The sequence below is a fragment of the Polymorphospora sp. NPDC050346 genome, from assembly GCF_040655695.1.
Taxonomy (GTDB): domain Bacteria; phylum Actinomycetota; class Actinomycetes; order Mycobacteriales; family Micromonosporaceae; genus Polymorphospora; species Polymorphospora lycopeni.
Genome location: NZ_JBFAKM010000043.1, coordinates 1 through 57,034, shown reverse-complemented (window position 1 = coordinate 57,034; position 57,034 = coordinate 1). Strand labels below are relative to the sequence as shown.

The 57,034-nt window shown below is 71.9% G+C and carries 51 protein-coding genes, 1 tRNA gene and 1 riboswitch (1 of these 53 cut by a window edge); of the genes, 29 read left to right on the top strand and 23 right to left on the bottom strand.

Going from position 1 to position 57,034, the window contains the following annotated elements; all coding sequences use genetic code 11:
• The 3 genes in view from AB0I42_RS31620 to pknB are tightly spaced (at most 19 nt apart) and all read left to right on the top strand, a layout consistent with a single transcriptional unit that may run on beyond the window.
• Positions 1-508 carry the final stretch of a penicillin-binding transpeptidase domain-containing protein gene (locus AB0I42_RS31620; RefSeq protein WP_357543143.1) on the top strand. 995 nt of this gene lie to the left of the window's left edge, so only the last 508 of its 1,503 coding nucleotides appear in the window; the start codon falls outside the window, past its left edge; the stop codon is at positions 506-508.
• A 1-nt stretch (position 509) separates the two neighbouring features.
• Positions 510-1,913, top strand: a complete 1,404-nt coding sequence (locus AB0I42_RS31615; protein WP_357543141.1) for a protein kinase — start codon at positions 510-512, stop codon at positions 1,911-1,913.
• Between the two features lie 19 nt (positions 1,914-1,932).
• On the top strand, positions 1,933-3,726 hold the full coding sequence (pknB, locus tag AB0I42_RS31610; protein ID WP_357543138.1) for a Stk1 family PASTA domain-containing Ser/Thr kinase: 1,794 nt from the start codon (positions 1,933-1,935) through the stop codon (positions 3,724-3,726).
• Between the two features lie 73 nt (positions 3,727-3,799).
• On the opposite strand, the gene AB0I42_RS31605 is transcribed toward pknB, so the two are convergent.
• The 4 genes from AB0I42_RS31605 to AB0I42_RS31590 all read right to left on the bottom strand — a co-directional run bounded on the left by AB0I42_RS31605 (position 3,800) and on the right by AB0I42_RS31590 (position 7,573).
• Positions 3,800-4,450 carry an aminodeoxychorismate/anthranilate synthase component II gene (locus AB0I42_RS31605; protein WP_357543136.1) on the bottom strand — a complete coding sequence of 217 codons (651 nt, stop codon included), beginning with the start codon at positions 4,448-4,450 and terminating at the stop codon, positions 3,800-3,802.
• A 5-nt stretch (positions 4,451-4,455) separates the two neighbouring features.
• Positions 4,456-4,752: a hypothetical protein gene (locus AB0I42_RS31600; RefSeq protein ID WP_357543134.1), complete on the bottom strand. Its 297-nt coding sequence runs from the start codon at positions 4,750-4,752 to the stop codon at positions 4,456-4,458.
• A 5-nt stretch (positions 4,753-4,757) separates the two neighbouring features.
• Complete coding sequence (locus AB0I42_RS31595; protein WP_357543132.1) at positions 4,758-6,575, bottom strand: class E sortase; 1,818 nt, start codon at positions 6,573-6,575, stop codon at positions 4,758-4,760.
• A gap of 188 nt (positions 6,576-6,763) precedes the next feature.
• Positions 6,764-7,573: a DUF881 domain-containing protein gene (locus tag AB0I42_RS31590; RefSeq protein WP_357543130.1), complete on the bottom strand. Its 810-nt coding sequence runs from the start codon at positions 7,571-7,573 to the stop codon at positions 6,764-6,766.
• 241 nt (positions 7,574-7,814) lie between these two features.
• Between AB0I42_RS31590 and AB0I42_RS31585 the strand changes: the two genes are divergently transcribed.
• From AB0I42_RS31585 to AB0I42_RS31575, 3 genes are all read left to right on the top strand, one after another.
• A complete protein-coding gene (locus AB0I42_RS31585; protein ID WP_212824848.1) occupies positions 7,815-8,078 on the top strand; it encodes a cell division protein CrgA in 264 nt (87 codons plus the stop codon).
• Between the two features lie 235 nt (positions 8,079-8,313).
• On the top strand, positions 8,314-10,476 hold the full coding sequence (locus tag AB0I42_RS31580; protein WP_357543128.1) for a (Fe-S)-binding protein: 2,163 nt from the start codon (positions 8,314-8,316) through the stop codon (positions 10,474-10,476).
• A gap of 181 nt (positions 10,477-10,657) precedes the next feature.
• On the top strand, positions 10,658-11,638 hold the full coding sequence (locus AB0I42_RS31575; protein WP_357543126.1) for an NlpC/P60 family protein: 981 nt from the start codon (positions 10,658-10,660) through the stop codon (positions 11,636-11,638).
• Between the two features lie 127 nt (positions 11,639-11,765).
• Here the strand turns inward: AB0I42_RS31575 and AB0I42_RS31570 are convergent, their stop codons facing one another.
• Positions 11,766-13,754: a peptidoglycan recognition family protein gene (locus tag AB0I42_RS31570; RefSeq protein WP_357543124.1), complete on the bottom strand. Its 1,989-nt coding sequence runs from the start codon at positions 13,752-13,754 to the stop codon at positions 11,766-11,768.
• Between the two features lie 229 nt (positions 13,755-13,983).
• Positions 13,984-14,123, top strand: a riboswitch (cyclic di-AMP (ydaO/yuaA leader).
• Between the two features lie 94 nt (positions 14,124-14,217).
• Between AB0I42_RS31570 and AB0I42_RS31565 the strand changes: the two genes are divergently transcribed.
• Positions 14,218-15,180, top strand: coding sequence for an NlpC/P60 family protein (locus tag AB0I42_RS31565; protein ID WP_357543122.1), 963 nt, complete (start codon positions 14,218-14,220; stop codon positions 15,178-15,180).
• Positions 15,181-15,240: 60 nt separating this feature from the next.
• Here the strand turns inward: AB0I42_RS31565 and dcd are convergent, their stop codons facing one another.
• On the bottom strand, positions 15,241-15,819 hold the full coding sequence (gene dcd, locus AB0I42_RS31560; protein ID WP_357543120.1) for a dCTP deaminase: 579 nt from the start codon (positions 15,817-15,819) through the stop codon (positions 15,241-15,243).
• Positions 15,820-15,942: 123 nt separating this feature from the next.
• On the opposite strand from dcd, the gene AB0I42_RS31555 reads away from it, so the two are divergent.
• Both AB0I42_RS31555 and AB0I42_RS31550 read left to right on the top strand, forming a co-directional pair.
• Positions 15,943-16,452: a pyridoxamine 5'-phosphate oxidase family protein gene (locus AB0I42_RS31555; protein WP_357543117.1), complete on the top strand. Its 510-nt coding sequence runs from the start codon at positions 15,943-15,945 to the stop codon at positions 16,450-16,452.
• Between the two features lie 133 nt (positions 16,453-16,585).
• Positions 16,586-16,659 (top strand) — tRNA-Gly (locus AB0I42_RS31550).
• Between the two features lie 150 nt (positions 16,660-16,809).
• Here the strand turns inward: AB0I42_RS31550 and AB0I42_RS31545 are convergent.
• Positions 16,810-17,313 carry a hypothetical protein gene (locus AB0I42_RS31545; RefSeq protein WP_357543115.1) on the bottom strand — a complete coding sequence of 168 codons (504 nt, stop codon included), beginning with the start codon at positions 17,311-17,313 and terminating at the stop codon, positions 16,810-16,812.
• A 112-nt stretch (positions 17,314-17,425) separates the two neighbouring features.
• Here AB0I42_RS31545 and AB0I42_RS31540 point away from each other — a divergent pair, with 112 nt between their 5' ends.
• Positions 17,426-17,656 (top strand): e9imm peptide, encoded by a 231-nt coding sequence (locus tag AB0I42_RS31540; protein WP_357543113.1) that lies wholly within the window; start codon positions 17,426-17,428, stop codon positions 17,654-17,656.
• Between the two features lie 29 nt (positions 17,657-17,685).
• On the opposite strand, the gene AB0I42_RS31535 is transcribed toward AB0I42_RS31540, so the two are convergent.
• On the bottom strand, positions 17,686-18,237 hold the full coding sequence (locus AB0I42_RS31535; protein WP_357543111.1) for a phosphoribosyltransferase family protein: 552 nt from the start codon (positions 18,235-18,237) through the stop codon (positions 17,686-17,688).
• Positions 18,238-18,396: 159 nt separating this feature from the next.
• Here AB0I42_RS31535 and AB0I42_RS31530 point away from each other — a divergent pair, with 159 nt between their 5' ends.
• The 4 genes from AB0I42_RS31530 (at position 18,397) to AB0I42_RS31515 (ending at position 22,808) form a co-directional block, all read left to right on the top strand.
• Positions 18,397-19,143, top strand: a complete 747-nt coding sequence (locus tag AB0I42_RS31530) for a septal ring lytic transglycosylase RlpA family protein (RefSeq protein WP_357543109.1) — start codon at positions 18,397-18,399, stop codon at positions 19,141-19,143.
• Between the two features lie 112 nt (positions 19,144-19,255).
• A complete protein-coding gene (locus AB0I42_RS31525) occupies positions 19,256-20,383 on the top strand; it encodes a PP2C family protein-serine/threonine phosphatase (protein WP_357543107.1) in 1,128 nt (375 codons plus the stop codon).
• 131 nt (positions 20,384-20,514) lie between these two features.
• Positions 20,515-22,371 carry an acyl-CoA dehydrogenase gene (locus AB0I42_RS31520; protein WP_357543105.1) on the top strand — a complete coding sequence of 619 codons (1,857 nt, stop codon included), beginning with the start codon at positions 20,515-20,517 and terminating at the stop codon, positions 22,369-22,371.
• Between the two features lie 143 nt (positions 22,372-22,514).
• The gene (locus AB0I42_RS31515) at positions 22,515-22,808 is read left to right on the top strand and encodes a DUF6458 family protein (RefSeq protein ID WP_357543103.1); all 294 of its coding nucleotides are present in this window, start codon (positions 22,515-22,517) and stop codon (positions 22,806-22,808) included.
• A 3-nt stretch (positions 22,809-22,811) separates the two neighbouring features.
• Here the strand turns inward: AB0I42_RS31515 and AB0I42_RS31510 are convergent, their stop codons facing one another.
• Positions 22,812-23,333, bottom strand: a complete 522-nt coding sequence (locus AB0I42_RS31510; protein WP_357543101.1) for a histidine phosphatase family protein — start codon at positions 23,331-23,333, stop codon at positions 22,812-22,814.
• 184 nt (positions 23,334-23,517) lie between these two features.
• Between AB0I42_RS31510 and AB0I42_RS31505 the strand changes: the two genes are divergently transcribed.
• On the top strand, positions 23,518-23,790 hold the full coding sequence (locus AB0I42_RS31505; RefSeq protein ID WP_357543098.1) for a DUF6458 family protein: 273 nt from the start codon (positions 23,518-23,520) through the stop codon (positions 23,788-23,790).
• Between the two features lie 134 nt (positions 23,791-23,924).
• On the opposite strand, the gene AB0I42_RS31500 is transcribed toward AB0I42_RS31505, so the two are convergent.
• Entirely contained in the window at positions 23,925-24,602 is a 678-nt protein-coding gene (locus AB0I42_RS31500) for a hemolysin III family protein (protein WP_357543096.1), read from the bottom strand.
• Between the two features lie 76 nt (positions 24,603-24,678).
• On the opposite strand from AB0I42_RS31500, the gene AB0I42_RS31495 reads away from it, so the two are divergent.
• Genes AB0I42_RS31495 through AB0I42_RS31485 form a run of 3 tightly spaced genes read left to right on the top strand, consistent with a single transcriptional unit; the run spans position 24,679 to position 26,868 of the window.
• Positions 24,679-25,290, top strand: a complete 612-nt coding sequence (locus AB0I42_RS31495; protein WP_357543093.1) for an allophanate hydrolase subunit 1 — start codon at positions 24,679-24,681, stop codon at positions 25,288-25,290.
• A complete protein-coding gene (locus tag AB0I42_RS31490; RefSeq protein WP_357543091.1) occupies positions 25,287-26,135 on the top strand; it encodes a biotin-dependent carboxyltransferase family protein in 849 nt (282 codons plus the stop codon). The genes AB0I42_RS31495 and AB0I42_RS31490 overlap by 4 nt, the downstream gene beginning before the upstream one ends.
• Complete coding sequence (locus tag AB0I42_RS31485) at positions 26,119-26,868, top strand: 5-oxoprolinase subunit PxpA (RefSeq protein WP_357543089.1); 750 nt, start codon at positions 26,119-26,121, stop codon at positions 26,866-26,868. Before AB0I42_RS31490 ends, AB0I42_RS31485 begins: the two co-directional genes overlap by 17 nt.
• Positions 26,869-26,874: 6 nt before the next feature.
• Here the strand turns inward: AB0I42_RS31485 and AB0I42_RS31480 are convergent, their stop codons facing one another.
• From AB0I42_RS31480 to pdhA, 6 genes are all read right to left on the bottom strand, one after another.
• A complete protein-coding gene (locus AB0I42_RS31480; RefSeq protein WP_357543087.1) occupies positions 26,875-28,719 on the bottom strand; it encodes an NHL domain-containing thioredoxin family protein in 1,845 nt (614 codons plus the stop codon).
• A 39-nt stretch (positions 28,720-28,758) separates the two neighbouring features.
• Positions 28,759-31,626: a hypothetical protein gene (locus tag AB0I42_RS31475; RefSeq protein ID WP_357543085.1), complete on the bottom strand. Its 2,868-nt coding sequence runs from the start codon at positions 31,624-31,626 to the stop codon at positions 28,759-28,761.
• A gap of 334 nt (positions 31,627-31,960) precedes the next feature.
• Positions 31,961-32,098 carry a hypothetical protein gene (locus AB0I42_RS31470; protein ID WP_212824807.1) on the bottom strand — a complete coding sequence of 46 codons (138 nt, stop codon included), beginning with the start codon at positions 32,096-32,098 and terminating at the stop codon, positions 31,961-31,963.
• Positions 32,099-32,323: 225 nt separating this feature from the next.
• Positions 32,324-33,778: a dihydrolipoamide acetyltransferase family protein gene (locus AB0I42_RS31465; RefSeq protein WP_357543082.1), complete on the bottom strand. Its 1,455-nt coding sequence runs from the start codon at positions 33,776-33,778 to the stop codon at positions 32,324-32,326.
• A gap of 5 nt (positions 33,779-33,783) precedes the next feature.
• Positions 33,784-34,761, bottom strand: a complete 978-nt coding sequence (locus AB0I42_RS31460; protein ID WP_357543080.1) for an alpha-ketoacid dehydrogenase subunit beta — start codon at positions 34,759-34,761, stop codon at positions 33,784-33,786.
• Positions 34,761-35,957, bottom strand: coding sequence for a pyruvate dehydrogenase (acetyl-transferring) E1 component subunit alpha (gene pdhA, locus AB0I42_RS31455; RefSeq protein ID WP_357543078.1), 1,197 nt, complete (start codon positions 35,955-35,957; stop codon positions 34,761-34,763). The genes AB0I42_RS31460 and pdhA overlap by 1 nt, the downstream gene beginning before the upstream one ends.
• A 470-nt stretch (positions 35,958-36,427) precedes the next feature.
• Here pdhA and AB0I42_RS31450 point away from each other — a divergent pair, with 470 nt between their 5' ends.
• Positions 36,428-37,294, top strand: a complete 867-nt coding sequence (locus tag AB0I42_RS31450) for a hypothetical protein (protein ID WP_357543076.1) — start codon at positions 36,428-36,430, stop codon at positions 37,292-37,294.
• Positions 37,295-37,371: 77 nt separating this feature from the next.
• Positions 37,372-38,460, top strand: a complete 1,089-nt coding sequence (locus AB0I42_RS31445) for a hypothetical protein (RefSeq protein WP_357543074.1) — start codon at positions 37,372-37,374, stop codon at positions 38,458-38,460.
• 13 nt (positions 38,461-38,473) lie between these two features.
• Here AB0I42_RS31445 and AB0I42_RS31440 read toward each other — a convergent pair whose 3' ends face one another.
• Positions 38,474-39,160, bottom strand: coding sequence for an NUDIX domain-containing protein (locus tag AB0I42_RS31440; protein WP_357543072.1), 687 nt, complete (start codon positions 39,158-39,160; stop codon positions 38,474-38,476).
• 70 nt (positions 39,161-39,230) lie between these two features.
• On the opposite strand from AB0I42_RS31440, the gene AB0I42_RS31435 reads away from it, so the two are divergent.
• The 3 genes from AB0I42_RS31435 (at position 39,231) to AB0I42_RS31425 (ending at position 41,831) form a co-directional block, all read left to right on the top strand.
• Positions 39,231-40,292, top strand: a complete 1,062-nt coding sequence (locus tag AB0I42_RS31435; RefSeq protein WP_357543070.1) for an SPFH domain-containing protein — start codon at positions 39,231-39,233, stop codon at positions 40,290-40,292.
• 37 nt (positions 40,293-40,329) lie between these two features.
• Complete coding sequence (locus tag AB0I42_RS31430) at positions 40,330-41,235, top strand: hypothetical protein (RefSeq protein WP_357543068.1); 906 nt, start codon at positions 40,330-40,332, stop codon at positions 41,233-41,235.
• Positions 41,236-41,381: 146 nt separating this feature from the next.
• Positions 41,382-41,831 (top strand): VOC family protein, encoded by a 450-nt coding sequence (locus AB0I42_RS31425; RefSeq protein ID WP_357543066.1) that lies wholly within the window; start codon positions 41,382-41,384, stop codon positions 41,829-41,831.
• A gap of 38 nt (positions 41,832-41,869) precedes the next feature.
• On the opposite strand, the gene AB0I42_RS31420 is transcribed toward AB0I42_RS31425, so the two are convergent.
• From AB0I42_RS31420 to AB0I42_RS31410, 3 genes are all read right to left on the bottom strand, one after another.
• Positions 41,870-43,096, bottom strand: coding sequence for a hypothetical protein (locus AB0I42_RS31420; RefSeq protein WP_357543064.1), 1,227 nt, complete (start codon positions 43,094-43,096; stop codon positions 41,870-41,872).
• 81 nt (positions 43,097-43,177) lie between these two features.
• Positions 43,178-44,893, bottom strand: a complete 1,716-nt coding sequence (locus AB0I42_RS31415; protein ID WP_357543062.1) for a GTPase — start codon at positions 44,891-44,893, stop codon at positions 43,178-43,180.
• A complete protein-coding gene (locus tag AB0I42_RS31410) occupies positions 44,890-46,626 on the bottom strand; it encodes an ABC transporter (RefSeq protein WP_357543155.1) in 1,737 nt (578 codons plus the stop codon). Before AB0I42_RS31410 ends, AB0I42_RS31415 begins: the two co-directional genes overlap by 4 nt.
• Positions 46,627-47,024: 398 nt before the next feature.
• Here AB0I42_RS31410 and dnaK point away from each other — a divergent pair, with 398 nt between their 5' ends.
• The 5 genes from dnaK (at position 47,025) to AB0I42_RS31385 (ending at position 51,837) form a co-directional block, all read left to right on the top strand.
• Entirely contained in the window at positions 47,025-48,917 is a 1,893-nt protein-coding gene (gene dnaK, locus AB0I42_RS31405; protein WP_357543060.1) for a molecular chaperone DnaK, read from the top strand.
• 37 nt (positions 48,918-48,954) lie between these two features.
• A complete protein-coding gene (grpE, locus tag AB0I42_RS31400) occupies positions 48,955-49,836 on the top strand; it encodes a nucleotide exchange factor GrpE (RefSeq protein WP_357543058.1) in 882 nt (293 codons plus the stop codon).
• Between the two features lie 37 nt (positions 49,837-49,873).
• Positions 49,874-51,055, top strand: a complete 1,182-nt coding sequence (gene dnaJ, locus AB0I42_RS31395; RefSeq protein WP_357543056.1) for a molecular chaperone DnaJ — start codon at positions 49,874-49,876, stop codon at positions 51,053-51,055.
• Positions 51,056-51,094: 39 nt separating this feature from the next.
• Positions 51,095-51,538 (top strand): MerR family transcriptional regulator, encoded by a 444-nt coding sequence (locus AB0I42_RS31390; protein WP_357543054.1) that lies wholly within the window; start codon positions 51,095-51,097, stop codon positions 51,536-51,538.
• 95 nt (positions 51,539-51,633) lie between these two features.
• Positions 51,634-51,837: an antitoxin gene (locus tag AB0I42_RS31385; RefSeq protein WP_357543052.1), complete on the top strand. Its 204-nt coding sequence runs from the start codon at positions 51,634-51,636 to the stop codon at positions 51,835-51,837.
• A gap of 90 nt (positions 51,838-51,927) precedes the next feature.
• Here AB0I42_RS31385 and AB0I42_RS31380 read toward each other — a convergent pair whose 3' ends face one another.
• From AB0I42_RS31380 to AB0I42_RS31370, 3 genes are all read right to left on the bottom strand, one after another.
• Entirely contained in the window at positions 51,928-52,359 is a 432-nt protein-coding gene (locus AB0I42_RS31380) for a hypothetical protein (protein WP_357543050.1), read from the bottom strand.
• Positions 52,360-52,496: 137 nt separating this feature from the next.
• Positions 52,497-53,702 carry a cation:proton antiporter gene (locus tag AB0I42_RS31375; RefSeq protein ID WP_357543048.1) on the bottom strand — a complete coding sequence of 402 codons (1,206 nt, stop codon included), beginning with the start codon at positions 53,700-53,702 and terminating at the stop codon, positions 52,497-52,499.
• Between the two features lie 4 nt (positions 53,703-53,706).
• Positions 53,707-54,207 (bottom strand): cation:proton antiporter regulatory subunit, encoded by a 501-nt coding sequence (locus tag AB0I42_RS31370; protein WP_357543046.1) that lies wholly within the window; start codon positions 54,205-54,207, stop codon positions 53,707-53,709.
• 146 nt (positions 54,208-54,353) lie between these two features.
• On the opposite strand from AB0I42_RS31370, the gene clpB reads away from it, so the two are divergent.
• Positions 54,354-56,945, top strand: coding sequence for an ATP-dependent chaperone ClpB (gene clpB / locus AB0I42_RS31365; RefSeq protein ID WP_357543044.1), 2,592 nt, complete (start codon positions 54,354-54,356; stop codon positions 56,943-56,945).
• Positions 56,946-57,034: the final 89 nt, after the last annotated feature.

The window sequence follows — 57,034 nt, the reverse complement described above, 5'->3', positions numbered from 1 at the left end:
GAACCCGGACGGCACCGACGACCAGGCGGCCCTGGCCCAGTCCTCGATCGGGCAGAACAACGTACGGATGACGCCGCTCGAAGGCGCCCTGATCGCGGCCGCGGTCGCCAACAACGGCTCCCAGATGCGGCCCTACCTGGTGCAGCAGCTGCTCGGACCGGACCGCACCACCAACTACTACACCGCCGCCCCGCGGGAGCTGCGCCGGCCGGTCAGCACCCAGGTCGCCGGCGACCTGCAGGCCATGATGGTCAGCGTCGTGGAGAACGGCAGCGGGCGCAACGCGCGGATCAACGGCTACACGGTGGGCGGCAAGACGGGCACCGCCCAGGCCGGCGAGAACGACGACGACCACGGCTGGTTCATCGGTTACGTGATGAAGGACGGGCAGCCGCTCTCGGCGGTCGCGGTCGTCCTCGAAAACGCCGGCAGCGGCGGCAGCGGCGAGGCCGCCCGGATCACCGCACAGATCATGCGCGCCGTCATCGCGGACGCGGGAGGCAGGTGACATGCTCAGCCCTGGCGTACTGCTAGGCAACCGCTACCGTCTCGACGAGCGCATCGCCGGCGGTGGGATGGGTGACGTCTGGCGCGGCACCGACGAGGTGCTCGGTCGCACCGTCGCGGTCAAGATCCTGCTGCCGTCGCTGGTGGAGGAGCCGGGCTTCGCCGAACGGTTCCGTGGCGAGGCGCGGACCATGGCGACCATCAACCACCCGGGCGTCGTCGACGTCTACGACTACGGCAGCGACCAGCAGATCGCCTTCCTGGTCATGGAGTACGTCGAAGGCGACGCGCTGTCGCGGACCCTCGGCCGGGTCGGCCGGCTGACCCCGGCACGGACCATGGCCCTGGTCGCCCAGGCGGCCGACGCGCTACAGGCCGCCCACGACAAGGGCATCGTGCACCGGGACGTCAAGCCCGGCAACCTGCTCGTACGCCCCAACGGCACCCTGGTCCTCACCGACTTCGGTATCGCCCGCTCGGCGATGGTCGCCCAGCTCACCGCAGCCGGATCGGTGCTCGGCACCGCGTCGTACATTTCGCCGGAGCAGGCGGCCGGCAGCACCGCGACTCCCGCGTCCGACGTCTACGCGCTCGGTGTGGTCGCCTACCAGTGCCTGTCCGGGCACCGGCCGTTCGAGGGCGACAACCCGCTGGCGATCGCGATGATGCACGTGCGGGACACCCCACGGCCGCTGCCCGGCGACATCCCGCCCCCGGTCCGGTCGATCGTGGAACGGGCGATGGCCAAGGACCCCGGAGGTCGCTGGCCGTCCGCCTCGGCGCTTGCCGTGGCGGCCCGTCAGGTGGCGGCGGAACTGTCCGGTCCCGGTCGTCCGAGCGGCCCCCCGACCGCGCCCAACCGGCCCGTCGGACCGCCGCCTGGAAGCCCCGCCGTCGCGATGAACAAGCCGGCCTCGGCACCACCGACCGCCCCGACCTCCGGGCCGGGCGGCACCCGGATGATGCCGGCATATCCGCCGGCCAACGCCGGCCCGCCCCTACCGGCACAGGGCGCGCCGGCGACCGGAGCCACGCCGCACGCCGCTCCCGCCAGCCCGGCCGCCGGCGGCTACACGCGGGGTGCGGCCTCGATCCCCACCGCCCGGCCGCAGCAGCCCGACCACACGTACGGCTATCAGCAGCCCCCGGCTCCGGCCCACCCGCAACGGGGCGCCAGTCGACCGGTCCTGTTCCTGATGGCGGTGCTGCTCGGCCTCCTGGTCCTGGTCTGTTCCTTCGGCGCCGCCTACTGGAGCCGGAAGAACGACCTCTTCGGCAGTGCCGAACTGCGGTCACCGAACGTCACGACAAGTATTCAGATGGCTGTCGAGCGCGACGACTCGCCGAACGCGCCGTACCGTCGAGTGGAGAGCGCCCGACTGCTGGGCGGGGCGACGACCACATGAACGAAGGACTTGAGACGAGATGACTGCGCAGGCCCGACTGCTGGGTGGCAGGTACCAGGTCGGCGAGCTGCTCGGTTACGGCGGCATGGCGGAGGTGCACCACGGCCGTGACCTCCGGTTGGGCCGCGACGTCGCGATCAAGATGTTGCGGACCGACCTGGCCCGCGACGCCACCTTCCAGATGCGGTTCCGCCGGGAGGCGCAGAACGCCGCCTCGCTCAACCACCCCGCCATCGTCGCCGTCTACGACACCGGCGAGGAGATCGCCGCGACCGGCGAGACGATCCCGTTCATCGTCATGGAGTTCGTCAACGGCCGTACGTTGAAGGAGGTCCTCGCGGCCGAGGGGCGGCTGATGCCCCGCCGCGCGCTCGAACTCACCGCCGACATGTGCGCCGCGCTGGAGTTCAGCCACCGGCACGGGATCATCCACCGGGACATCAAGCCCGGCAACGTCATGCTCACCCAGAACGGCGCGGTCAAGGTCATGGACTTCGGCATCGCGCGGGCGCTGGCCAGCGGTGCGACGACGATGACCCAGACCAGCGCCGTGATCGGCACCGCCCAGTACCTGTCACCCGAGCAGGCCCGCGGCGAGGCCGTCGACGCCCGCTCCGACGTCTACGCCGCCGGGTGCGTGCTCTTCGAACTGATGTGCAGCCACCCGCCGTTCGTCGGCGACAGCCCGGTGAGCGTCGCCTACCAGCACGTCCGGGAAGACCCCCGGGCACCGAGCGAGATCAACCCCGAGGTCACCCCGGCGATCGACGCGATCGTGCTCAAGGCGCTGTCGAAGAACCCGCTCAACCGCTACCAGAGCGCCGGCGAGATGCGCGCCGACCTGCTGCGGGCGGCCAACGGCCGACCCGTCATGGCCACCCCGGTGATGCGGGAAGACGAGACGATGGCGATGGCGCCGTCGGCGACGACCCGCCAGGCCGGCGGCGGACCGGCGCCGGCCCGGGTCGGCGATCCCCGCCGCCGTAAGGCGTCCGCCTGGGTACTGGCCGCGCTCAGCGCCCTGGGCGTGCTCGCGGTGATCGCGTTGATCGCCGGGCTCATCGCGGCCGGGAACGACGAACCCGATCTGGTGACCGTGCCGGGGGTGGTCGACAAGCCGGTCGCCGCCGCCAAGGCGGAACTCGAGGGGGCCAACCTTAAGGTCGTCAGCAATGTGATCAAACAGGACGACTGCGTGCTCAACAACGTCCTGACCCAGGCCCCGGCCGCCGGCGAGCGGATCGAACCCGGGCAGGAGGTCACCCTCCAGGTCTGCGGTGGCGCCGAACTCGTCACGATTCCCGACCTGGCGGGCTACAACAAGACCGGTGCGCAGAAGGCACTGGAGGACGCCAAACTGGTGCCGGAGTGGAAGCCCGTCGACAGCAGCCAGTCCAAGGACCAGGTGGTCAAGGTCCCGGACGCGGGCAAGGACGTGGAGCCGGGCACCAAGGTCGTCGTCGAGCTCTCCAACGGCCTGCTCCGAAGCGTGCCGAACGTGGTGGGGATGGGCCAGTCGGAGGCAACCACCACCCTGCGGAACGCCGACTTCGAGGTCACCGTCCGGGAGGGACAGGAGAGCGACGACCCCGGTCGGGTCACCGCTCAGAACCCGGGTGCGAACCAGGAGGCGAAGCGCGGTACGACGATCACCATCACGGTGACCCAGCCGCGCGCGGAACCCACCGAGTCGCCCACCCCGACGCCGACCACCCCGACGCCGACGCCCAGTGGCGGTGACGGAGGTGGAGACGGCGGCGGTGCGGGAGTGATTCCGTCGCTGCCGCCCTTCAACGGGCGCGGCAACAACTGACCGTTCCCTGACCCAGCGCTCCGACCCCAGCGGTCGGAGCGCCTGTTCGTCGGGGCGGCGGCCGCGGTGCTGGTCAGGCGCCGGCGAAGGCCGCCAGGCGACGGGTGTCGACCTCGGCGGCCAGGGCGGGAGCCCGGTCGAGGGCCTCGGGCCGACCGCAGGCGGCCAGCCAGTTGGCGAGCATGATGTGGCCGCCCTCGGTCAGCACCGACTCGGGATGGAACTGCACGCCCTCGATCGGCAGCGTGCGGTGCCGCATCGCCATCACGACCCCGGACCCGGTCCAGCCGGTCACCTCGATCTCGTCCGGCAGCGTCTCCCGCACCACCGCGAGCGAGTGGTAGCGGGTGGCGGTGAACGGGTCGGGCAGGCCGGCAAGCACGCCGCTGCCCTCGTGGTGCACCTGCGAGGTCTTGCCGTGCAGGAGTTCGGGTGCCCGCGTCACGGTCGCCCCGAACGCCGCCCCGATGGCCTGGTGGCCGAGACAGACGCCGAAGATCGGCAGCTTTCCGGCGTATTCCCGGATCACGTCGAGGCAGATGCCGGCGCGCTCGGGTGCGCCCGGACCGGGGGAGAGCAGGATGCCGGCGGCTTCGAGCTGCCCGATTTCGGTCACGTCGATCTCGTCGTTTCGTCGTACGTCGCACTCGACCCCGAGTTGCCCCAGGTATTGCACGATGTTGAAGACGAACGAGTCGTAGTTGTCGATCACGAGAACGCGCACGGACGTCACCTGCTCGCCGAGGGGGTGGGTGCGGGGTTGTTCTGCTCGGTGTCGTACGGGATGTCGTGGCCGTCGCCGCTGCCGGGCTCACCGGTGTCCGGGCCGGGGCCGCCGTCGGGCGTCCCGCCGCCCGGTTCGCCACCATCCTGGGTGACCTGCACGTCGTCGAAGGGAAGCAACGGCTCGGCCCAGGGGAAGACGAAGAACCACAGGAGGGCCAGCACGCTCATGGTGATCAGCAGCGACCCGATGAGCTTGCCGGGCAGCCCGAACGGCAGCTTCCGCCAGATCCAGGCGTACACGTCGATCAGCCTCCCAGTTCGCCCGGCCGGCCGTCGGACTTGGGCTGGCTGCGGGTCAGTTCGGCATGCACGATCAGGCGTTCGTAGTTGTCGAACTTCGGGTTGCAGGTGGTCAGGGTCAGCATCGCCTTGGTCGGCTTGGCGCCGAACTGACCCGGTACCGGCTCGACCACCTCGACCTGCGACGGCTTGACGATGTGTACGCGGGTGACCTGGTAGACGTACCAGTCGTTCTTCGCCTCCAGGACGATCGGATCGCCGTTCCGGAGTTCGTCGAGGCGCCAGAACGTGGCCCGGTTGCGGTGCCCGGCGACCGAGAAGTTTCCGATCTGACCGGGCATGGCGCTCTTGGGATAGTGGCCCGGTGCGTACCGGATGTCCTTCTGGCTGACGCCCTCGACCACGATCCAGTTCTGCCCGAACTTCGGGATGTAGAGGCCGGCGATCGGCTTGCCGGTGACCGCCGGGGTCGGGGAGCCGCTGGCCGCCGGCGTGGGGCCGACCGTCGGGTCGGTGGGTTGGTCCCACTGCTGGGCCAGTTGCTCGCTCAGGTCGTTCTGGTGGGCGTCGACCACCACGCCCTTGCCCCAGATCTCGTAGCCGGCGAAGAGCAGCACCACGAGACCGAAGGTGATCAGAACCTCGCCGGCGACGCGCACGCTGCCGCGCAGCCGGGAACCGAACGACGGGCGGGTCAGTTCCGAGTAGACGCTCTTGTATCCCTCGTCGGTGCGGTGCGGGCGAAGCTGGACGACCTTCTCGCCCCGGCGGGGCTTGTCGGCCGGGCCGTCGCCGGATTCGCCGCCGGCCGTGGCACCGGCGGCAGCGGCCTTCGCGGCCCGGGCCTGGGCGGCCGCCACCGGGTCGACCCGGGCCGTGCCGCGGTCACCGTCGTCTCCGGTGCGGGCACTGTCCGCAGCGGTGGCTCCGGACGCGGAACGGGGGCCGGTGTCGCCGGTCCGCGCGCCGGCCGCCGCGGCCCGCGACGGGGGAGCGGTCTGGTCGCCCGGCAACGTTGCGCCGGCCGATGCCGTCGACCGGTCATCCCGGCCCCTGACCGGCGGGATGATCGCCGTCGACGACAGGTCGAGCGGGATGACCGCGGTCGACGCGGTGTCGAGTGGGATGACCGCCGTCGAAGCGTCCGCCGGGCCGGGCGGTGGCGCGACCTGCGGCGGCCGGGGCGGAGAGGGCTGGTGTCCGGGTGCCGCCGGTGGCTGGCCGGGGTGACCGTCGCCCGGCTGGTCGTGCCGTACCGGGTTGTCGGGCCACAACGGACCGCCGCGCGGGGTGGGCGCCGGCCGGGGCCGTGGCCGGGGTTCCGGCATCCGGCCGTCGTCGAGCGGCCCGGCGGCGAGCGGGGGACGCATCTGTGGACCATCGGCCTGCGGGCGGCCGGGGTCGGGGCTGGGAGGCGGCCCGGGCTGCGGTCCGAACCCGCCGTCGGTGGGCGGGCCGGGGGGCGGCCCTCCCTCCGGTCGGCCGGCGAAGCGGTGGGCGGTGGACGGTCCGGCGACCCCGGCCGGCGGCTGATCGCCGGGGACCGGTGGCCGAGGGACCGCCCGGTGCGGCTCGTACGGGTCGGGGCGGGCGGCGCCGACCGGGTGCTGGCCCGCCGTCGGTGGGTGGTCGTAGCCGCGCTGGTCGGACGGGTGGTCCACCTGGCCGGGCGTGGCCTGGACGGCCGCGTGCGGCGGGTAGCCGGTGCCGGCCGTGGGCGAGGGGTAACCGGGGCCAGACTGGGACGAGGGGTAGCCGGTGCCGGCCGTGGGCGAGGGGTAGTCGGGGCCAGGCTGGGACGAGGGGTAGCCGGTGCCGGCCATGGGCGGCGGGTAGGCGGGGCCGGCCGGGGGCGGCGGGTAGGCGGGGCCGGTCGGAGGGGGAGCGGGGTTCGGTGGCTGTTCTGGGGTCGCGTCGTCGGTGACCCTGGGAATCAACGCTGTGGCGTCGTCTGTGCCGGTCGCGCGATGGCGACCGTTACGCCTCTCGGGCCCATCGCCGCTCATGGGATTCACTCTGGCACCCTCGCCGAGCGCAGGGCACTCGAACCGTCGTAGGCTGGCACACCCAGATTGGTCTCGACCGACTCCCGGTAACCGAGCTGGTAGTGGTCAACGGCGTCCTTGAACAACTGGACCCCCTCGGACTCGGTCAGCGCCCGCTGAAGGTGGGCGGGATCCCCGATTGCAGCGATCTTGAACGGTGGCGAGTAGACCTGCCCGTGGAGCAACAGCGTGTTGCCTACGCAGCGTACAGCGCTTGTTGACAGTACGCGCACATCCATGATCGACATCGCTTCGGCTCCACCGGCCCAGAGGGCGTTGACAACGGCCTGGACATCGCCCTGGTGCACCACGAGGTCGTCGTTGGTCGCGGCATCCGGCCGGTTGCCCTCGCCGACCTGTGGTGCGTCGTTGAGTTCAACGACCAGACCGGGTCCGCGCATCGCGGTGAATCCGGCTGCCTGCCGGCTCGACTCGGCGCGGTTGCGCTGCTCGGCGATCGGCGTGTCCGAGCCGGCGAACTCCTCGGCCTGGGCCGTGACCTGTGCCCGCAGCCGCGCGGCCCGCTCCTCGTTGTCGGTGACCTGCTGGCGGCGCTCTTCGATCAGCTGGGTGAGCTGTGGCCGGCGGTCCTCGCGGAGGGCGGTGCCGTCGGCGGTGGTCGCGGTCGTGGTGAAGAGCAGGCCGGCGGCGAGGGCGATCAGCGGCACTCCGACACTCCAGCCGGTGCGACGTGACCTGGCGGGCCGCCACCTGAGTCCGGCGGCGACGCGGCGGAACACCTGGCGCCAAGAGGCGGCGCCCGAGGTGTATTCCACGTTGCCTCCCTCCGCCGCTCCGGACGGCATCGATCGTCGTCCGGACCGTCGTCCGGCCCGGCTGGTTCGCGGCCCGGCCGCATCGGGCCGGCACGCTGTACGTACCTGTCTTCAACCCATACGTGGCCTGAGCGCGTTGTCTTGACTACGCTAGCTCTCGAACATTATTGGCCATGGACCGTCGCCCCTGCGTCCGGTTGTCAGGCCGGACGAGGATCAACCCCTCACTCAGGAGAGCGTCGTGCCAAAGTCTCAGGTTCGCAAGAAGAAGGTGTACACCCCGCCGACCGACGTGCGCCCGACTTCGACAGCCGCGACCCGCAAGCCTAGCCCGATCTGGCTTCCGATCGCCGCGGTTTCATTGATTGTCTTCGGCATCGGTTGGCTGGTTGTCTACTACCTGTCCGAGACGGCCTACCCGGTCGCCACCTGGGGTTACTGGAACCTGGCGGTCGGCTTCGGGGCCATGGTCAGCTCGCTGATCCTGCTGTCCCGCTGGCGCTGACCGGCAACCCTGTTATCCACAGGTTTTCCACAGGCGTGTGACAAAGTTGGCGGCCGTCCCCAGGGGCGGCCGCCGATCATGTTGCCGTAACGAGCCTTAAGGTGGCCGCAGGATGATGCGGCCCGCCTGTTGGGACTCTCACGTTACTGACGGGTAACCTGGCGCGTAGGCTGCATCGCATGGCCGGTCGTCCCCCCGGTCATCAGCCGTACCCAGGCAGACCGGGAGGCCAGGCATGGGCACAGTCCAGATCGTCACTACGGTCCTCGCCGCCGCGATCACCGCGGTGGCGGTATGGCTGGCGGTCCGTGCGGTCCGCCGGATGGTCGCGGTCGTCAGGCTCGGCCAGCCGGCTCCGGAGCGGCTGACCGACCGGGGCACCCGCCTCAAGACGATGCTGGTCGAGATCGCCGGCCACACCCGGATGCTCCGCTGGGGCGTCGTCGGGGCCGCGCACTGGTTCGTGATGATCGCCTTCATCGCCCTGTCGACCCTGGTGCTCGAGGCGTACTTCGAGGTGGTCAACCCGAGGGTCGGCCTGCCCCTGCTCAGCGGCTGGCTGCCGTATGGGCTGCTCACCGAGCTGATCGGCGTACTCGGGTTCGTCGGTATCGCGGTCCTGATGGTGATCCGGCTGATCAACCGTCCGACCCGGGCCCGCGGGCTGTCCCGCTTCACCGGCTCCACCATGTGGCAGGCCTACTTCGTCGAATGGGTCATCTTCACGATCCTGATCTGCGGCTTTTTCATCCGTGGGTTCAAGGTCGCCACCGACCACTTCGACTACCCGGTGTGGGCCACCCCGGTGTCGCACGCCCTCGGGTCGGTGCTGCCGGCGTCCGAGGCCGCCCTCAGCATCGTCGCCCTGATCAAGATCGCCATCTCGATGACCTGGCTGATCGTGATCTCGCTGAACGTCACCATGGGCGTCGCCTGGCACCGGTTCTCGGCCTTCTTCAACATCTTCTTCAAGCGCGACCCCGGCAGCGCCGGCTCCGGCCTCGGCGCGCTGCGCCCGATGATGTCCGAGGGCAAGCCGCTCGACTTCGAGGAGGCCGACCCGGAGAAGGACCAGTTCGGCGTCGCCCAGGTCGAGCAGTTCACCTGGAAGGGCCTGCTCGACTTCACCACCTGCACCGAATGCGGCCGCTGCCAGTCGCAGTGCCCGGCCTGGAACACCGGCAAGCCGCTCTCGCCCAAGCTGCTGGTGCTCAGCCTGCGCGACCACGCCTACGCCAAGGCGCCCTACCTGCTCGCCGGCGGCGGCAAGGACCTCACCGGCGAGGAGAAGGCAACCGCGGCCCAGCTCGCGCACGTGGACGTACTGGCGCTGGCCGAGGCGGAGCGCCCGCTGATCGGCGGGGCCGAGGACGGCGGCGTCATCGACCCCGACGTGCTGTGGTCCTGCACCACCTGTGGCGCCTGTGTCGAGCAGTGCCCGGTCGACATCGAGCACGTCGACCACATCGTCGACATGCGCCGCTACCAGGTGCTGATCGAGTCGTCCTTCCCGTCCGAAGCCGGCGTGATGCTGCGCAACCTGGAGAACAAGGGCAACCCGTGGGGCGCCCCGCAGAACACCCGTGAGGACTGGACCAAGGGCCTCGACTTCGAGGTGCCCCGCGTCGGCGAGGTCGAGGACTTCGAATACCTCTTCTGGGTCGGCTGCGCCGGGGCGTTCGAGGACCGGGCGAAGCGGACCACCCGCGCGGTCGCCACCCTGCTGCACGAGGCCGGCGTCAACTTCGCCATCCTCGGCGAGGGCGAGACGTGCTCCGGCGACCCGGCCCGCCGGATCGGCAACGAGTTCGTCTTCCAGATGCTGGCCCAGCAGAACGTCGAGACCCTCAACGAGGCCGGCGTCAAGAAGATCGTGGCGACCTGCCCGCACTGCTTCAACACCCTCGGCAACGAGTACGGCGAACTCGGCGGCAAGTTCGAGGTCGTACACCACACGCAGTTGCTCGCCCACCTCGTCGCCAGCGGCAAGCTGACTCCGGTCACCCCGGTCGACGGCGGCGTCACCTACCACGACCCGTGCTACCTCGGCCGGCACAACCGGGTCTTCGCCGCACCGCGGGAGGTGCTCGGGTCGGCGGTCGACGGCGGGCTCACCGAGATGCCGCGCAACTCCGAGCGGTCGTTCTGCTGCGGTGCCGGCGGCGCTCGCATGTGGATGGAAGAGCGGATCGGCAAGCGGATCAACGTCGACCGGGTCGAGGAGGCGCTGTCCACCGGGGCCAAGACCGTGGCGGTCGGCTGCCCGTTCTGCTACACGATGCTCGGCGACGGGGTGACCGGCAAAGGCGAGGAGGACAACGTCGAGGTCGTCGACGTCGCCACCGTCCTGCTGCGCTCGGTCAAGCCCGACACCACGCCGGCCAAGACCGGCAACTGACGTACCCGTAACGGATCTCAGCCGGGGTTCAGGGAGCGCCCAGGGAGACATCAGGGCTAAGCGCCGTCTTGATTCACTTTGGAGACACCTCTAAGGTGAGGCACCGACCGTGTGTGGATGTCGGCCTCCGTTCTTCCCCCGAGAGGCGCCCGCGGTCGCAACTAAGGAGTCGGGGTCTCCGGTGGCCAGCCGTTACCGATTGCCGCGTCTCGGCGCGCGAGTCCTCCTTGCCCTCAGCGCGGCGCTGGCCGTGACCCTGCTGCCCGGGATACCGGCGCAGGCACAGCCGACCGCCGCCCAACTCGAGGCGCAGATCAACGACAAGTGGCACGAACTAGAACCGATCATCGAGCAGTACAACAAGGTCCGTGTCGAGTTGAAGGCCAACGAGAAGAAGGCGGCCGAACTCGACAAGAAGATCCAGCCGCTGATGTTGCAGACCGAGATGGCGACCGAGCGGATCGGCCTGCTCGCCACCCAGCAGTACAAGGGCGGCCCGTCGTTGAGCCTCAACGCGCTGCTCACCGTCGGCACGCCGGACAGCCTCGCCGACCAGATGACGATGCTCCGGATGCTGGCCCGCCACGAGCAGCGGCAGGTTGCCGGCGTCGTCACCGTGAAGGAGCAGTACGAGACGGAGAAGATGACCCTCGAGACGGTCATCACCGAGCAGCGCAAGCAGGATGCCGATCTCGCGGCGAAGAAGAAGAAGATCGACGCCGAGATCAAGAACCTGGAGCGGATGCAGGCCGCCATGAACGTGCCCATCGGTCCGCCGGTCCGGATCGGCACCTGCCCGACCAACCACCCGAACCGTGCGGTGGCCACCGCCTGCGCCCAGATCGGCAAGCCGTACGTGTGGGGCGCGGCCGGTCCGAACTCCTTCGACTGCTCCGGCCTGACCCAGTACGCGTGGGCCCGGGCCGGCGTGTCCCTGCCGCACTACACCGGCGCGCAGTGGAACCGCGGAACCGCGGTGAGCCGGGCCGATGCCAAAGCCGGAGACCTGGTCTTCTTCGGTAGCGACCTGAGCCACGTGGGCATCTATCTCGGCAACGGGGTCACGGTGCACGCCCCCCGGGCCGGTCTACCGGTGCAGATGGCGAGCATCGACCAGATGGGCAAGCCGGTCGTCGGCTTCCGGCGCGTCGGAACCGGTTAGGCATCTGTTCCCACGAAACGGCCCCCGCTTGAAGCGGGGGCCGTTTCCTTTGGAACGGGTCAGCGCGGAGCGCCGACTGGTGACCAGGTAGGTCAGCGCGGAGCGCCGACTGGTGACCAGGTAGGTGTCAGCGCGGAGCGCCGACTGGTGACATCAGGATCTGTACGTCCTCCCGGTCCACGTACATGAACCGGTGTCCGAACTGGATCTGCACGTACGTCTTCTCGCCGCGGATCACCGTCCAGTCGCCGGGCGAGTTGCCCTCGTACGTGCTGGCCCGGTAGTACTCGCTGCCCAGCACGTCACCGACGGCGTACCGTTCGCCGGCCTTCATCGTGTACTGCAACGGGGAGATCGTCTGGTAGGGCACGCCCGCCGGGTACGCCGCCGCCTCGGGGTAGGCGCGGCCGTACAGCGGGATGGTGTCCTTGCCGGGCTTGGGTGTGGCGACCAGGCCGATCGACCACTTGCCGTTCGGGGCCGACGGCGGATTGTGGAACCACGCCTTCTGCCCGAGATACCAGATCGCCGTCCAGTCGCCGCGCCGCTCGGCGATCGCGTACGTCTGCCCCGCCGACGCCCGCGCTCCGTGGTCGGAGATGTGCATCGTGTTCGGCGTACCGTCGGGGCGCTTCGCCAGGTCGTTGACGAGCGGGGCGTCCGGGCTCGGCGCGCTGCGCAGGATCACCGACGACGAGCCGCGCGACGGGCACGGTACGCCCGCGACCTCGCAGCCGGTGAACGCCGGCCGGTTCGTCGCGAAGTCGGGGTCGATCGTGACCAGGCCGGTACGGTGCGTGCCGGTGCTCCAGAACGGCGCCTTCAGCAGGTCGAAGTAGTGCGACCAGTTCCAGTACGGGCCCGGGTCCCAGTGCATGCTGCCCATGTTGCTGGCGAGCGTGCCGGGCACGTTGTCGTGCCCGATGATGTGCTGCCGGTCGAGCGGGATGCCGAGCCGCAGCGCCAGGTGCCGCACCAGCTTGGCGGAGGTGCGGTACATCGCCTCGGTGTACCAGGTGCCCTGGGCCGCGAAGCCTTCGTGCTCCAGGCCGATCGCCTTGGCGTTGACGAACCAGTTGCCGGCGTGCCAGCCGACATCCTTGGCCTTCAGGTGCTGGGCGATGTGCCCGTCGACCGAGCGCAGCGTGTAGTGCCAGCTCACCCAGTTCTTGTCCTGGGCCAGCCGGGTCGTGCCGGCGAAGTAGCCCTCGGCGTCGTGGATGACGATGTACTCGATCTTCTGCTGGGCCGGCCGGTTGCCCTTGTCGTGGTTGCCGTAGCTGGTCGGAACCGTGCCGTCGCCGCGCAGTTCGTACGGTGCCGGCAGCCACTCGCAGGAGATGTCGTCCGGGCACTCCAGCCCGTCGGGGCGGGCCAGCTTGCGCAGGCCGAGCCGGTCCAGCCAGGACGTCGCCGGGGTGAGGCCGGCGTGCCGGGCCAGGCTGACCTGGTGGCCGTCGTCGGTCCGTCGGGTCGCGCCGGTACGGATCGTCGAGTAGACCTCGTCGGCGAAGGCGGCCGCCGCGTCACGGGTGTCGGCGCCGGAGTAGCGGGCGACCGCGCCGTACCAGTCGGCCGGGTCGCTGCCGGCACCCTGCGGGGCACCCAGTTCCCGCTGGTACACGGCGAGCAGCGCGGCGCCGCCGCGGATGTTGACCACCGGGTCGGTACGCAGCGCCTCGGCTCCGGCCCCGGTCAGTCCGGCGGCGGTGCCGAGGGTACGCAGCGCCGCCTCGTCCGGCGGGTTGGGCGCGGGGTGTTCGAGTTCGATCGCCTCGCGGGAGGTGTCGCCGCGCGGGTCCTCGTGGGTGCCGTGGTGGCCGGGCACCGGCAGGCTCGCCACGTGCGCGGCGTCGGTGAGGTGCATCGGGCCGTACCCGCCGCTCGTGCTCGGCGTGCCGGCGTTGGTGTCCCAGCGCGACTGCAGGTACGACACGCCGAGCAGGATGCTCTCCGGTACGCCGTACTCGGCGGACGCGGCGGCGTACTGCTGCTGTCTGGTATCGGTCGGGGCTGGCACGGCGGGTGCCGGGCTGACCGGCACGAGCGTCGCGGCGCCGACGACCGCGACGCTGAGCAGGATCCGCCTGCCCGTCGGCTTGGTGAGACGCTGCATCGAACCTCCAGTCGGATTGATCTATGTCGTCACCTTCGTCCGTGTGGCCGCTCCCGTCAATGGATTCCGGACGATGTCTGCGTACTGTAGGAAACTTTCATGCCTGACTGACTGCGACAGACTTGACACGCAACGGATTTCACAGGTCCGGTGGTTGCGCATTGATAACGGCGCTGCCTAATGTGATGAACCGTCGAGCGGGATCCGGCCATCCACCAGGGATGGCGTCGACTCGACACCGCCGAGTCACAACAAGGTCGTGAGCCGGGGACCCAGAAGTAACCGGGGTGAATCCGCAGACTTGCGGTAGGGCGCAACTCTCCCGCCCGAACCCGTCAGCTAACCCGGTAGGCGGTCCGAAGGAGAAGGAGCACCGACCCCGGTGGCTGATCATGCACCGTGGCGCCGACCCTTCCGGCCGGCGACCGCCGGCCGACCGCCGGCCCTGCCACGTCTCCGCCGGTTGACGAGGACAACCGTCTTCGTCGCCGTCGCCAGTGTCGCCATCGTCCTCTTCGGAGCGGTGCCCGCCCAGGCCGAGCCGACCGTCGCCGAGATCGAAGCCCAGATCGACAAGTCGTGGAGCCAGCTCGAGCCGGTGATCGAGCAACACAACGCCACCCGCGAGCAGTTGGCGACGAAGAAGAAGCAGGCCGACGGCCTCGCCGCGAAGATCGCCCCGCTTCAGCTCCAGGTCGACCTGGCCATGGAACGCGTCGGTCAGTTCGCGACCCGCGCCTACAAGGGCGGCAACACGTCGGCGTTGAACTCGATTCTCACCAACGGCTCGCCACAGACCCTCGCCGACCAGCTGGAACTGCTCGACCAGTTCGCCCGCCGGCAGGCCCGCGACATCCAGAGCGTGGTCGACCTCAAGGCGCAGTACACGGCGCAGAAGGGCCCGCTCGACACCCTCGTCGCCCAGCTCACCACCACCGAGGCCGAGCTGGCAGCCAAGACCAAGCAGATCAACGCGGACATCAAGAAGCTCCAGGATCTGCGGCTCAAGGCGTACGGCACCTCCGGCGGCCTCGGCTCGCTGCGTCCGGCGCCCTGTCCGGCGACGTACCCGGGTGGGCCGGCCAGCACGGTCGCCAAGTTCGCCTGCTCCCAGATCGGCAAGCCCTACGTCTGGGGCGCCTCCGGGCCGAACGGCTACGACTGCTCCGGCCTGATGCTCGCCGCCTGGGGCAAGGTCGGCGTACGACTGCCGCACAACGCCGCCGCCCAGCGCCGGATGATGCCCTCGATCAGCCGCTCCGAGCTGCGCCCCGGTGACTTCGTCTTCTACAACTCCGACCTCAGCCACGTCGGCATGTACGTCGGCAACGGCTGGCTGGTGCATGCCTCCCAGGCCGGCGTACCGGTCCTGATGAAGCGCTACGACAACGGCACGATTCACAGCTTCGGCCGCCCCAGGATGTGACGGCGACGCCAAAAGGGGCGCCTCCCTCGACGGGAGGCGCCCCTTTACTGCCTTCGTGCCTCAGCGGACCGGCCAGGTCCGCCAGTTCTGCCACGAGCGGCTCGGCGTCGGCCCACGCTGCCCCTGGTAGCGCGAACCGTAGACCGCCGACCCGTACGGGTGCTCGGCCGGCGACGACAGCCGGAAGATGCAGAGCTGACCGATCTTCATCCCCGGCCAGAGCGTGATCGGCAGGTTGGCCACGTTGGACAGCTCCAGCGTCACGTGCCCGGAGAAGCCCGGATCGATGAAGCCGGCCGTCGAATGCGTCAGCAGGCCGAGCCGGCCGAGACTCGACTTGCCCTCCAGTCGTCCGGCGAGCTGGTCGCCGAGGGAGATCACCTCGAGCGTCGACGCGAGCACGAACTCGCCCGGATGCAGCACGAACGGCTCCCCGTCCGGCACCTCGACCGCCGAGGTCAGGTCGTCCTGCTGCACGGACGGGTCGATGTGCGTGTAGAGATGGTTGTTGAACACCCGGAAGAGCCGGTCGAGCCGTACGTCGATACTCGACGGCTGGACCAGGGCCGGATCGAACGGCTCCAGCGCCAGGGTGCCCGCCTTGATCTCACTGACGAGGTCGCGGTCGGAGAGCAGCATCGTCACACCATAGCGAGCGGGGCTGGGCAGGTCGGCGGCCCGCCCCGCCGGTTCGGGCAGATTGTGCTGGTCAGATCCGCGGTTCGTTACCCGTGTCGTACAGATGTTCGATAGAATTCCGGTATGGCTACCTGGACCGAGTTCGCCGCCGACGAGCCCCGACTCGCCGAAGCGATCCGTTCGCTGATGCACCAGTACGGCCCCGGGCTGGGCTACCTGGCCACCGTCCGGGCCGACGGCGGGCCGCGCGTACACCCCGTCGCCCCGGTGATCACCGACGAGGGCCTCTTCTGCTTCGTCGTCGACTCACCCAAACGCCGCGACCTGGAGCGCGACGGCCGGTACGCCCTGCACTCGTTCCCCCCGGAGGACAGCGACGACGAAGCCTACGTCGCCGGCCGCGCCCGTCCCGTGACCGACGAGGCACGGGTCGCCCGGCTGGCCGACACCCTGCGCGCCACCGACGACGTCGACTGGCGCCTCTTCGAGTTCAGCATCGAGGTCGCGATGGTCGCCCGACACGGCCAGTCCGGCGCCACCCCGCTGACGGCAGACCCGGCCGGCCGTCCCGAAGTCCGACTCTGGCTGGACCCCGCGACGTCGCCCGCCGTGGCGACCCAGCTAGCCGCCTGAGCCCACCCCATCCCCCCGAAGATCCGCGTGGCCAGGGGCCGGCGCCCGCCCAACGTGCGCCCACCCCCTGGTCACGCGGATCGGGAGGGGTCCGTGCGTCAGCGCAGCCGACCAGGTACAGTGAGGTCCGCTCGCGGGTGTAGTTCAATGGCAGAACATCAGCTTCCCAAGCTGACAGTGCGGGTTCGATTCCCGTCACCCGCTCCACAGAGAAGCCCAGGCTCGGATGATTTCCGACCTGGGCTTCACTCATGTGGACCGCTTTTTCTGCTTGTCAGGCCCGCTACGTGCCCGATTTCGGCTCTCCTCGATCTGGGTCGCTGTGCCCTTTGCGTCGCCGCACTACGCGTGGCGGGTCTAGTCAGGCATCTGCGCTGCCTGGATCGTGCTCCACGGGACGGGCAACTCGGAGGGCAAGAGCCGTGTGGGGTCGGTCGCTCCCACGAAGAAGGCGAGGGCGCTGGGATCATGGTTCTCCTGGTCGTCTTCCTGCCAGCCGACGGCCATCGCGACGACATAGTCCGGCAACCCACCCGACTCGATGATGAAGACCCTTTTGTGGGCGGCCGACCGGCCGGTCTCGCGCAGGATGTGCTCGTCTTCCTCGACGGTGGCGCACCGCAACACGAGGCCGTCGTAGTGCATCCGCGTCTTCATCGCATCGACCGGTTTGAACAGAATATCGATACGGGATTGTCTGTACCTGTCATGAGACGCCTGTTCTGCACGCAGGAGCAGTTGGCTGTGGCTCAGAGCGTAAGCCCAGACCACGAAGCGACGTTCCGACCGGAACAGTTCCTTGCCCGGTGCGAATTGATGATCCTGTTTTAGCCACGCTCTTGATTGCATGCGGGCCAGCATTACAGCGCGCATGGGGGCTCTGGCAAGCGATTGGGCTACGGATGCCAAGACGTCTCCCGTGCCGGCGATGGTTGAGGTCAGACTGGAGACAGGTGACGACAGGCGGAGCGGCATGGGCGAGGGACTGACCCGGGATCAGGCGATCGTGCTGGTGGAACGGATCATGAACGGGGAGTATGCGGACGACGAGGAACTGGACCGCTGGCTCGACCGGCTCGCCCGCGATCTCGTCTGCCCGGGCGTCGCCGACCTGATCTTCTGGCCGCCCACGCCCTTGTCGGCGGCCGAGGTTGTCGACCGGGCCCTGGCCTACCAGCCCATCCGGACGCAACCTCCACAGTGATCAGAGGCCGCTGGCCAGGGCGATGATGGTCAGCCGTCGAGGTGGTGAGCCTGGAGGAGGGTGCGTAGGCCGAGATCGCGGGCGAGTTCGGTCGGGCAGTCGGCCACGATGGCGGCCGTACCGATGAGCGTGGCGCCGCGCCGGTCGACGATCTCGTGGATGGCGCGTACCTGGGCTCCCGTGGCCACCCAGTCGTCGACGACGAGCACCCGGTCGGCGGGGCCGAGGTGCCGGTCGCGTACGCCGAGCCGCAGCGTCCGGTCGCGGTAGTCCGGTGGGGTGTGCGCCCAGGTCACCGGCTCGGCCACCTGCCGGCCCTCGGCCTGTTTGACGGCGGGTAGGAAGCCGGCCCCGATGGCGGTGGCGACGAGTGGCCCGACGAGGTATCCGGTGACCTCGGGCGAGATGATCACGGTTGGCCGGTCGGCGGGGAAGAGGGCGGCGAGCGCCGGGCCGATTCCGGCCAGGATCTCGGGGTCGTGCCACCAGCCGGACATGTCGCTGACCAGGTGGGTGCTGTGCGGGCCGGGGTCGAGCCACCGGAATTCGGTGACCAGGCGTTTCCTCAGGTCAGCGTGCACGTCACCATCCTGCCGAGCCGGGAGTCCGCCCGGGTCGGACGTTCGGACAGACGTTTCACCACAAAGCAGGGCCAAAGCCAATGATCATATTGACTTCGGATGTGCCGGTCTGGCTACGGTTCGCGGCGTACGAGATCTGCGTTTGGGGAGGTCAGCGGCGTGGCGGGACGGCATTCGCGGAAACCCGACCGGCGACCGTGGATCGCGGGAGCGGCGATCCTGGCGGGCGTCCTGCTGGTCGGCGGCGGGATCGCCGGCGTACGGCAGGTGACCGGCCCGGCCACGCCGACGGCGGTCGACGTGCCGGCGCCGTTCCGGGCGCCCACGCCGGCCGACGCGCCGATGCCGGGCAGCGGCTCCCCGTTCGCCATACCCACACCACCCGGGACGCGGACCACCGGCCCGGCCCCGACCACCGCCCCGCCGACCACCGGGGTCCCGACTCCCGCTCCGACGAGCGCGAGGCCCGGGACCACGACCCGGGCGCCGGAGTCGACCCGGCCCCCGGCGCCCAGGACCTCGACCGCGCCGGCGCCGAGTCGGTCGCCCGCGCGGCCCTCGTCCGGCAACCCGCGGCCGACGCCGTCGGCCACCCGGCCCGCTGCTGACGACAAGGTCACGGACAGCGGATCGTGCGGCGCCTCGTTCTACGCCGAGGGGCAGCTCACGGCCAACGGCGAGCGGTTCGATCCGGACGCCCTCACCGCCGCCCACCGGACCTGGGCGTTCGGCACCCGGGTACGGGTGACCAACCCGGCCACCGGCGCATCCGTCGTCGTACGGATCAACGATCGTGGGCCGTTCGTCGAGGGGCGCTGCATCGATCTGTCGCGCGCGGCGTTCGGTGCGATCGCGCCGCTGGAACAGGGCGAGGTCGAGGTCCGGTACGAGGTTCTGGCCGGCTGAACCGCGCCCGATGGTGCCCGCGCGTGGCTCGGGCACGGCTGGTGGGCGGCCGGGTGGCCAAAACCAGATAGCCGAGGGGACAACTTCGTTCAGTCGCGCCCGTCGATCAGGCATGCTGTTCGGCGTACCCATGCCACTTTTCTCGTCGGGCCGCCGCCCGCTCAGCCCAGGATCCCGCGCCGGTCTCGGCGCGGCCCTTGTGCTGCTCGCGCTCGTGTCGGCGGTGGAGTTGGCCGACGGCGGAATGGTCAACTACGTCGGTCTGGTGGCGGCGGCACCGTTCCTGGCGGCGGCGTTCGCGTCGTGGCGGATGGTGCTGGCCGTCGGTGTGCTGTCGACCGTCGTCGCGGGTGGGTTCGCCCTGACCGGCCAGGTGGTCTCGTTGGCCGCGGTGGTCAACGTGATCGGTATCGGGCTGGCCACCGCGATCGCGGCCGGGGTGGCGGCGATCCGCCAGCGGCAGGCCGAGCAGATCGCCGAGTTGTCCAAGCTCGCCGCCGTCGCCCAGCAGGCCGTGCTGCGTCCGATCGGTCCGCAGGTCGGCAGCCTGGCGGTCGCCGGCCGCTACATCTCGGCGACGGCCACGGCCGACATCGGCGGGGACATCTACGAGGCGCTCGACACCCCGTACGGCGTCCGGATGATCATCGGGGACGTCCGGGGCAAGGGCCTGGACGCGGTACGGCTGGCCAGCATCGTGCTCGGTTCCTACCGGCACGTCGCGTACGAGCGGTCGGACCTGCGGGCGATCGTCGCCGACCTGGACCGGGCGGTGGCCCGCAGCGTGGGCGACGAGGACTTCGTCACCGCGGCGCTGGTCGAGGAGCGGGGCGGCACGCTGACCATCGTGAACTGCGGTCACCCGCCGCCGCTGCTGTTGCGTCGTGGGCAGGTGATCCCGCTGGAGCCGCCGGCGCCGGCGCCACCGCTCGGGTTCATGCCGGTCGTCCGGCCCCGGGTGGAACGTCTCGAACCCGGTGACCGGCTGCTGCTCTTCACCGACGGGTTGGGCGAGGCGCGCCGGGACGGCGAGTTCTTCCCGACCGCCGACCGGGCCTGGCGGCTGCTGGGGCACGGCACGGTCGGCCACGGGCTGGCGTCCCTGGAGACGGCGCTGGTCGAGTGGGTGCACGGCCGTCTCGACGACGACATCGCGCTGGTGCTGATGGAGTACGCGGGCCCGCGACCGGTCAGCACCACCGCGGTCCCGAGCTGGGAAGTTGGCGCGGCCGACCACTGAGGCCCATCACTCCGGCCTTCGAGTGTGGCGTCCGTCACTTTAGTCATTACCTTGTCGCTTCCTACCCGCGGGTAATACAGTCGGGGTTACTGACCGGTAACACTGCCCGAGAAAACCGGGGGCCAGCGAGCATGACGCACTACAAGAGCAACATCCGAGACCTCGAGTTCAACCTCTTCGAGGTGTTCGGCGCGGAGCAGGTGTTCGGCCAGGAGCCGTACACCGATCTGGACGTCGAAACGGCTCGCAGCTTCATCGCCGAGGTCGACCGGCTCGCCCGCGAGGACCTCGCGGCCAGCTACACCGACAGTGACCGCAATCCGCCGGTCTTCGACCCGGTGACCCACACGGCACCGGTTCCCGAGTCGTTCCGGAAGTCCTACCAGGCGTTCATGGACGCCGAGTTCTGGCGGCTCGACCTGCCCCCGGAGCTCGACGGCACCAACGCGCCACGGGCGCTGTGGTGGGCACTCGCCGAACTGGTCCTCGGCTCCAACGCGCCGGTCTGGATGTACGCCTCCGGCCCGTCCTTCGCGCACACGCTGCAGCGGGAGGGCACCGAGCGGCAGAAGAAGTGGGCGAAGCTCTTCGTCGAGAAGCGGTGGGGCTCGACCATGGTGCTGACCGAGCCGGACGCCGGCTCCGACGTCGGTGCCGGTCGTACCCGGGCGATCCCCCAGGAGGACGGCTCGTGGCACATCGAGGGCGTGAAGCGGTTCATCACCTCGGGTGAGCACGACCTGACCGAGAACATCATCCACTACGTGCTCGCCCGCCCGGTCGGCGTCGAGGGCGTCGGCGGCCCCGGCACGAAGGGGCTTTCGCTCTTCGTCGTACCGAAGTTCCACTTCGACGAGGAGACCGGCGAACTCGGCGAGCGCAACGGCGTCTACGCCACCAACGTCGAGCACAAGATGGGCCTGAAGGTCTCCAACACGTGCGAGCTGACGTTCGGCGAGGGCGGCGTGCCGGCCAAGGGCTGGCTGCTCGGCGACGTGCACGAGGGCATCCGGCAGATGTTCCTGATCATCGAGTACGCCCGGATGATGGTCGGCACCAAGGCGATCGCCACCCTGTCGACCGGCTACCTCAACGCACTCGAGTACGCCAAGAGCCGCGAGCAGGGTGCCGACCTGCTGCACATGGCCGACAAGACCGCGCCCCGGGTCACCATCAGCCACCACCCGGACGTGCGCCGTTCGCTGATGCTGCAGAAGGCGTACGCCGAGGGGCTGCGCGCCCTGGTGCTCTACACCGCCAGCTGGCAGGACAAAATCAACATTGCCGAGGCGGCCGGCGACGAGCAGGGCGCGAAGGTCGCCAAGCGGGTCAACGACCTGCTGCTGCCCCTGGTGAAGGGGGTGGGCTCGGAGCGGGCGTACGAACTGCTCGGTCACGAGTCGCTGCAGACCTTTGGTGGTTCCGGCTTCCTCCAGGACTACCCGCTCGAGCAGTACGTCCGCGACGCGAAGATCGACACCCTGTACGAGGGCACCACCGCGATCCAGAGCCTCGACCTGTTCTTCCGCAAGATCGTGCGGGACAACGGCAAGTCCCTGCTGGCCGTCGCCGGCGAGATCCAGGCGTTCATCGAGGCCGAGGGCGGCAACGGTCAGCTCAAGGAGGAGCGGCTCGCGCTCGGCCGGGCGCTGTCCGAGGTGCAGAACATCATGGGCGTGATGACCGGTTGGCTCGGCGAGGCGCAGGCCGGTGAGCCGCGGGCGCTCTACAAGGTCGGCCTGAGCAGCCGGCGTTTCCTGCTCGCCCTCGGCGACGTCGTCGTCGGCTGGCTGCTCCAGCGTCAGGCGGACGTGGCGCTGCGTGCCCTGGCGGGCGAGGTCTCCGGCAGTGACCAGGCGTTCTACCAGGGCAAGGTGGCCGCCGCCCGGTTCTTCGCCCGCGAGGTGCTGCCCCGCGTCGGTGCCGACCGGCGGATCATCGCGGCCACCGACCTCGACGTGATGGACCTTCCGGAGGAAGCGTTCTGACCCGATCCCCCGATGATCTTGCCCTCGTCAGGATGACGAGGGCAAGATCATTTGCGGCTCCGGTGGCGTTTGGTCCCATGCCCCGGGGGTAGCCACGCTGGAACGCGAATCTGTCCCAGACAGCGCGAGGAGTTGTGGCGCAAATGGGCATTGGTGGCGGAATCTTCCTGATCTCTATTGGTGCGATCCTTGCTTTCGCCGTACGCGCGGACGTGTGGTGGATCGACATTCGCGCAGTCGGCTGGGTACTCGTCCTCGCCGGGGTAACCATGATCACGGTCACCCTCTGGTACTGGGCGGACCGCAGGCGCCGTACCCGGCGGTTGATCGTCGAAGAGAACCGCCTTTCCCACTCGACCTCGATCCACCAGGCCCCGGCCGAGCTGCCCTCCGCGTCTCCGCCGCCGGCCAACCCGCTGCCACCGGAGAAGAAGTAGGAGTCAGCCCCGGGCCGTGTGGCTGTCGGTCACCGCCGCCGAATCGGCGGCCAGGTCACCCCACGAACCCGTGAACCGGTGTACGGCGATACCGCTGGTCCGCAACCCTTCGTCGGCACCACTGCTCGGGTCGAGCAGCGCCGACAGATCAGAGATCGCCGGATTGTGTCCGACGACGAGCACCGTCTCGTAGGCGTCCCCGGCGTCGCGGAGCACGGCCAGCAGATCCCCGACCGAGCCGGTGTAAAGCGCCTGTTCGTAACGGACCTCAGGGGCGCCCGCGCCCGGGCCGGACTCGCCCGCCGTACCGGCGATCGCGACCGCGACCCCGTGCCAGGTCTGGCGGGTGCGTTTCGCCGGTGAACAGAGCACCAGGTCGGGCAGGTTGTCGCTGCCGGTGAGCCAGGCGCCGGCGGCGGCCGCGTCGGCGTGCCCCCGGTCGGTCAGCGGCCGCTCGACGTCGGCGATCCCGTCCGGCTGCTCCGCCTTCGAATGCCGCAACAGCACGATGCTCCGCTCGGTCATGTGCCCTCCTCGCTCTCGCTGCGCTCGGTCGGCGCATGCCCAGGGCCGACTTCCCGTCTCACAGCTTGCCTGATTCGGTTCTGAAGCACGTGGGTAAGTGGATGGGTGCCGCAACCTCACACGCGGCCCGGGACGGCGGCCCGTCGGATCGGGGTCGCGCCGTATGCCAAGGAGGGCGACAACAGTGGGTATCGGTGGAAGCATCCTTCTCATCGCAATCGGCGCGATCTTCGCGTTCGCGCTCGACGTCAACCTCGGTTGGCTGAACATCAACGTGGTCGGCTGGGTACTGATGGTCGCCGGTGTCGTCGGCCTCATCCTGACCACCTGGTTCTGGCAGAGCCGCCGCCGTACCGTCGTGCAGACCGCGCCGGCCGAGCGTCAGGTGGCGCCCATCCCGCAGGACCGGGTCGTGCACGAGTACCGCGAGGTGCGCAATCCCGGCCCGACCGTCTGACCGTCCCCCGTCGAGAGATCCGCGTGATCAGGGGCTGGGCAGCGCGCCACGCCGGCGCCACGCCCGAACAACTCCCTGATCACGCGGATCTTGCGGGCCTTGCGGCCGGGCTGCGGCCGGTGGAGCGGGGCGGGTCAGGCGAAGAGGGCGAAGTAGATGGCGATGTGGTGGCAGAGCGCGGCCACCAGGGTGCAGGCGTGGAAGAACTCGTGGTGGCCGAAGACGGTCGGCCACGGGTTGGGCCGGCGCAGGGCGTAGAAGACCGCGCCGACGCTGTACGCCGCCCCGCCGACGATCAACAGCACCAGGGTGGTCACCCCGCCGTTGCCCAGGATGTCGGGCAGCACCGCGATCGCGACCCAGCCCAGCGCCAGGTAGAGCGGCGCGGAGACCCAGCGCGGGGCGTGCGGCCAGACCATCTTGAGTGCCACCCCGAGCAGGGCACCCGCCCACACCACGGCGAGCAGCACCGTCGACTTGGTGCCGGTGAGCAGCAGTACGCAGAACGGCGTGTACGTGCCGGCGATGAAGACGAAGATCATGCAGTGGTCCAGCCGCCGCATCACCTGGTAGCCGCGTTCCGACCACACCCGGCGGTGGTAGAGCGCGCTGGTGCCGAACAGCCCGCAGACGGTGAGGCTGTAGATCGCGCAGCTCACCAGCGGCGCCCAACCCGGGCGGCCCGCGGCGAGCGCGCAGAGGACGATGCCGCACACGAGTGCGACGAAGAACGCGTACGTGTGCAGCCAGCCGCGCATCCGGGGTTTGCCGATGTCGACCGGCTTCATCCGCAACGGGGTGGAAGTGGTCACGGGCATCAGGTTACGGCACCGTAGGTTACTTGTAGGTAGTGAAACGACTCACTTCACCGTCTGCCAGGATGGCGCGATGCGGATCCGGCGGGCGGGCGCGGGCGCGCTGCTCCTCGAATGCGACGACGGTGCCCAGGTGGAAGCCTGGCGCGCCGAACTCTGGCGGCAGCGCGACGCCGGCCGGCTCGCCGTCACCGAAATCGTGCCGGCCGCCCGGACCGTACTCCTCGACGGGCTCGCCGACCCCGCCGCCACGGCGGCACTGATCGCCGGCTGGCCACCGCCACCGGCCGCCACCGGCCCGACCGGCCCCCTCGTCGAGATACCCACCCGGTACGACGGCCCCGACCTCGCCGCCGTCGCCGGCCACTGGGGCATACCGCCCGCCGACGCCGTACGACGCCTGGTCGACACCGAGTTCCAGGTCGCCTTCGCCGGCTTCGCCCCCGGGTTCGCCTACCTGCGCGGGCTGCCCGAAGGCTGCGAGGTGCCCCGGCTCCCCACACCCCGCGCCGCCGTACCCGCCGGATCGGTCGCCCTCGCCGGACCGTACGCCGGGATCTATCCGACCGCCTCACCGGGCGGCTGGCAACTCGTCGGGCACACCGACGCCACGCTGTTCGACGTACACCGGGAGCCGCCGGCGCTGCTCGTGCCCGGCACCCGGGTGCGCCTGGTCGCCAGGTGATCCAGGTGCTGCGCGCCGGGGCGCTCACCACCGTGCAGGACCTCGGCCGGCCCGGCTGGGCCCACCTCGGCGTACCCCGCTCCGGTGCGCTCGACGGCCCGGCGCTACGGCTGGCCAACCGGCTCGTCGGCAACCCCGAGACCGCCGCCGGGCTGGAGACCACCCTCACCGGCTGCCGGCTGCGGATCACCCGGGCCACGAACGTGGCGGTGACCGGGGCGTACGGGCCGCTGCGGGTCGACGGGCGCCCGGCGGGCCTCGGACAGCCGGTCGCCGTACCCGCCGGGGCGACCGTCGACATCGGACCCGCCAGCCACGGCGTACGCCGCTACCTGGCCGTCGGCGGCGGCATCGCCGTACCGCCCGTGCTCGGCAGCCGCAGCACCGACACCCTGTCCGGGCTCGGCCCGGCGCCGCTCGCCGACGGGGACGAACTGCCGGTCGGCGCCGCCGTGCCAGCCCCGTCGACCGTGCACTTCACGCCCGGGCAGCCACCCCTGGACGTGCTACACCTCGCGGTCCGGCTCGGCCCCCGCGACGACTGGTTCACCGCCGCCGCCGTGGCGAACCTGCTCTCCACGCCGTACACGGTCAGCCCGCTGAGCAACCGGGTCGGCGCGCGACTGGCCGGCACCGGCCTGACCCGCGCGCGGGCCGGCGAACTACCCAGCGAGGGCATCGTGCTCGGCGCCGTCCAGGTGCCCGCCGACGGCCAACCACTGATCTTCCTCGCCGACCATCCGACCACCGGCGGCTACCCGGTGATCGCGGTCGTCGCCGACGTCGCACCGCTGGCCCAGGCCCGGCCGGGGACTACCGTGCTGTTCCATGGACCTCAACGCTGACCTCGGCGAAGGCTTCGGCATCTGGCGGCTCGGCGACGACCTGACCCTGCTCGACGTGGTCACCTCGGCGAACGTGGCCTGCGGCTTCCACGCCGGCGATCCGGCCACGATGCGCCGGGTCTGCGCCGCCGCGGCGGACCGCGGGGTCGCCGTCGGCGCCCAGGTCGGCTACCGCGACCTGGCCGGCTTCGGGCGCCGCCGGATCGACTACGACCCCGACGAACTCCGCGACGAGGTGATCTACCAGATCGCCGCCCTCGACGGCATGTGCCGGATCGCCGGGACCCGGGTCCGGTACGTCAAACCGCACGGCGCCCTCTACAACACCGCCGCCGTCGACGAGCCGCAGGCGGCGGCGGTCGTGTCGGCGGTGACCGACTACGACCCGGCGCTGCCGGTGCTCTGCCAGCCCGGATCGGTGCTCGCCCAGATCGCGGCCGGGGCCGGCCTACGGGTGGTCGGCGAGGGCTTCGCCGACCGCGGCTACCTGCCGGCCGGCACCCTGGTGCCCCGGTCGGCACCCGGCGCGCTGGTGACGGCCGAGGCCGAGGTGGCCGACCGGGCGCTGCGGATGGCGGTCGAGCAGGTGGTGGTCGCGGTGGACGGCGGTACGGTCGCGTGCCCCGTCGAGTCGATCTGCCTGCACGGCGACACCCCGGCCGCCGTCGCCCTGGCCCGCCGGGTCCGCACGACCCTGACCGAAGCCGGCCTGGAACTGGCCCCGTTCACCTGAGCGGGGTCAGGTGTCCAAACCGCGGAGGATCAACGGCAGGCGGGCGGCGGCGTCGTCGGCGATGGTGACCGGAACTCCCCAGTCCTGGCGGGTCAGGTGGCAGGCGGCGTGCTCGGCGTCCGCGTCGCAGGTCGCGGCCTGCGCCACCACCTGCAGCACCCCACCGGGTACGGCCGGATCGATCACCAGCCGGCGGCTCAGGTCGGTGCCGACCCCGGCCCCCTCGACCAGCAGCTCCGGCGGCGAGGCCGACACCTCCAGGCGGGTCGACGGCCCGAACGAGTCGTCCAGCTTCTGCCCCGGCGCCGGCGTGAAGATGACGTCCAGAACGACCTCGCCGCCCCGCAGCCGGGTCGGCGGCCGCTCGGCCCGCCGCCGCGGCCCGTCGACCGTGCTCGCACCCGCCGCCGACAGGGTGCCGGGCGCCAGCCGGGTCAGCCGGTGCGCCGCCGACTCCACCACCAGCACGTCACCGCCGCCGGTCACCACGACGTCGCTCGGCTCGGCCAGCCCGTCGGCCACCGTCGACATCACGCCGGCCGCCGGGTCGAACCGGCGTACGGCCCCGTTGTAGGTGTCGGCGACCAGCACCGAACCGTCCGGCAGGGCACACACGCCCAACGGGTGCTGCATCAGCGCCTCGCCGGCCGGACCGTCGACGTGGCCGAAGTCGAAGAGCCCCTGACCGACCGCGGTGTGCAGCGCCCCGTCCTCGACGTAGCGCAGCGCGCTGGTCTCGCTGTCGGCGAGCCACAGCCGGGCCCCGTCGGCCGAGACCGACAGACCGGACGGCTGGGCCAGCCACACGTCCGGCAGCGGCCCGTCGCGCAGCGCCTCGACGGTCGTACCCGCGTAGACACCGGTCGTGCGCTTGATCGGGTCGTACCACCACAGCTGGTGGATGCCGGCCATCGCGACCACCACCCGGCCGTCGTACCAGGCGACGTCCCACGGCGAGGAGAGGTCGGCGGACACGGCGTCGTGCGGGAGGTCGTCGACCGTCGACCGCCACTGCCGGCCGGTGCCGGCGACCGTGACGACCTCGCCGGTGCCGAGCCGTACGCCGCGCAGCAGGTGGTTGACGGTGTCCGCCACCACCACGTCGAAGCCGGCCACCTCCGCGACCTGCGGCGGCAGCAGGCACAGCCCCTGCGGCTCGGCGAACGAGGCGGTCGCCGGCGTGCCGTCGGCCCGGCCCCGGGACCCGGAACCGATCTCGCCGACCACCGTCTCGCCGTCGGGCGCGAACCGCACCAGCCGGTGCCGTGCCGAGTCGGAGACGAGCAGGTCGCCGCCGGGCAGCTCGACCGCCTTGCCGGGGAACCGCAGCGTCGTCGCGGGTTCGGCGGGCGGCACGTACGGCCCGTCGCCGCGGTGCAGGGTGCCCTTGGCGTCGTGGGTGGCGATCAACTCCTCGATCAGCCGGGTCAGCCCTTCGGCATGCCCCTCGCCGGCCATCGAGGCGACGACGTAACCCTCCGGGTCGACGACCGACAGGGTCGGCCATGCCTTGGCCGCGTACTGCTGCCACATGTCCAGGTCCGGGTCGTCGAGCACCGGGTGCGCGACCCCGTACCGTTCGACCGCCGCGGCCAGCGCCACCGGGTCACGCTCGTGCTCGAACTTCGGGGAGTGGACGCCGACGACCACGAGCACGTCGCCGTACTTGTCCTCGAGCGGCCGCAGCTCGTCGAGTACGTGCAGGCAGTTGATGCAGCAGAAGGTCCAGAAGTCGAGGATTACGATCTTGCCGCGCAGGTCGGCGAGGGTGAGCTCGCGCCCACCCGTGTTGAGCCATCCCCGACCCCGCAGCTGTGGAGCCCGGACCCGGTCGGTGCGTGCCTTCGTCATACCGACGATCCTGCCCCAACCGGGTTCCGGGCTCGGCGGCTACCCGCTGGTCGCCGGCTCCAGACACAGCACCTGCTGCCCCTGGTCACCGGCCGCCGGTACGTCGATCCACTGCTGCTGGTTGGCGCACTCCTGGAGGGTGCCGACCTTCGACACCACCTTGAAGGCACCGTCGTCACCGCAGTTCGCCGACGTCGGCCGGTCGCCGGACTGCACGACGCAGTCGCCGACGTTGGGGTTGAACGCCTCGTCGCTGGGCTTGAGCAACCAGACGAGGCCCAGCGGGATCGCGACCAGCAGCACGGCGGCGGCGAGTACGGCGATCAGCACCCGTCCGTTGCGTACCTGCGGCACGGGCTCGGCGGCCGGTTCGGCCGCGGGCTGCTGCGGCTTCGCCTCGGCGCCGGCGTCCGGCCGGAACGAGTTGAAGCGGTCCTGCTCCTGCCAGTCCTGCGGTGCCCCCGGGCCGGGCTGCCCGGCTGCCGCGAGCGGCTGGCCGTAAGGTCCGGCCGGCTGGTCGAGGCCGCCCGGTTGGTGGCCGTGCGGACCGGCCGGCTGGCCGTAGCCGCCGCCGAACGGCTGCCCGTACGGGTCGGGTGCGCCGAAGCCACCGGGGCCGCCCGAGGCGGGCGCACCGGACACCGGGCCGCCGGACATCGGGCCGCCAGACACCGGACCCCCGGACACCGGGCCGCCCGAGACCGGGCTGGCGGGGAAACCGTTGCCGGGCGTCTCGGTCGGGGCGCCCGGGTGCGCGAGCGGCGCCGAGGCCGCTCCCGCGAATCCGGACGGGAACTGGTTGGCCGGGCCGCCGAAGGGACCGGGCTGGCCACCGGGACCGTCGTGCTGGCCGCCGTCCGGGCCGGAGCCGATCAGATCGCCGTACGGCGCCCCGTTCGTCCCCCGGAACTGCCCGGTCGGTTCGGCGTACGGGTCGGGCTGGGCCGACGGGGGCGGCGTGACCCGGGCCGATCCGGCGCTGGCGGCCGGACCGTGGTGGGAGAAGCCGTTCGCGTGCTCCCGGGCCGGCGGCGTGCCGGGCCAGCGTGGTTCGTCGGACCAGGCCTGGTTGGGGCCGGGCCACGGGGCACCGGCGGGGGCACCGCCGTCGCCCTGGCCCGGGTCGTCGTCCGTGGCGGCACCCGCCGGGGTGCCGAACGGCGTGCCGGCGGACGGAGCCGGCTCCTCCTCGACGGGATCGGCGCTGACCGGCCGACCGTAGACACGCGGCGTCGACGGCCGGGCCGGGCCGGGCGTGACGCCGTGGTCCGGCGGCGTGACCAGGCTCGACATCGGCACCGACGCACTCGCCGACACGGCCCGGCCCGGCTGCGCCGGTTCGTCGGCCGGCGTCTCCTCGGCGACCGGCTGGGGCACCGACACGCGGCCGGACGGCGGGTTGTCGATGGCGCCGCGCGGATGCGGCACCGGGGCGACGACCGACGGGTCCTCGGCGGGCTCGCCCGGACCGGGCTGGGCCGCCGGGGGCGGCTGCCCGTACGGCGACGGCTGGTCGTAGCCGGGCGGCTGACCGTAGACGGGCGGCTGACCGTACGCCGACGGGGATTCGAAGTCGGCGGGCGGCGACGCGGCCAGCGTGGCGCCGGGAACCCGGACCTCCTGTGGCGGCAGCGGCATCACGCCGGACGGGGCGAAGCCGGGCACCGGACCGCCCGGCTGGAAGCCGGGGTCGCGCTGCGCGGGGGCGTCGGGCCCGACCGGCTCCGGCTCGGCGGGCCGCCAGCCGGCGCCGCTCGTCGGCGCGGACTGCGGTTGCCAGGCACTTTCGGCCGGGGCCGGGGGCGGTGGCTGCCAGCCGGGATCCGGGCCGGCGGCCGGCGGAGGCTGCCAGCCACCGTTCGCGGCCGGCGCGGACTGCCAGCCGTCGCCGGACTCCAGGGGCTGGGAGAACCGGTCCGACCCGGCGGACGGCGCCGGGTAGCCGCCGGACTCCGGGCGGCCGAGTGGTTGGGCGTGCTGGCCGGCCCCGGTGGCCGGTGGCATCGGGGCACCGGAAACCGGCCCGGCCGGGGGAACCTGGCCGAGCGGGGGAACCTGCCCGGCTGGGGGGAACTGACCGGACGGTGGAAGATCGCGGGCCGTCTCGGCCGGCGCCGGCTGGTGCCAGGCGACCTGCGGCTGGGCGGACTGCGGGGGAGCGGACTGCGGCCGGACCGATCCGGGGGGCGGCCAGGGTGAGCCGGACTCCGGTGCCGGCCACGGCTGCCGGTCCGGCTCGGCCGGCGCCCACGCCGAGGCGGGCTGGCCCGGCTCGCCGCCGGCGCGGGGGTCCTGCTCGCGGGCGTCCTCGCGCCAGGCGGCCCGGACGGCCTCGAAGCGGCCCGGCTCGCGCTGGCCGGTGTCCCACTCGGCGGGCGGCTGCTCCTGCGCGGCCCACGTCCGGGTGGCCGGCTCGGGGGCCGGGGCGAACGGGGTGCCGGCGGGCGGCTCGTCGAGCGGACGCTGGTGGGGCGACTGCTCGGCCGGCCGGCCGGGTGCACCCCGGGAACCGGTGCCCCACGCCTCCTCCGGCGTCCACGGCTCGGGCTCGGGATGCGCGGAGCGCGGTCCCGGCGGGATGTGTGCGGGTGGCGCTCCGGGGGTCGCGCCGGGCGGCGGGTACGTCGTCGGCCGGTCGCTCCACTCGCCGCGGTAGCCGGCGGCGGGAGGCGCCTGTTCGGCGCCGGTGTGCGGGGTGCCGGGTACGGGTGGGGCGGCGGGCGGCGCCCAGGGGGCGGACTGCTCCGGCCGTACGCCGGGGGCGAACGTGGCCCAACTGTTGCCCGGCGCTGACTGGCGCTCGCCGGGGTAGCCGGTCGACTGCTCGTCCGTACGTGCTCCGTGACCGGTGCCCGGCGCAGCCTCCTGCGGCTCACGACCGGGGTGCTGCTGACCCTCGGACGTCATGTGCGCCTCCTCCATCACATGTCGGCCGTGCCGGCCCCACACGGGTCACCCGCAGGGTCGGCGGTGACTCGGTGGGATCGGCCGTGCAAGCTCCCCGCACGGTAGCCGGTCGGGACCGGTGCTGCCGGGAGCACCTGACCGTCACCAGCCGCACGGGTAGACCCGGGTCGATAGTGCCCGGGCACCTCGTGGCCGGAACGACGGCCGTGCCCAACCGTACCGGGCGCTGCGGCGGTGAGGAATGGCGGTGTCCGGGCACCCGGATACAACGATGCCCCGTCCGGGCGGTCCGGACGGGGCACGGGTTTCGTCAGACGACGAGAAAAGTGTGTGGTCAGCCGTAGTAACGCTGGGCGATCGCGAGGATCTCCTTGCGGACGGCCGGCGAATTGGCGGACCGCAGCGCGTGCTCGATGGCCCGTGCGCGGCGGTTGGCGTCGCGGCGGCTGCGGAAGCGTTCGATCATGGACATTTCAGCTCTCCCCTGGCTATTCGGTTGTCAGCCCGTCGATGAGTCCATTGAAGCGCATCGCGGGGCGCGTGGCCATCGATTATTAGGTGAGGTGCGACACCTGCCTAAGAATCGAAGGTGTCAGGATGCTCCTGGTTAACTTTCCAGTCGTCAAAGCGACACGGCCGGCGTGCTCCCGGTCACTTCCGGAAGTACGCCGACCGTGTCGCCGGACAGGTCGGACCGTCAGGTCCAGGCCAGCAGGGTCGCCTCGGGATCGGCCAGGAACGCGCCCACGTCACGAATGAACAACGCGCCCAGTTCCCCGTCGATGATCCGGTGGTCGAACGACAGGCCGAGGGTGGTGACCTGCCGCGGCCGGATCTTGCCCTTGTGCATCCACGGCGTCTCCCGCACCGCGCCGAAGGCCAGGATGGCGGATTCACCCGGAGGCAGGATCGGGGTGCCGGTATCCACCCCGAACACCCCCACGTTCGTGATCGTGAAGGTGCCCCCGGTCATGTCCGCCGGGCTGGTCTTTCCCGCCTTGGCGGTCCGAACCAGCCCGGTCATCGCCTCGGCCAGCTCGTGCAGGGTCAGCCGCCCGGCGTCCTTGATGTTGGGCACGATCAGGCCACGGTCGGTGGCCGCCGCGATGCCGAGGTTGACGTATTCCTTGACCACGATCTCGTCGCCCGCCCAGGTCGAGTTGACCATCGGGTGCCGGGCGGTGGCGAGCAGGACCGCCTTGGCCACCAGGAGCAGTGGCGAGACCCGGGTGTCCCGCCACTGCGGCAGGGCCCGCAGCCGGTCCAGTGCCTTGATCGAGCGGGTCATGTCGACGGTGTGGAAGAGCGTGACGTGCGGCGCGGTGAACGCCGACGCGACCATGTTGGCCGCTGTGATCTTCCGCACGCCCTTGACCGGGATCCGCTGTTCGCGGTCCGGCCCGAACGACGGCGCCGCCCCGACGGCCGTGGCCGGAGCCTCCGCCGCCCCGGCCGCCGCCAGGTGTACGTCGTCCCGAGTGATCGAGCCCTGCGGCCCGGTCCCGGTCAGCGTGGCCAGGTCGACCCCGAGATCACGGGCCAGCTTGCGTACCGGCGGCTTGGCGAGCGCGCCGGGGGCGCGGGCCGGCGCCGGGGCCGACGCCCCGTTCGGCGCCGGCGGTGCGGTCGGCATCGTCGGCATGGCAGGCATCGCGGGCATCGTCGGCATGGTCGGGGCGGCGCCCGGGGCCGCCTTCGCCGCCGGGGCCTCCGTCGCCTTGCGCGGGCGCCGCTTGGCCGCCGACGTACGTGGCCCGTAGCCGACCAGGACGGCGGTGCGCTCACCCGGCCCGTGGCCGCCGGTCATCCCCGGCTCCACCATGCCCTCGGCCGGTGCCACCTGCACCGCCGCGAGCGAGGCGGCGGACGGCGCCGGCAGCCCGTCGGGCGGCAACTCGCCGGCACCCGGGTCGGTGTCGATCGAGATGATCGGCGTGCCGACCTCGACCACGGTGCCCTCGCCGTGGAAGATCGCCCGCACCTGGCCGGCCCACTTGGCCGGGATCTCGACGGCCGCCTTCGCCGTCTCGACCTCGACGATCGGCTGGTTCAGCTCGATCGTGTCGCCGACCGCGACCAGCCACTTGAGGATCTCGCCCTCGGTCAGCCCCTCGCCCAGGTCGGGCAGGTTGAACTCCTTGACCCTGGTCATCGCGGTCACCAGCCGAAGGCGCGGTCGACGGCGTCGAGCACCCGGTCCAGGTCGGGCAGGTAGTCCTCCTCCACCCGGCTCGCCGGGTAGGGGGTGTCGAAACCGGCCACCCGCAGCACCGGCGCCTCCAGGGAGTAGAAGCACTTCTCGGTGACCCGGGCGGCGATCTCCGCACCGAGGCCGACGTTGGACGGCGCCTCGTGCACCACCACGCAGCGGCCGGTGCGCCGTACCGAGTCGTAGACCGGGGCCAGGTCGAGCGGCGACAGCGTACGCAGGTCGACGACCTCCAGGTCGCGACCGTCCTCGGCGGCCGCCGAGGCGGCGTCGAGCGCGGTACGCACCATCGGCCCGTACGCCAGGATCGTGGCGTCGGTGCCGGGTCGCACCACCCGGGAGGCGTGCAGCGGATGGTCCGCCTCGGTGTCGACCGGTCCCTTCTCCCAGTAGCGCCGCTTCGGCTCCAGGAAGACGATCGGGTCGTCGGAGGCGATCGACTGGCGGATCATCGTGTATGCGTCCTGCGGTGACGAGCAGGAGACGACCTTCAGGCCGGCGGTGTGGGCGAAGTATGCCTCCGGGGACTCGGAGTGGTGCTCGACCGCGCCGATGCCGCCACCGAACGGGATCCGGATGACGATCGGCAGGGAGAGCTTGCCCCGCGACCGGTAGTGCATCTTCGCGACCTGCGACACGATCTGGTCGTACGCGGGGTAGACGAAGCCGTCGAACTGGATCTCGCACACCGGCCGGTAGCCGCGGATCGCCAGGCCGACGGCGGTGCCGATGATGCCGGACTCGGCGAGCGGGGTGTCGATGACCCGGTCGCCGCCGAAGTCCTTCTGCAACCCGTCGGTGATCCGGAAGACGCCGCCGAGCTTGCCGACGTCCTCGCCCATGATGATGACCTTGGGGTCGTCGTCCAGGGCTCGCCGCAGGCCGGCGTTGAGTGCCTTGCCCATGCTGAGGGTCTCGGTGGCCATCAGTGCACACTCCCCTCGAACGACTCCAGGTAACGGCCGAACTCCGCACGCTGCTCGTCCAGTTCCGGGGAACCGCCCGGATAGACGTGGTCGAAGAGCGACAGCGGCTGTGGATCGGGCATCGAGAGCACCCGTTCGCGCAGGTGCACCGCCTCGCGCCGGGCCGCCTCGTCGACCTCGGCGAAGAAGTCGGCGTCGGCGATCTGCTGGCGCTCCAGGAACGCGCGTACCCGGGCGATCGGGTCCTTGGCCTGCCACGCCTCGACCTCGCTGGCGATCCGGTAGCGGGTCGGGTCGTCGGAGGTGGTGTGGGCACCCATCCGGTAGGTGTATGCCTCGATCAGGGTCGGACCCTGTCCGTGCCGGGCGTTGTCGAGCGCCGCCCGGGTCACCGCATAGCTGGCCAGGACGTCGTTGCCGTCGACCCGGATGCCGGGGAACCCGAAGCCGGAGGCCCGCTTGTAGAGCGGGATACGGGTCTGCCGTTCCAGCGGCTGCGAGATCGCGTACTGGTTGTTCTGGCAGAAGAAGACCAGCGGGGCGTTGAACACGCTGGCCCAGACGAACGCCTCGTTGACGTCGCCCTGCGAGCTGGCGCCGTCGCCGAAGTACGCGATGACCGCCTCGCCGTCGTCGCCGCCGGTCTTGCCGTCCATCGTCACGCCCATCGCGTAGCCGGTGGCGTGCAGCGTCTGGGCGCCGATCACGATCGTGTACATGTTGAACTTGAACTCGTTGGGGTCCCAGCCGCCCTGGTCGACCCCGCGGAACAGGCCCAGCGGCATGATCGGGTCGATGCCGCGGCAGTAGAGCACGCCGTGCTCGCGGTAGGTCGGGAAGGCCATGTCCTGCGGGCGCAGCGCCCGCCCCGAGCCGACCTGTGCGGCCTCCTGCCCCAGCAGGCTCGCCCACAGGCCCAGTTCGCCCTGGCGCTGCAGCGCCGTGGCCTCGGCGTCGAGCTTGCGTACGACGACCAGGTCCCGATAGATGTCGCGGTATTCGGCGTCGGTGAAGTCGACCGTGTATTCGACCCCGTCCGGGCCGGTCACCGACTCGATCCGTTCCCCCTCGGGGGTGAGCAACTGGATCAGCTCAGGATCCGGCCGAGCAGCCGTAGAACCGGACCGCCGGGAAGCGGTCTGTCTGCCGCGGGTGGTGGTCCCGCGGGTGGTGGTCCCGCGTTCGCCCTTCGCCATCGGTCTCTCCCTGTCATAAGTGCGTCGGCAACGGGGGTGACCCGACCGCGCAGCCGTGGCGCCTGCCGACTTGTGCCGGAACAGACTCTCGTGCCGCGCCTAGCCCCGGTGGGGGTTGCCGCGCGGCGTGGGCCGGGTTCGCCAGAACCCGGCCCGGGAGTGCCGACACCGGGCCGCGCCCACCGCTGGTGTGCGGGAGGCCACGGCCGCGTTGCCGTCGGGTCCATATTCGCAGAGAAGGTGAGCGTGATTACAGTACGGCCTCGATGACCTTGACTATCCGGGCCTGTTCGGGGGAGATGCACACATTTCCCGCCGTGAGTAGGTAACCGACCCGGAACTTGGCACGTTGACACACCGTGCAGGGCTGGCGGACAGTGCGTGACTTCGTCACTCTGCTTGGCAAGGCCGTCCCGGGCGACCTCCCTCGCCCGCTCGGTGGATGTCGCCTACGGACGAGGAGTTCGGCCGTGCCGGACCACCATGACGAACCGCCGCCCGTGCCACCGCACCACCGTCGCCTCGACGGGATACCCGGAAACCACCGATGGCTGCGGGGCGCGCACCGGGCCGAAGGACTCTCCGGTCCGACCCGCCGCTACGTGCTCATCGTCGCCTCGCTCGGTGTGATGGCCTCGCTCCCGATCATCGCCGCGCTCGGCGCCGGCCCCACCACCGTCGGGGGGACCGCGCAGCCCGGTGGCGGCCCGTTCCTCGGCCACCCGTCCGTCGGCCCGGTCGTGGTCGTACCGCTGCCGACCCCCACCCTCGACCCGGGCCGGCCGCCGCTGGTCGGGGTCGGCGACCCGGTCGCCCCGACCAGCCGTCACCGGGCGTCCGGCCCGCACCGCACGGGCAAGGCGAAGCCCCGCCGTACGGCGTCCGAGCGGGTCCGGCCCCGCCCGACACCGGAGAAGACCAGCTTCTTCCCCCGGCCGACGGTGCCCCGGCCGACGACGCGTCCGACGACCCGCCCCACCACGCCCGGTCCCACGCCGTCGGTGGCACCGACCGGGTGCCCGAGCCCGACGCCCACCGCGAGTCCCGACCCGACCGGTACGCCGAGCCCGACCCCGTCGCCGACGGTCGGGCCGACGCGGACCGGGCGGCCGACGACCCGACCCACGCCGACGGCGTCGTCCGGTTCGTCCGGCGGGCCGGGCCGGCGGCCGGCGCCGGCCCGCACCACCGGGTCGCGGGACACCGAGGCCCGTACCCCCGGCCACCGGCCCACCGGCAGTCGCGACGAGGCCGGCCGCCGGTCGTCCCGTACCGGATCGGGGGCGACCTCCTGGGCGCCGGCCGGACGGCCCGCCACCTGGCCGGGCGGGCGCTGACCCGCGGTTCAGGGCTTGCACCGGTTGGTTAGCGTCGATCCGATCGCCGTCCGCCAGCCCCGCGTGCAGGAGGGACCATGAGCATCCCCCCGATGGCCCCGGCCACCCGACGACGTCCGCCGTACGCCATCTTCGCGGTCGGCTGGGAGGCCGTACTGCTGCTCGTCACGGTCATCGCCGTCGGCGTCATCGCCCTCCAGGTGCCGCTGCTGCGCGGCGGCAACTACTGGTACGGCGTCGCGACGCTGGGGCTGCTCGCGTCCGGCTTCGCCCTCTCGCTGCGGACGGCCACCCCTAACCTGGCGGTCGTCGGCCAGGCCACCCTGGCCGGGGTGGTCTACGCGAAACTGGTGGCCGACAGCGGGTGGGCGGCGGTCCCCGCCGGGCTGGTCGCCGTACTCGTGCTGCTCGTCTCCGGTGCCTTTCTCGGCCTGGTCGCCGGCCTGACCACCGCACCCGGGTGGGCGGTCTCGCTCGGCGGGCTGATCTTCGTGCAGGCGATCGCTCTGGCCATGATCGACGGAAGGTCGCTCGCGATCCCCGCCGGCGGACTGCCCGGCACCGGTACGACGATCCTCTGGGCGGTGCTGTTCCTCGTCATCTCGATCGGCGGCGGCCTGCTCTGGCTGGTGCCGAAGGTGCGTACCCTGCTCGCGGCCAACCGGTTCCCCGGCGATCCGGTGCCCGGCTGGCGACTGACCCGCCTGCTCGGTGCCGTCGTCGGCTTCACCGGATCGAGCGTCCTCGCCGCCCTCGCCGGGATCGTGGCCGCCAACCAGCTCCGGGTCGTCACCGGTCTCGTCGACCTGAGCCAGCTCGCCCTGGTCGTGGGTGCGGTGCTGCTCGGCGGCGTCAGCGTTTTCGGCCGGCGCGGCGGGGTAGCCGGCACCGCCCTCGCGGTCGTCCTCCTCGTCGCGATCAACTTCTATCTCACGCTGGAGGGCGCGCCGCGGTGGATCGCGTACGGCGTGGTGCCGGCGCTGGCGGTCCTGGGCGGCATCGGCATCGGTCGCGGCCTGGAGGCGTTGGCCGGCCCCGAGTCCGACGAGCCGCCCGCACCCACCCCACCCGGGTACGCCCCGACGGCCGCCGCGCCCTGGCCGCAGCCCACACCGGGAGGCCAGCCGTCCTGGACCGGGACCGGTGGGATTCCTCCGGTGAGCTGAGCGGTCGGCGCGGTCAGCGGTCCGGGGTGGGGCGGAGCATCGGGGGATGCAGAGCGGTTGCCGGGCCGCGGCGGAAGACCTGGGCGGGCCGGCCACGTTCGCCCTCCGTCGCCCGGCCGGCCGGCACGAGGAATCCGGGCGTGCCGGTGACCTTGCGGTGGAAGTTGCGCGGGTCGAGGCGGGTCTCCCAGACCGTTTCGTAGACCGTCCGCAGTTGCGCCACGGTGAACTCGGGCGGGCAGAAGGCCGTGGCGAGCGGGGTGTATTCGAGTTTGGCGCGGGCCCGTTCGAGGCCGTCGGCGAGGATCCGGTCGTGGTCGAAGGCGAGGTTGTGGGCGCGGGCCACCGGCAGCCATTCCGCTCCCGCGGCGTCGGTGCCGGCGACCGGGGCGGGCAGGTCGGGTAGCAGGGCCAGGTAGGCGACGGTGACGACCCGGCCGCGCGGGTCGCGGTCCGGGGTGCCGTACGTGCCGAGCTGCTCCAGGTGGGCGGCCGCGCCGGTCAGCCCGGTCTCCTCGGCGAGTTCGCGTTCGGCGGCCCGGGGCAGGTCCTCGTCGACGCGTACGAAGCCGCCGGGCAGGGCCGGTGCGTCCTCGTACGGCGGCACGCCGCGCCGGATCAGCAGCACGGCCAGTCCGTCGGCACGGATGGTCAGGACGACGAGGTCGACGGTCACGGCGAACGGCGGGTACTCGCTCATGTGATTTATCACCACCTTGACGAGAACCTATCATCAAGATTATCGTCAGTACGACGAAAAGAGGTTCGAGATGGCCGACGTGACCAGCCGCCTGTTCCTGCGTCACCTGCGTGGCGCCCCCACCTCCTGGGTCCGGCACCTCGTCAACGGCAAGATCCGGCACGAGGGCGTCGGCCAGTCCTACTGGTACCGCCCGCTCGTGTCGGTGCTCAGCGAGGTGCCGATCGACGACCGCGAACTGCCCCTGCTCTTCCACGCCCGGACCGGCGACTTCGCCGACGTGACCGTGCAGGCGACCGTCACGTACCGGGTCGCCGACCCGGCGGTGGCCGCCAGCCGGCTCGACTTCTCGGTCGACCCGCGCAACGGGACCGCGCGGGCGCGACCGCTCGACCAGGTCGCCACCCTGCTCGCCGAACTCGCCCAGCAGCCCGCGCTCGACCTGCTCGCCCGGGTGCCGCTCGCCGAGGCGCTGACCAACATCGCCCCGGTCCGCGAGGCGGTCTCGGCCGCCCTGCGCGCCGAACCCCGGCTCGCCGACATCGGGGTGACCGTGGTCAGCGCCCGGGTCGTCGCGGTCCGGCCCGAGCCGGAGATGGAACGTGCCCTGCAGACCCCGACCCGCGAGGCGGTGCAGGTCGAGTCGGACCGGGCCACGTACGCCCGGCGGGCGCAGGCGGTCGAGCAGGAGCGGGCCATCGCCGAGAACGAGATGCAGAACAAGATCGAGTTGGCCCGCCGGGAGCAGCAGCTCGTCGAGCAGCGGGGCGCCAACGACCGTCGCAAGATCGAGTTGGCTGCCGACGCCGAACTCGCCGCCGCGCAGGGCAAGGCCGAGCGGGAGAAGGTCGCCAACACCGCCGCCGCCGAGCGGGCCCGGGTGCTCGCCGCCGCCGAGGCCGACAAGGAACGCACCCTCGCCGGCGCCCGGGCGGACGGCGTACGGGCGGTCGGGCTCGCCGAGGCCGAGGCCGAGTCGGCGAAGCTGGCCGCGTACGCCGACCTGCCGCCCGGTGTGCTCCAGGCCCTCGCGGTGAAGGAACTCGCCGGCCAGTTGCCGGCGATCGGCCAGCTCACGGTGACCCCGGACATGCTCACCGACCTGCTCGCCCGCCTCGGCGGCCCACGATGAGGGTGACCGGCTGCCCAGCCCGGGACGGGGTGGACCGGTGAGCGGCACGCTCGCCCCCCGGGTGGTCGTGGTCAGCCGGCGCAGCGAACTGGACGAGCTGCTGGTCCGGCACGGCACCCGGGCGGCGGCCGGCTTCTACCTGCGGCAGCGGGGGCGGGACCTGGCCGAGGTCGCGGGCCGGCACGACGCGCTCCAGGCGGCGCTGACCACGGTCGGCGCCGCCGTCCCGGCCGACTGGCGGCGCGGTCACGTCGACCGCGACGACCTGGCCCGGTTCCTCTTCGCGCCGGGGGACGTCGTGGTCGCGGTCGGCCAGGACGGACTGGTCGCCAATGTCGCCAAGTACCTCGACCGGCAGCCGGTCGTCGGCGTCGACCCGGAGCCGGGCCGCAATGCCGGCGTACTCGTGCGGTTCGCCCCGGCCGAAGTGGCCCGGCTGTTGCCGGCGGTCGTCGCCGGCCGCGTCGCCGTGCAGGACCGGACCATGGTCCGGGCCGTCCTCGACGACGGCCAGGACCTGGTCGGTCTCAACGAGGTGTACGTCGGGCATCCGTCGCACCAGTCCGCCCGGTACGTCGTCGGCGTCCCCGGCGGCCGGCGGGAGCGGCAGTCGTCGTCGGGGGTGGTGGTCGGCACCGGCACCGGGGCGACCGGCTGGTGTGCCTCGATCGTCCGGGACCGGCCGGAAGCGCCGGCGCTGCCCGGCCCGGTGGACGAGGCGCTGTGCTGGTTCGTGCGGGAGGCGTGGCCGTCGCCGGCGACCGGGGTCGCACTGACCGGCGGCCGGCTCGCGGCCGGCGAGTCGATCGAGCTGACCGCCGAGGGGGAACGCCTGGTCGTCTTCGCCGACGGCGTCGAGACCGACCACCTGACGATGGCCTGGGGCCAGCGGGTGACCGTGGGCACGGCCGACCGCCGCCTCCGTCTGGTCGTACCGTCCTGAGGCGCGGGGTCGCGTGCCGGCTGGCGCGTCGATCAAGGAGTAGTTGCGTGATCGCTGTGCCGGTTCGGGTGATACATCCCCTTGATCAACGGGACGGTCAGCGGCAGGTCCGGGAATGTGTCGGGCGTGCCCGATAGCGTCCGGGTATGACTGTGGGCTACCAGATCTCCTTCGACGCCGAGGATCCGCACCGGCTGGCCGCCTTCTGGGCCGAGGCGCTCGAATACGTGGTGGAGGACAACTCCGACATGATCCGTGGACTGCTCGACGCCGGCATGGTCACCGACGCCGACACCACCACCGTCGATGGGGTGCTGAGCTGGCGTGGTGCCGCCGCCATCCGCGACCCCGCAGCGCCCGTCGACGAAAAGACCGGGATCGGCCGTGGCGGCCGGCTCCTCTTCCAGACCGTTCCCGAGGCCAAGACCGCGAAGAACCGGGTGCACCTCGACCTGCGCCCCGGCCCGGACCGCCGGGAGGAGGTCGTGGAGCGGCTGATCCAACTCGGTGCCCGCCGGCTGTGGGACGGCCGGCAGGGGCCGAACACCTGGATCACCCTCGCCGACCCGGAGGGCAACGAGTTCTGCGTCGGCTGACCCGAGCCGGTCCGGCAGCCGGGCGGCTGCCGGACCGGTCAGGCCGGTTCGTCGCCGCCGAGCCGCTGCCGGTTCGCCTCGATCCAGGCGTCGAGGGCGTCCGGGTCGTCGGGATCGATGCCTTCGGCCATCAGCTGCGCGACCGCGGCGGTGGCCGGGCTGCGCCGCTCGCCGGTGGTGTAGAGCCGGACGAACTCCGGAATCATGTCGTCGATCGCGGTGTCGGTCTGCGCCGCCGCCTGCGCCGGCAGGGCCCGCCGCCGGGTCGCGTACGCCGCCCAGCCACGCACCACCCGGGGCAGCATCGCCGCGTCGTCCATGTCGAGCACGGCCCGCCGGTGCACCCAGTCGAGTAGGAAGAGGCCGGCGACCGCCGGGCTCCACCGCATCGGGTCGGCGTCGGGGAACGACGCACCGTGGTCGAGCACCAGGCTGATGCAGAAGTGCAGGGACGGCAGGTCGGCCTCGGGCACCTCGTGCAGCCCGAAGCGGGCCGCCTCGGGCGAGTTCAGGAAGTCGCGTACGAGCGTGGTGCGCTCGTCGGCGGACATCTCCGGAATCTCCTCGACCGCCGCGAGCGCGGGCGTGGGCAGCAGCGCCAGCCGGGCGCCGACCAGTGCCCGGTCGGTGGCCAGCGAGCCCTCCTCGGGCAGGTTGCCCAGCTCGTCGGTGATCACCAGGTGCCGGGCGACCTCGCCGCGCAGCCGGCGCGGATCCTCGTCGCGGAACCAGGTCAACTCGTCGTCGGCACACATCTGCCGTACCTGGCCGAGGATCCGTTCCGCCGGGCCGCCGACGAACACGTCCTTGGTGATCCCGATGTTGTGGTCGACGAGGGCGACGACGGCGTGCTCCGGGCCGCCCGCCTCGGCGTCGTCGTAGGCGAAGGTGGCCAGGTAGGACGTCTGGTCGCCGTACACGTCGCCGTAGGCGTAGCTGCCGGTGAGCCGTACCTTGCCGAGGTGCGGCGACCACGACGGCGCCTGCGTGCCCGGCTTGACCGCCGCCGCGCCGGCGGCGTCGGGCACCAGGGTGGCGAAGACGTTGCGGATGGTGGTGGCCGCGGCGGTCCGGCGGCGGGAGGTGGCTGCGAGGAATCCGGTGACGAAGTCGCGGATCGCGGTGGCCCGATCTTCCTCGGCGACCGCGTAGACGCTGCCGAGCAGTGCCGTGCCGAGCATCTCGGCGTCGAGGGCGCAGTCGAGCTTGGTCACGTCGCGGGCCGCGGCGAGCACCGCGTCGTAGGGGGTCTTGGGCGTGGCCATGGATCGACCCTACGCCCGCGGACGCCCGCCGGGTATCAGGAGCGACGGCTCGGCGGACCGTCGATGTCCCCCGTACGGGGGTCAGCGCGGCGGCGTCGCGGCGGCCAGCGCCTCCCGGGCCTGGGCGTACGCCTGGAGCACCGACCGGACCGGCGCGACCACGTGCTCCCGGCCGACCTCGGCCACGGCGGCCCGCAGCCGGTTTTCCGCCCTGGCCCGGGCCCGCCGGGCGGCGAACGAGGTCAGCGGCCGGACGGCCAGCGCGAGGAGCAGCCCGAGCAGTAACCCGCCGAGCAGCAGTGCGGTCGGCAGCGGCACCGCGCCGATCATCGGGTATTCGAGGGCGGGCAGTTGCAGGGCGCGTACCGCGTAGCCCAGCAGGAGCCAGCCGAGGCCGGCGACGGCGGCGAGGGTGACCAGCCACTGGAGCCCGCCGACGATCCGCCACCACACCGGGCGACCGCCGACGCCGAGGTCGGTGCCGGCCACCGCCCGGTCGAGCGCGTCGGGCAGGTCGCCGAGCCGGGACCGGGCGGCAACGGTGACCGCCGCCGGCCACGGCGCCGGAAGGGCCGCGCTGGACTTCGCGGCGACGGCACGCACGGCGAGCCCGACCGCGGACCGCTGCGCGGCCGTGGGGTCGGGCACCGAGGTCAGCGGGGTCGGTGCGGCCTCGTCGTCGGCCGTCTTCGGCGCGTCGGGGCCGGGCAGGTGCAGGCGGCGCAACGGGTCGGGCCGTAGCCGGCGCCAGCCCCGGACGATCGGCCAGCCGGTCGAGGCGGCGGCCCGGTGCCGGTACGCCCGCTCGGTGGCCTCGGCGACCGCCGGCACGCCGGCCGTCGCCGCGAGCGCGTCGGTCAGTTCCCGGATCGTCGTACGGTCGACGTCGTCCTCGGCGGCGGGCGGACCGATCAGGTCGGCCAGCCCGGCGGTCACCGCGTCGACGTCACCGGCGAGCCGGCGCAGGGCGGCCTGCCGCTCGGCGACGGTGCTCTCCAGGATTCCGCGCAGTTCGGTCATCGCCGCCGGGTCGACCGCCGACGTGGCGAGGACCGGCACCCCGTCGAGGCCGTCGGCGTCGAGGAGCCGGCGCAGGTCGTCGAGGACCACGGGTAGGTCCGCCGCGGGCAGCCGGTCGGCCTGGTTGAGCACCACGAGGGTGACGTCGCGGTGCTGCTGGAAGCCGCGCAGGTAGCCGGTGTGCACCACCCGGTCGGCGTACTTCTGCGGGTCGACGACCCAGATCACCAGGTCGACCAGGCCGAGCAGGCGTTCGACCTCCAGCCGGTGCGCCCGTTCGACGGAGTCGAAGTCGGGCAGGTCGAGCAGGATCAGGCCGTGCAGGGCGGCCTCGTCGTCGCCGTCGAGCGCGCTCTCCCGGACGAACCGGTGGCGGGGCAGCACCCCGATCCAGTCCAGCAGCCGGTTGGCGCCGTCGAGCGGACCCCAGACGCAGGCGTGCGCGACGCCGGTGGTCGGCCGGCGTACGCCGACCGGCGACAGGTCGAGCCGGGCCAGGGCGTTGAAGAGGCTGGACTTGCCGCTGCCGGTCGCGCCGGCCAAAGCCACCACCGTGTGGTCGCGGGACAGCGCAAGCCGGGCCCCGGCGCGTTCGATCAGGGTGTGGGCGGCGCCGAGCCGGTCCTCGGGCACGTGGTCGGTGGTGGCCCGGACGAACCGTTCGACCGCACCGACCCGGGCCAGCAGGGCGTCGGGGTCGACCCGCCGGTCACCGCGGAGCCGGTCCCGTACCTTTCCGACGAGGTCGCCGACCGACCGGCCCGTCGCTGCGCTCACCGGGCGGCCCCGGGCAGCGTGAACGGTGCGTCGGCGGTCAGGCCGGCGGCGGTGCGGGCGGCCTCGACGTCGGCCGCCGCCCGGCGCAGTTCCTCGCCGGGGTCGGGGCCGACCGCGCGGATCCGGACGAGGTAGCGGGCCGCCTCCTCGTCGAGCAGCTTCTCCAGCCGCTCCAGAAGGTCCTCACGGGACCGGCTGGCCATGTTGCGGACGGCCTGGTCGCCGAAGATCGCCTCGAGCACCTTCTGGGCGGCGACGGTGGTGCCGGCGCCGGCGGCCACCTCCAGCCCGGTCGGGATGAAGGCGGTCGACGCGAACACGGCGATCATGACGGCGAGCCCGGTGGCGTTGACCGCGTACGCCGCGCTGCGGGCGACGAAGCGCTTGTCGCCGCCCTCGGCGCGGACCAGTTCGAGCACGCCGCGCTGCCAGTCGCGGATCAGCCGCTCGGCGCGCTGCGGCAGATCGGCCGTGGGGCGTCCCAGTTCGGGTTCGAGCAGCGCCGCCCCGGCCGGGTGCGACTGCCAGCCGCCGTACGCGTGCTCGGCGGCGTCGGCCGCCACCCCGCGTACGAGGGTCACCAGCTGCGACTCGATCGCGGTCTGCAGTTGGGTCGCCGGGGCGGGGCGTCCGGTCAGCGCGGCGACCAGCCGGTCCCGGACCCGCCCGACGCGCGCCTCCAGGGTGCGGAAGAACTCGCCGGTGCCGATGTACTCCTGCCAGCGGGCGAGTACCTCGCCGCGGAGCAGCCGGCCGTCCTGGAGACCTTCCTCGAAGGTGCGCCGGGCGGCGCGGTAGGAGGTGCGTACCCGTTCGTCGAGGACCCCGGCGGCGGCCGCCTGGTCGTCGGCGGCACCGGCCAGCGTGGCGACCGCCGGGGCGAGGGCGGCGAGGGCGCCGTCGAGGGTCTGCCGGACCACCGCGGCGCGGGCGGCGGCGTCGCCGGCGAGCTGCTGGAACCAGTCCCGCAACGGCTCGGTGACCTGGTACGGCAGCAGGCCCTGGCCGTCGACGTCGGTCTCCGGCAGCACGAACAGCGGTGCCGCCGCGAGGTCGTGGGCGGCGAGCATCTCGGACAGGTGGTCGGCCACCTCGTCACTTGCCTCCGGTGGCACCCGGTCGAGGACGAGGGCGATCACGGTGCCGCGCAGCCGCGCGGTGCGCAGCAGTTCCCAGGGGACGGCGTCGGCGTAGCGGGCCGCGGTGGTGACGAACAGCCACAGGTCGGCGGCGGCGAGCAGCTGGCCGGCGAGGGCCCGGTTGGCGTCGACGACGGAGTCGATGTCGGGGGCGTCGAGGAAGGCGAGGCCGGGGGGCAGCGCGGGCGCGGCGACCAGTTGCAGGGTGCCGGGATCGTCGCCGGGCTCGGTGGTACGGGTCAGGCCGGGCAGCAGGTCGCCCTGGCGGAACCAGCCGATGTCGGCCGGGTTGGCGACGAGCACCGGCGACCGGGTGGTGGGCCGCAGCACCCCGGAGGCCGTGACCCGGGCCTGGACGATGCTGTTGACCAGGGTCGACTTGCCGGCGCCGGTGGAGCCGCCGACGACGACGAGCAACGGCGCGTCGAGCCGGGCCAGCCGGGGCAGCAGGTAGTCGTCGAGTTGCGCGACGAGGGCGGCGCCGACCCGTCGCGCGTCGTCGGCGGAGGGCAGCACCAGCGGGTAGGCCGACGAATCGATCACGGTCCGGAGTCGGTGCAGGGCGTCCGGGAGGGCCGACGTGTCCTCGGTCACGTCCGTCTCGGCGGGCTCGGCGGCGCCGGCATCCGGGTCGTCGGTCGAGGGCTTCTCAGCCGGCGAGTCGGATTTTTCGGGACTATTCACGCTGGAATCGTCGGTGGGCGTCTCGACGACATCCTCGGGCGGCTCGGGAACGACGGACACGCCGGGATCGGTGGTCGGGTCACCCTGCGTCGTCACGGGTAAAAGGGTGCCTGATCCGTGCACCAGTCACAACATGAACCGCCCTGGGGCTCCCTGCCCTCGACCGGCGTACGGGGTGGTCAGGGTGGGTCCGTCGACCCAGAGTTGCGTGTGCCCGACTCAATGCCAACTTGACGCTGCCGATGATCGTGGCACTATTGAGTCCGGTCCACTCAACTTGTGACAACCAGTGAAGCGAGGAAGCGAAGATGGCACGTGCGGTCGGCATCGACCTCGGCACGACGAACTCCTGCGTCAGCGTTCTCGAGGGTGGTGAGCCCACCGTCATCGCCAACGCCGAGGGCTCCCGTACCACGCCCTCGATCGTGGCGTTCGCGCGTAACGGCGAGGTGCTCGTCGGTGAGGTCGCGAAGCGCCAGGCGGTGACCAACCCGGACCGGACCATTCGTTCGGTCAAGCGTGAGATCGGCTCCAGCTGGTCCGTCGACATCGACGGCAAGAAGTACACCCCGCAGGAGATCTCGGCGCGCACGCTGATGAAGCTCAAGCGGGACGCCGAGGCGTACATGGGCGAGCAGATCACCGACGCGGTGATCACCGTTCCGGCGTACTTCAACGACGCGCAGCGCCAGGCCACCAAGGAGGCCGGCGAGATCGCCGGCTTCAACGTCCTGCGGATCGTCAACGAGCCGACCGCGGCGGCGCTGGCGTACGGCCTGGACAAGGGCTCCAAGGAGCAGACCGTCCTGGTCTTCGACCTCGGCGGCGGCACGTTCGACGTCTCGCTGCTGGAGTTGGCCGAGGGCGTCATCGAGGTCAAGTCGACCAGCGGTGACAACCACCTCGGTGGCGACGACTGGGACGAGCGGATTATCGACCACCTGGTCAAGACGTTCCGTGGCCAGCACGGCGTCGACCTGTCGCAGGACAAGATGGCCATGCAGCGGCTGCGCGAGGCCGCCGAGAAGGCCAAGATCGAGCTGTCCGCGGCGTCGACCAGCAACATCAACCTGCCGTACATCACGGCCGGCCCGGCCGGCGCCGACGGCGCCCCGTCCGCGCCGCTGCACCTCGACGTCACCCTGACCCGCGCCGAGTTCCAGCGCATGACGCAGGACCTGCTCGACCGCACCAAGGGCCCGTTCGAGCAGGCCGTCAAGGACGCCGGCGTCAAGGTGTCCGACATCGACCACGTCATCCTGGTCGGCGGCTCGACCCGGATGCCGGCCGTCACCGACCTGGTCAAGCAGCTCATCGGCCGCGACCCCAACAAGGGCGTCAACCCCGACGAGGTCGTCGCCGTCGGCGCCGCGCTGCAGGCTGGCGTGCTCAAGGGCGAGGTCAAGGACGTCCTGCTGCTCGACGTGACCCCGCTGAGCCTGGGCATCGAGACCAAGGGCGGCATCTTCACCAAGCTCATCGAGCGCAACACCACCATCCCGACCAAGCGCTCCGAGGTCTTCACCACGGCCGACGACAACCAGCCGTCGGTGCTGATCCAGGTCTTCCAGGGTGAGCGCGACATCGCCGCCTACAACAAGAAGCTCGGCACCTTCGAGCTGACCGGCCTCCCGCCGGCGCCGCGCGGCGTGCCGCAGGTCGAGGTGACGTTCGACATCGACGCCAACGGCATCGTCCACGTCAACGCCAAGGACCTCGGCACCGGCAAGGAACAGTCGATGACGATCACCGGCGGCTCGGCGCTGCCGAAGGACGACATCGAGCGGATGATGCGTGACGCCCAGGACCACGCCGACGAGGACAAGCGGCGGCGCGAGGAGGCGGAGACCCGCAACCTGGCCGAGCAGCTTCAGTGGCAGACCGAGAAGTTCCTCGCCGAGAGCGGCGACAAGCTTCCGGCCGAGTCCCGCGACCAGATCAACGACGCGCTCGGCGACCTGCGCGGCGCCCTCGGCGGCTCCGACCTGGAGAAGATCAAGTCGGCGCACGAGAAGCTGGCCCAGGTTTCGCAGCAGGCCGGCTCGCTGCTCTACGCGCAGCAGGCCGAGCAGGGCGCGTCGGCGGGTGCCGGCGAGGCGCCGGGCGGTGCCGGTGCGACCGGTGCGACCGGTGGCCCCTCGGCGGGGGCCGACGACGTCCTCGACGCCGAGATCGTCGACGAGGACAAGGGCAAGAAGTGACCCGTCGTCCCGATGTCGAACGGAGTGAGGTAACCGAATGACGGACCAGCCACGAGCCGCCGCCCCGGCGTCAACCGGGTCGGCGCCGGGTGGCTCCGCGTCCGGCGACGCGGCCGACGGCCGTCCCGCCGAGCGCGTCGTCATCCGCGACAAGCGCAAGATCGACCCCACCGGTGGCGCGGGGCAACCCGCCGCCACCGGCGGCAAGGAGACCGCCGCCGGGCAGCCGGCGGACGGCGAGCCGAAGCCGGCGGCCAAGGCCGGGCCGGCGGGCGACGACGGCACCCGGGCAGCCGAGGAATCGGTCGTCGAGGACACCGCGAGCGGTGAGGCCTCGGCGAGCGAGGAGCCGGCTCCCGGCGACGACGCCAAACGCCCGGCCGCCGAGGGCGAGGTCCTGGTCGGCGAGGTGGAGGAGACCGTCGAGGAGGCCACCGCCCCCGTCGTCGACGCGCCCACGCCGGCCGCCGGGGCCAAGCCGCTCGGGGCCGAGCTGGAGGCACTGCGGGCCGAGCTCGACGAGCGGACCCGTGACGTCCAGCGGGTGTCGGCGGAATACGCCAACTACCGCAAGCGGGTCGACCGGGACCGCGGGGTGGCCGCCGAGCAGACGACCGGCACGGTGCTCACCGAGCTGCTGCCGGTGCTCGACGACCTCGACCGGGCCCGCGACCACGGTGACCTGGTCGGGCCGTTCGGCTCCGTCGCCGAGAAGCTCACCGCGGCACTCGGGAAGTTCGGGCTGACCGGCTTCGGGGAGAAGGGCGACCCGTTCGACCCGACCCGGCACGAGGCGGTCGCGCACCTGACCTCGGCCGAGGTCACCGAGCCGACCTGTGTCGAGGTGATGCGTCGGGGCTACCTGCTCGGCGAGCGTCTGCTCCGGCCGGCGCTGGTAGCGGTGGCCGATCCCGAGTGACCAGGTGACGACGGGCGTACGAGGGGAGGTGGACTAGATGGGTTCCAAGGACTGGCTGGAGAAGGACTTCTACTCGGTACTCGGTGTCTCGAAGTCCGCCTCCCCGGACGAGATCAAGAAGGCGTACCGGAAGATCGCCCGGGAGTCGCACCCGGACCACAACCCGGGCGACGCGCAGGCCGAGGAGCGGTTCAAGTCCGCGTCCGAGGCGTACGACGTGCTCTCCGACGAGCGCAAGCGCGGCGAGTACGACGAGATGCGCTCGTTGTTCGGTTCGGGGGCGTTCCGGCGCGGTGCCCGGGCCGGTGGGCCGGGCGGCTACCCGTTCGACCCCTCCGATCTCTTCGGCGGGGCGGCGCAGGGCGGCGATCGGCGCTTCGGTGGCGCCGGGTTCTCCGACCTGTTCAGCTCGATCTTCTCCGGTGGCGGCGGACCCGGTCCGGGCCGTGGCACGGGGCCGAGCCGGGGCCGCGACGTCGAGACCGAGGTCGTGCTCGACTTCGGTGACGCCGTACGCGGCATCACCCTGCCGCTGTCGCTGCGGGCACCCGGGGTCTGCGACACCTGCCACGGCAACGGCGCCCGGCCGGGTACCCAGCCCCGGACCTGTCAGCAGTGCCAGGGCTCCGGGCTGGTGACCCGCAACCAGGGGGCGTTCAGCTTCTCGGAGCCGTGCCGGGAGTGCCAGGGCGTCGGGACGATCGTCGAGGACAAGTGTCCGGAGTGCCACGGCACCGGCGGGGTCACCAAGACCCGTACGTTGAACGTCCGGTTCCCCGCCGGGGTGGCCGACGGGCAGCGGATCAGGCTGGCCGGGCGCGGTGAGCCCGGTGAGCGCGGTGGGCCGGCCGGCGACCTGTTCGTGCTGGTCAAAGTCCGTGGCGACGACCTGTTCGGGCGTACGGGCGACGACCTGACCCTGACCGTGCCGATCTCGTACGCCGAGGCGGTGGCCGGCACCGACCTGCGGGTCCCGACCCTGGACGGGGCGGTGACGCTGCGGGTGCCGCCGGGCACGCCGAGCGGGCGGAAGCTGCGGGCCCGGGGCAAGGGGGTCGTCCGGCGGGACGGCCAGCCCGGCGACCTGCTGGTGACGCTCGAAGTCGTCATACCGAAGGACCTGTCCGAGGAGGCCCGGGAGGCGCTGGAGAACTTCGCCAAGCTGGCACCGGCCCCTGATCGGGAACATATCGACGCCCGTGTGCGTCGGTCTGAGTGACGGTTTCCGGGAGGGGACGGGCATGAGGGAGGGGTTGTCATGACGGAGGAGTTCGTGATCTCGGTCACCGAGGCGTCCGACGCCAAGGTCTTGATGATCTCTGTGGCGGCGCGGATGGCCGGCATGCACCCGCAGACCCTGCGGCAGTACGACCGCCTGGGGTTGGTGCAGGCCGGCCGGGCCTCCGGCGGCGGCCGGCGCTACAGCGTGCGCGACGTGGTGCTGCTGCGCGAGGTGCAGCGGCTGAGTCAGGACGACGGGGTCAACCTGGCCGGCATCAAGCGGATCATCGGCTTGGAGCAGTTCGTCGAGCAGTTGCAGGAGCGGGTCGCGGCGATGGAGGCCGAGTTGGCCGCCGCCTACCGGCGGATCGCCGAACTGGAGGCGGTCGGGCCCTACCCGCGCCGTGACCTGGTGCCGACGAACCGTACGACGACGGCGCTGGTGGTCTGGCGGCCGGGCAGGTCGGGTGGCACGGACTGAGCCGTTCGGTCACCTGATCTGATCTTCTGGACTAATCTCCCTAATAGTTCGGAGGGCACAATCCGGACTAAAGGTCGACTAGGGAGGGGGTTGCGATGGGGATCGCCGATTCGTTCAAGGAGATGGCGGACAAGGCCGTCGACAAGCTCGGTGGCAGCGACAAGGCCAAGGAGGCCGTCGAGACCGCCGGCGACAAGGTGGACGAGCGGACCGGCGGCAAGTACGCCGGCCACGTCGACAAGGGCCAGGAAATGGCCCGCGACTACCTGGAGCGGAACCGGGACGACCGTACCGCCTGAACCGGACGCGCCCAGGGCGACACGGGGCCGGGACCCACGGGGGGTCCCGGCTCTGTCGTTTCCGCCCCGCTCGCCCGCCGGGGGCAGCCCTCAGGCCAGCCGGCGGCCGCTGCGGACCAGGCCGCCCTCGCACCAGTCGGGGTAGGCGAACAGGTGCGGTTTGGCCAGCAGCATCCGGCAGTTGTGCGCCCAGTCGACCATCAGCTCGTCACCGGCCCGTTCGGCCTGCTCGACCAGCTTGCGCAGCCGCCGCTTCGGGTGGGCGCGGAAGTTGGTGCGGATGCCGTCGGCGGCATAGATGTAGAGGCAGTGCAGGGCGAACCGGCGGGCCGGGCAGTTGCGGTCCATCGCCAGCTCGAAGAGGGTGCCGACCAGCCGGTCACCGGAGACCAGCAGATCCCAGTCCTGCGGCATCGACTGCAACGGGACCGAGTCGGGCCGGTAGGCCCAGGCTCGCAACTCGGCCGGGGACGGGTCGACCGGATTGCCGAAACCGGTGAAGCCCGACTGCTCCACGCCCACGGGTCGACCCTCCGCTCGCGACCGGGGAGCATGCCCCGCGGACAGCACAGTGGTTGCGGCGCAACGGTAACGCGCCGCACGGAGACTGCGGTAGCGCCGCGCGGGCCGGGCGGCCGGCCGTGCGCGGCGATCGAAGATCAGTCGGGTGCGGCCAGCGCCGTCCGGCGGCGGGCGGCACTGCGCTCGGCCAGCCACTTCTTGAACCACGGATAGTCGGGGATACGGGCCAGCATCGGTCCACTGACGACGGTGATCAGGACGTACGCCGTGGCGAGGGCGGCCAGTTGCGGTTCGATGCCCGGTGTGGCGACCGCCAGCCCGGCGATGACGATCGAGAACTCGCCGCGCGGCATCAGCCCGAGCCCGGCCCGCCACCGGCCGGGTATGGCGATCCCGACCCGTTTCGCGGCCACGTAGCCGGTGACCACTTTGGTCGCCATGGTGATGACGGCCAGCGCGAGCGCGGGCAGCAGGACCGGCGGGATGTCGCGCGGATCGGTGGCCAGGCCGAAGAACACGAAGAACACGGCGGCGAACAGGTCACGCAGCGGGGACAGCAGCTCGGTCGCGTTGTGGGCGACCGGGCCGGACAGGGCGATCCCGACCAGGAACGCGCCAACCGCCGCCGAGACGTTGAGCTGCGCGGCGATGCCGGCGACCAGCAGGGTCAGCCCGAGTACGCCGAGCAGCAGCGCCTCGGGGTCCTTGGCCGAGAACATGGTGGAGATGAGGTTGCCGTACCGGATCGCCACCACGAGCACGACGACGACGGTGAAGACCGCGACGGCGAGCGCGATCCCGCCGCCGATCAGGCCGGTGCCGGCCAGTACGGCGGTCAGCAGCGGCAGGTAGAGCGCCATCGCCAGGTCCTCGATGACCAGGACGGAGAGGATGACCGGCGTTTCCCGGTTGCCGAGCCGGCCGAGGTCGGCGAGCACCTTGGCGATCACGCCGGACGAGGAGACCCAGGTGATCCCGGCCAGTACGACGGCGGCCACCCAGCCCCAGCCGAGCAGTAACGCGAAGGCGGCGCCGGGCAGCGCGTTGAGTACGCCGTCGACGAGCCCGGCCGGGGCGGCCGCGCGCAGGTTGCCGACCAGTTCGCTCGCCGTGTATTCGAGGCCGAGCATGACCAGCAGCAGGATCACGCCGATCTCGGCGCCGACGGCGAAGAACTCCTCGCTCGCCGACAGCGGCAGCAGGCCGCCGTGCCCGAAGGCGAGCCCGGCGAAGAGGTAGAGGGGGATGGGGGAGATGCCGAACCGGCGGCTGATCCGGCCGAGCAGGCCGAGCAGCAGCAGGAGGGCGCCGACCTCGATCAGAAGGGTGGTGGTGTGGTGCATCCGGTCAGCCGTCCGGGTCGCCGTCGGCGAGGATCGCGGTGACGCCGTCGAGCCCCTTGCGGGTGCCGACGACCACGACCACGTCACCGGCCTCGAACCGGAACTGCGGGCCGGGCGACGCGATGACCTCCCGGTCGCGCAGGATCGCGACGATCGACGCGCTGGTCCTGGTCCGGGTCTTGGTGTCACCGAGCGAGCGGCCGACGTACGTCGATCCGGCCGGGATGGCGATCTGTTCGGTCAGCAGCCCGGCGGCCTGCTGCCGGAGCCCGGCGAGCTGTCCCAGCATCAGCGACGCGCCCAGGATGTCGGCCAGTGCCTCGGCCTCGTCGTCGGTGAGCGGGATGTCCTCGGTCGAGGCGTCGGGATCGTCCTCGTCGTAGATGACCAGGTCACGCCGGCCGGTGCGGTGTGAGACCACACCCACCCGGCGGCCGGATTCGGTCACCACGTCGTGGCGTACCCCGATTCCGGGAAGGGTCGTCTGTTCCACGCGTACTCGCACGCCGCTCACCGTACTCGCGGGCGCAACGGTCTCCGGGGCGGTGAAATACGGGCGAAATGTGATCGGTGTCACTGCTCTAGAGTTGAGTGGAATAGACTCAAGTCTGGTTGTGTCGTGATCAGTGGACACGCCTGACAGGGGAGCCCATGAACGCCGAACGTCTTACCACGAAGAGCCGTGAAGTAATCACCGGCGCCGTCGCCATCGCCAGCCAGCGCGGGCACGCCACCGTCGAGCCGTGGCACCTGCTGCTGTCGCTGCTCGACACCGCGGGCTCGACCGCCGGTGGACTGCTGCGGGCGGTCGGCGCCAACCCCGTGGAACTGCGCCGGGCCGCCGCCCGGGCGGTGGAGAACATGCCGGCCGCGCGCGGTTCCAGCGTCGCCGAACCGAGCCTCGCCCGCGAGTTCGCCAACGCCATCGGCGCCGCCGAGCAGATCGCCCGCCCGCTCGGCGACGAATACACCTCCACCGAACACCTCCTGGCCGGGCTGGCCCAGGTCGGTGGAGCCGTCGCCCAGGCACTCAAGGCCGCCGGCGCCACCGAAGAGAACCTCGTCGCCGCTTTCCCGGCCGTCCGTGGCGGGGACCGCCGGGTCACCACCGCCGACCCGGAGCAGACCTACCAGGCCCTGGAGAAGTACGGCGTCGACCTGACCGCGAGTGCCCGGGACGGCAAGATCGACCCGGTGATCGGCCGCGACTCCGAGATCCGCCGGGTGATCCAGGTGCTGTCCCGGCGTACGAAGAACAACCCGGTGCTGATCGGCGAACCCGGCGTCGGCAAGACCGCGATCGTGGAGGGCCTGGCCCAGCGGATCGTCGCCGGGGACGTACCCGAGTCGCTGCGTGACAAGAAACTGGTCTCTCTCGACCTCGGCGCGATGGTCGCCGGCGCGCAGTACCGCGGGCAGTTCGAGGAACGGCTCAAGTCGGTGCTGGAGGAGATCCGGGGCAGCGACGGCCAGGTGATCACCTTCCTGGACGAGTTGCACACCGTGGTCGGCGCCGGCAAGGGCGAGGGCTCGATGGACGCCGGCAACATGCTCAAGCCGATGTTGGCCCGCGGCGAACTGCGCATGGTCGGCGCGACCACCCTCGACGAATACCGCGCGCACATCGAGAAGGACCCGGCGCTGGAGCGGCGCTTCCAGCCGGTGCTGGTCGGCGAGCCGACCGTCGAGGACACCATCGGCATCCTGCGTGGCCTCAAGGAGCGCTACGAGGTGCACCACGGCGTACGGATCACCGACGCCGCCCTGGTCGCCGCCGCGTCGCTGTCCGACCGCTACATCACCGACCGGTTCCTGCCGGACAAGGCGATCGACCTGGTCGACGAGTCCGCCTCCCGGCTGCGGATGGAGATCGACTCGCGGCCGGTCGAGGTCGACGAGATCGAACGGGCGGTCCGCCGGCTGGAGATCGAGGAGATGGCGCTGGCCAAGGAGCCCGACATCGCCTCCGCCGAGCGGCTCGAACGGCTGCGCAAGGAACTGGCCGACCGGCGCGAGCAGCTGACCGCGCTCAGCGACCGCTGGCACCTGGAGAAGGACCACATCACCCGGATCTCCACCGCCAAGGAGGAGCTGGAACGCCTCGGCGGCGAGGCCGAACGCGCCGAACGCGACGGCGAGCTGGAACGCGCCGCCGAGCTGCGCTACGGCCGTATCCCGACCCTGCAGGGCGAACTGAAGCGGGCCGAGACCGAACTGGTGGGCCTGCAGGCCGACGGCGCGATGCTCAAGGAGGAGGTCGGCGCCGACGACATCGCCGCCGTCGTCGCCTCCTGGACCGGCATCCCCGCCGGCCGGCTGCTGGAGGGCGAGACCGCCAAGCTGCTGCGGATGGAGGAGTCGCTCGGCGAACGGGTGATCGGCCAGCGGGAGGCCGTCACCGCGGTCTCCGACGCGGTCCGCCGGGCCCGCACCGGCATCGCCGACCCCGACCGGCCGACCGGGAGCTTCCTCTTCCTCGGCCCGACCGGCGTCGGCAAGACCGAGCTGGGCAAGGCGCTCGCCGAGTTCCTTTTCGACGACGAGCGGGCCATGGTCCGCATCGACATGAGCGAGTACGGCGAGAAGCACTCGGTGGCCCGGCTGGTCGGTGCCCCGCCCGGCTACGTCGGCTACGAGGAGGGCGGCCAACTCACCGAGGCGGTGCGCCGCCGGCCGTACTCGGTGGTGCTGCTGGACGAGGTGGAGAAGGCCCACCCGGACGTCTTCGACGTGTTGCTCCAGGTGCTGGACGACGGCCGGCTCACCGACGGCCAGGGCCGTACGGTCGACTTCCGCAACGCCATCCTGATCCTGACCGCCAACCTCGGGTCGGCCATGATCGCCGATCCGACTTTGACCGAGGAACAGCGGCGCGAAGAGGTGCTCGCGGTCGTCCGCACGCACTTCAAGCCGGAGTTCCTCAACCGGCTGGACGACATCGTGGTCTTCTCCTCGTTGACCGGCGAGGAACTGCGGTCGATCGTCGACATCCAGTTGGCCCGGATGCGGCGGCGGCTCGCCGACCGCCGGCTCACCCTGGACGTCAGCGACACCGCCCGGACCTGGCTGGCCGACCACGGATACGACCCGATCTACGGCGCCCGCCCGCTGCGCCGCCTGGTCCAGGCGGCGATCGGCGACCGGCTGGCCAAGGCGCTGCTCGCCGGCGAGGTCCGCGACGGCGACACCGTCCGGGTGGACCTCGCCGAGGACAAGGACGGCCTCACGGTCACCGCGGGCTGACCCGCGCACAGGGACGACGGCGCGACCACGAGGCACACGGCCGGGTCACGCACACCGGCTTCGCCGGCACGTACGGCTGGTCACTCACC

Coding starts and splice junctions, on each gene's coding strand:
- AB0I42_RS31555 (WP_357543117.1), top strand. CDS start 15,943: ATGGCTACCTGGACCGAGTTCGCCGCCGACGAGCCCCGACTCGCCGAA.
- clpB (WP_357543044.1), top strand. CDS start 54,354: ATGAACGCCGAACGTCTTACCACGAAGAGCCGTGAAGTAATCACCGGC.
- AB0I42_RS31495 (WP_357543093.1), top strand. CDS start 24,679: ATGCGGATCCGGCGGGCGGGCGCGGGCGCGCTGCTCCTCGAATGCGAC.
- AB0I42_RS31510 (WP_357543101.1), bottom strand. CDS start 23,333: ATGACCGAGCGGAGCATCGTGCTGTTGCGGCATTCGAAGGCGGAGCAG.
- grpE (WP_357543058.1), top strand. CDS start 48,955: ATGACGGACCAGCCACGAGCCGCCGCCCCGGCGTCAACCGGGTCGGCG.
- AB0I42_RS31375 (WP_357543048.1), bottom strand. CDS start 53,702: ATGCACCACACCACCACCCTTCTGATCGAGGTCGGCGCCCTCCTGCTG.
- dnaJ (WP_357543056.1), top strand. CDS start 49,874: ATGGGTTCCAAGGACTGGCTGGAGAAGGACTTCTACTCGGTACTCGGT.
- AB0I42_RS31580 (WP_357543128.1), top strand. CDS start 8,314: ATGGGCACAGTCCAGATCGTCACTACGGTCCTCGCCGCCGCGATCACC.
- AB0I42_RS31485 (WP_357543089.1), top strand. CDS start 26,119: ATGGACCTCAACGCTGACCTCGGCGAAGGCTTCGGCATCTGGCGGCTC.
- dcd (WP_357543120.1), bottom strand. CDS start 15,819: ATGCTGCTCTCCGACCGCGACCTCGTCAGTGAGATCAAGGCGGGCACC.
- AB0I42_RS31470 (WP_212824807.1), bottom strand. CDS start 32,098: ATGTCCATGATCGAACGCTTCCGCAGCCGCCGCGACGCCAACCGCCGC.
- AB0I42_RS31460 (WP_357543080.1), bottom strand. CDS start 34,761: ATGGCCACCGAGACCCTCAGCATGGGCAAGGCACTCAACGCCGGCCTG.
- AB0I42_RS31390 (WP_357543054.1), top strand. CDS start 51,095: ATGACGGAGGAGTTCGTGATCTCGGTCACCGAGGCGTCCGACGCCAAG.
- AB0I42_RS31525 (WP_357543107.1), top strand. CDS start 19,256: ATGCTGTTCGGCGTACCCATGCCACTTTTCTCGTCGGGCCGCCGCCCG.
- AB0I42_RS31475 (WP_357543085.1), bottom strand. CDS start 31,626: ATGACGTCCGAGGGTCAGCAGCACCCCGGTCGTGAGCCGCAGGAGGCT.
- AB0I42_RS31435 (WP_357543070.1), top strand. CDS start 39,231: ATGGCCGACGTGACCAGCCGCCTGTTCCTGCGTCACCTGCGTGGCGCC.
- pdhA (WP_357543078.1), bottom strand. CDS start 35,957: ATGGCGAAGGGCGAACGCGGGACCACCACCCGCGGGACCACCACCCGC.
- AB0I42_RS31440 (WP_357543072.1), bottom strand. CDS start 39,160: ATGAGCGAGTACCCGCCGTTCGCCGTGACCGTCGACCTCGTCGTCCTG.
- AB0I42_RS31420 (WP_357543064.1), bottom strand. CDS start 43,096: ATGGCCACGCCCAAGACCCCCTACGACGCGGTGCTCGCCGCGGCCCGC.
- AB0I42_RS31545 (WP_357543115.1), bottom strand. CDS start 17,313: ATGCTGGCCCGCATGCAATCAAGAGCGTGGCTAAAACAGGATCATCAA.
- AB0I42_RS31520 (WP_357543105.1), top strand. CDS start 20,515: ATGACGCACTACAAGAGCAACATCCGAGACCTCGAGTTCAACCTCTTC.
- AB0I42_RS31570 (WP_357543124.1), bottom strand. CDS start 13,754: ATGCAGCGTCTCACCAAGCCGACGGGCAGGCGGATCCTGCTCAGCGTC.
- AB0I42_RS31540 (WP_357543113.1), top strand. CDS start 17,426: ATGGGCGAGGGACTGACCCGGGATCAGGCGATCGTGCTGGTGGAACGG.
- pknB (WP_357543138.1), top strand. CDS start 1,933: ATGACTGCGCAGGCCCGACTGCTGGGTGGCAGGTACCAGGTCGGCGAG.
- AB0I42_RS31480 (WP_357543087.1), bottom strand. CDS start 28,719: ATGACGAAGGCACGCACCGACCGGGTCCGGGCTCCACAGCTGCGGGGT.
- dnaK (WP_357543060.1), top strand. CDS start 47,025: ATGGCACGTGCGGTCGGCATCGACCTCGGCACGACGAACTCCTGCGTC.
- AB0I42_RS31515 (WP_357543103.1), top strand. CDS start 22,515: ATGGGCATTGGTGGCGGAATCTTCCTGATCTCTATTGGTGCGATCCTT.
- AB0I42_RS31445 (WP_357543074.1), top strand. CDS start 37,372: ATGAGCATCCCCCCGATGGCCCCGGCCACCCGACGACGTCCGCCGTAC.
- AB0I42_RS31595 (WP_357543132.1), bottom strand. CDS start 6,575: ATGGCCGGCACCGGCTACCCCTCGTCCCAGCCTGGCCCCGACTACCCC.
- AB0I42_RS31425 (WP_357543066.1), top strand. CDS start 41,382: ATGACTGTGGGCTACCAGATCTCCTTCGACGCCGAGGATCCGCACCGG.
- AB0I42_RS31615 (WP_357543141.1), top strand. CDS start 510: ATGCTCAGCCCTGGCGTACTGCTAGGCAACCGCTACCGTCTCGACGAG.
- AB0I42_RS31385 (WP_357543052.1), top strand. CDS start 51,634: ATGGGGATCGCCGATTCGTTCAAGGAGATGGCGGACAAGGCCGTCGAC.
- AB0I42_RS31465 (WP_357543082.1), bottom strand. CDS start 33,778: ATGACCAGGGTCAAGGAGTTCAACCTGCCCGACCTGGGCGAGGGGCTG.